Source organism: Pseudomonas entomophila (assembly GCF_029478665.1).
GTDB classification, from domain to species: domain Bacteria; phylum Pseudomonadota; class Gammaproteobacteria; order Pseudomonadales; family Pseudomonadaceae; genus Aquipseudomonas; species Aquipseudomonas entomophila_F.
In genome coordinates this window covers 1-56,439 of record NZ_JARPQB010000030.1, presented here as the reverse complement: position 1 = coordinate 56,439, position 56,439 = coordinate 1, and the positions used below count along the sequence as shown (strand labels likewise).

Here is a 56,439-nt window from a genome sequence, read left to right as displayed (position 1 = left end):
GCCTGGCGGTGATGCACGGCACCCTGTCGTTCGGCATCCTGGTCGACATCCCCGACAACGAAGTGGCCACCGCGCTGCTGCAGAGCGTGCAGTCCAAGGCTCATGAGCTGAACCTGCAGGCCCGCTACACACCGATCTCCGAGGCCGACTACCAGCACTGGGCCGACAGCCAGGGCGAGGCGCGCCATATCGTCACCCTGCTCAGCCGCCGGGTCACTCCGCAGCAGTTGCAGCGGGTCAGCGCGATCATCAGCCAGTATGGCCTGACCATCGAGCGCATCGAGCGCCTGTCCGCCCGCGTGGCGCTGGATGCCCCGACCGAGAAGGGCAAGTCCGCGCTGGAGATTTCCGTGCGGGGCGAGGCCAGTGATGCCCAGGCCCTGCGCGCCGATTTCTTCGCCCTGTCCGAGGAACTGAACATCGACATCGCCTTCCAGCGCGATGACCTGTTCCGCCGCAATCGTCGCCTGGCGGTGTTCGACATGGACTCCACGCTGATCGAGGCCGAAGTGATCGACGAGCTGGCCAAGGCCGCGGGCGTCGGTGAGCAGGTGGCGGCGATCACCGAGCGCGCCATGCGTGGCGAGCTGGATTTCCGTGCCAGCTTCAAGGAGCGCATGGCGCTGCTCAAGGGCCTGGACGTGGGCGTGCTCGACCAGATCGGTGCTTCCCTGCGCCTGACCGAAGGTGCCGAGCACCTGTTCGCCGAGCTCAAGCGCCTGGGCTACAAGACCGCGATCCTCTCGGGCGGTTTCACCTACTTCGCCAAGCAGGTGCAGGCGCGCCTGGGCATCGACTATGTGTTCGCCAACGAGCTTGAAGTGGTCGACGGCAAGGTGACCGGCGTGGCGGTCGAGCCGATCGTCGACGCCCAGCGCAAGGCCGACCTGCTGCAGCAGCTGGCCAGTGAGGAGGGCTTGCAGCTCGAGCAGACCATCGCCGTCGGGGATGGCGCCAATGACCTGCCGATGCTCTCCCAGGCCGGCTTGGGCGTGGCCTTCCGCGCCAAGCCGCTGGTACGCCAGTCGGCCAAGCAGGCGATTTCCACCCTGGGCCTGGACGGCGTGCTGTATCTGCTCGGCGTGCGTGATCGCGAAGCGCGCGGTTGATCTTGAGCCCCTGGGCCGCGTTGCGGCCCTTTCGCGGCACAAGGCCGCTCCTACAGATGGTCGTGTCCCCCTGTAGGAGCGGCCTTGCGCCGCGAAAGGAGGGCGAAGCCCTCCCTGCAATCCCAAGGCAAAAAAAGCCCTGCATGATTTGAATCATGCAGGGCTTTTTATTACCGGATGGTCAGGCCTGGCTCGGCTGCGCCAGCAGCTCACCCATGCGTACCGCGGAACCCGCACCCAGGCTTTCGGCCCACTTCACCTGCTCGGGCCCGAACAGCACGATAGCGGTGGAGCCCAGCTTGAAGCGACCCAGCTCGGCGCCTTTCTCCAGGTGGATCGGCGCGCGGCTGGCTTCGTCGTAGCGGAAGGTCTTCAGTTCGCGCTTCGGTGGGGTGACCAGGCCAGCCCAGACGGTTTCGATCGAGGCGACGATCATCGCGCCCACCAGCACCACGGCCATCGGGCCGCGTTCGGTGTCGAACAGGCAGACCACGCGTTCGTTGCGAGCGAACAGCTCCGGAACGTTTTCCGCGGTGGTCTGGTTGACCGAGAACAGCCGGCCAGGCACGTAGACCATCTCGCGCAGGGTGCCGGCCAGCGGCATGTGCACGCGGTGGTAGTCCTTGGGCGACAGGTAGATGGTGGCGAACTCGCCGCCCATGAACGGAGCGGCCAGGGCTGGATCGCCACCCAGCAGCTCCAGGGCGCTGTAGCCATGGCCCTTGGCTTGGAAAATACGGCCGTGTTCGATGGGCCCGAGCTGGCTGACGGCGCCATCGGCCGGGCAGAGGATCGCGCCGGGGGTCTCGTCCAGCGGGCGGGCGCCCGGCTTGAGGGCGCGGGTGAAGAATGCGTTGAAATGCTCGTAGGCGCTGAGGTCTTCGACCAGCGCCTCGGACATGTTCACCTGGTAGCGCTTGGCGAACCAGGCGGTGAAGGCATTCTTGAACCAGCGCGCGCGGCACTCGGCGACGCAGCCGGCCAGGCGCGACAGCAGGTGGTGCGGCAGCAGGTACTGGCTGATGATGAACAAGCGGGATTTCATTGAGCGTCCTTAAACTTCGACGGGCGTGTCGGGGTGGTTGCCCCATTCGCCCCAGGAACCGGCATAACCCTTGACCCGTGGATAGCCGAGGGCCTTGGCCACGAGGTAGGTGAAGCCGGAGCGGTGGTGAGTCTGGCAGTGGGTGATCACTTCCTTGTCCGGGGTGATACCCAGGTTTTGCAGAATTTCGGCGATGTCCTTGCGGATACGCAGGTGGTCGTTGAGGTCCATGCCGGCGGTCCACTCGAAGTTGATCGCGCCAGGGATGTGCCCGCCTTTGGCCGCCAGGACTTTCTCGCCACGGTACTCCCCAGGTGCACGAGCATCCCAGATAGCCAGATCGGTGGCGCCCAGGCGGCTCTGCAGGTATTCACGGGTGGCGGTGGGTTCGTCATGCAGTCGCAGGCTCACCGGGCCGTCGGCATTTTCAGGCACCTCGGTGGACAGTGTGTCTGCCGGCCAGGCGTGGATGCCGCCATTGAGATAGTGGTAGCCCTTGTGGCCGATCACGTCGAGCAGCCAGATGAAACGCCCGGCCCAGCCACCACCCTCGTCGTCGTAGACCACATAGACCGCGTCGTCGCGGTGGCCGAGCTCACCGAACAGCTTTTCCAGGTCGGCACGAGCCGGCAGCAAACCCGGCGCTGGCGGTTGGCCCAGCTGGGTGCGTTTCGGGTCGACGAAGCGGGCCCCGGGGATATGCCCACTGCCATAGCGGTTGGCGCTGGTCAGGTCGACCAGGATCAACTGTGGCGAATCCAGGCGCGGCAGCAGGTCCGCAGGCTCGATCACCAGGGGCAAGCCGGAAAAATCAGTCATCCACGATCTCCAGGGTGGAAAGAGGGCGATTGTAGCGCAAGGTCGTTATGAATGGCGGGCACCAAAGGTGGCCAGGGCACGTTCCACACACTGCGCGGTCTTGCCGAAGGCCTGTACGCCAACATCGGCCAGCGGTTTGCCGCCCTGGTCGGCGACCATCAGCATCAAAGGCTGGCCGTTGACCGCCAGCGAGCGCAGCAGCAGGTGCTCGCCCTTGAAGAAGGCGCGCAGTGGCGCGGGCATCAGTGCCGCGAACTGCGCGTGGTTCTCGGGGGTCAGGCGCAGTTGCGTGGCTTGGCTCAGCAGGCGCTGAAGCAGTTTGCTCCCGGCCAGTGGAAGCACTTGAGCGGCAGCCTCCTTCGGCAGGCCGGCCAATTGCTGTACACGCAGGCATTCATTGGGCTTGTCCAGCATCAACAGCATCACCCGCTGCATGCCGCAGGCCAGCAGGGCTTCGCAGGCCTGGGTGGCGAGGTGCACGGCGTTGCTGAACGGGCTCGGTTGGGCCAGCAGTTCGGCGCACAGCTTGCGCCAGCGTTCGAGATCCTGATGCGCGGGCGGCGGCGGGGTGAGCATGTCCGGGTGCGGGCGACGCTGGTGCCAGGGCCATATCAGCGCCTCGGCCGGATGGAACAGGGCGTGCTGCGCGTGATGGCGGGCACTGGCCGCGGCCTGCTGGTGGACCTGCTGCTGGACGTCGTCCAGCGTGGTTTGCAGGTAGAGCGCAGTGAGCAACTGCCAGCGCAGCAGGTGCGGGTTGTCCCAACCCACCTGGGCGGCCAGGGCCAGGCCGTTGGCCAGCAGCACGGTGTTGGGTGGCTGGTTGAACCAGCGGCGCAAGGCCGGTTCCTCGTCCAGGCGTTGCTGCTGGACCAGCGGATCCTGCTCGCGGGCGATGCTCAGCACCTGCGCCAGTTGTTCGCGCTCGTCCATCAACAGGCGGTACCCCTGGGTCACCCACTCCGGCAACCGCCAGTGCTGGGCCATGGCCTGGCACAACTGCATGATGCGCACGCCGAACAGTTCCTGCTCGACCTCGCCGGCGTTCTCCCCCTTGTGGATAACACGCAGCTCCCAGGTATCGAGCAGCTTGGGGTAGGCCAGGGCCAATGGCCACAGCGGCGAGAGGAACAGCAGGCTGCCCCAGTGGATCTCCTGCCACAGGCGTGCCAGGCGGCTGGCGAACAGGCCGTTGGCCTGTTGCGTGGCGTGCTGGCTGATCAGCAGGAACTGGCTCAGTACCGGTGGGATGTCGTCGTCGGGTACGGCGGGCAGGCGCGCCAGCAACTGGCTGGTGCGCGCCAGGCCCAGGCGGTTGAGGGCGATTTCCAGGCTTTCGGCGGGTTCCGCCTGGCTGGCATTGGCCGGGTGGTTGGCTTCGCGCATCACGCAGAGCACCAGCGCGGGGCTGTCCTGCATCAGTTCGGCGATGTCGCGCAGGGAGCGGCGGTTGTCGTTGATGGCCTGCAGCACACGGTCGTGGCTGTCCTTCGGAATCGGCACGCGAATCCCGTCGAGCAGCTTTACCCAGGCCTCTAGACTCGACGGGACCTGACTTGGCACCTTGGTTTCAATTGGCATATTGACATCAGTCCGAACTGGCTTTTCGCATTGAGTGGCTATAGTCTGGCGCAGTTCTGCCGATAAGTAGAAGAAGAGTTTTCAAGCTCCCGCTCCCTACCCTGACCACGACAGCAAGTGCTTTCAACTTATGGCTAAAATTATCGGCATCATCGTCGTATTCGCGAGTGTGCTCGGCGGCTACGTGCTTTCCCACGGCAAGATCGCGGCACTGATCCAACCGTTCGAGGTGCTGATCATCGGCGGCGCGGCCTTCGGTGCGTTCCTCCAGGCCAACCCTGGTCACATGACCATGCATGTGATCAAGAAGTCGCTGAAGATGTTCGGCACCCGCTTCACCCACACCTTCTACCTCGAAGTGCTGGGCCTGGTGTACGAGATCCTCAACAAGAGCCGTCGTGAAGGCATGATGGCCATCGAGGGCGACATCGAGGACCCGGCGGCCAGCCCGATCTTCGCCAAATACCCTGCAGTAATGGGCGATGAGCGCATGACTGCGTTCATCTGCGACTACCTGCGCATCATGTCCACCGGCAACATGGCGCCCCATGAGCTCGAAGGCCTGTTCGACATGGAGCTGCTGAGCATGAAGGAAGAGCTGGAGCACCCGTCCCACGCGGTGAACGGCATCGCCGACGGCATGCCTGGCTTCGGTATCGTCGCGGCGGTACTGGGCATTGTGGTGACCATGGCCTCGCTGGGTGACGGTGACCAGAAGTCCATCGGCCTGCACGTGGGTGCGGCGCTGGTCGGTACCTTCTTCGGTATTCTTGCCGCCTATGGCTTCTTCGGCCCTCTGGCCAACGCCTTGCGTCATGACGCCAAGGAAGAGCTGAACGTCTACGAGGCGATCAAGGCCGCGCTGGTGGCCTCGGCTTCCGGCATGCCGCCGTCGCTGGCGGTCGAGTTCGGTCGCAAGGTGCTGTACCCGGGCCACCGCCCGAGCTTCGCCGAGCTGGAACAAGCAGTACGCGGTCGCTAAGCCATGGAAAACAATCAGCCCATCATCGTCAAGCGCGTCAAGCGCTTTGGCGACGGCCACCACGGCGGTGCCTGGAAGATTGCCTTCGCCGACTTCGCCACGGCGATGATGGCGTTCTTCCTCGTGCTGTGGCTGCTGTCCACTGCCACGCCCGAGCAGAAGATCGCCATCGCCGGCTACTTCAAGGACCCGATCGGTTTTTCCGAGAGCGGCACGCCGTACATCATCGACCTGGGTGGTTCGCCGCAATTGGCGCCGGAAAAGACCATCAACCCGGAAACCAAGTCTGAACCTACGCCTGACACCAGCATCCAGCTGGACAAGGACCAGGTCGAGACCATGGCCGAGCAGGTCGAGCGCGAGCGCCTGGAACTGCTGCTGCAGGAGTTGCAGAACAAGGTCGAGGAAAACCCGCAGTTGCAGAAGTTCAAGGACCAGATCCTGTTCGAGATCACCCAGGACGGCCTGCGCATCCAGATCATGGACGCTGAGAACCGGCCGATGTTCGACCTGGGCAGCGCGCGCCTGCAGCCGTATTTCGAGGACATCCTGCTGGCCATGGCCGACACCATCAAGGCGGTGCCGAACAAGATCAGCATCAGCGGCCACACCGACGCCAAGCCGTATGCCGGCACCGGCGACTTCGGCAACTGGGAACTGTCGGCCAACCGCGCCAACGCCGCGCGTCGCGCGCTGGTGGCCGGTGGCTACCCGGACGGCCAGGTGGCCCGGGTGGTTGGTTATGCGTCGTCGTCGCTGTTCGATCGGGAGAATCCGTTCAACCCGGTCAACCGGCGGATCGACATCATCGTGCTGACCAAGAAGGCCCAGCGCAACATCGAGGGCGAGCAAGGCACCCCGGACGCGCCGCCTGCCAGTGGCGCACCGGGTGCCGCAGCGCCCGTGGCGCCTGGCACCGCGGGCGAAGCGGCGCAGGAACCGATGCAGCCGCGCGAGCTGCGCCAGAAGCTGAACATCTTCGAAGATGGTGTGTTGAAGATGGACGAAGCCAAGGGCCAGTAACCGATAAGGGTCGCAATGCGGCCCCTGTGTAGGAGCGGCTTCAGCCGCGATCACCCGCGAAGCGGGTGCAGGCACCGCGTCGGCTGCATCGCGGCTAAAGCCGCTCCTACAGAGGGCCCTGTTCCCAACGCGACAGCGCAGCCCAATGAGGCGCTCCCACAGGATTACCCCCTACCGCTCAGAACCCTCGCCGGATCTTGGCCTTGAGATCGGCATGGAAGAAGTCGGCGTTGTCCCGATCGCTGAAGCCTCTTCGTCCCGTGGACGACGACATCCCCCGCCCGAACGTCTGTTCATCGTGATACGCCAATACAAACAGGTCGATATGGCTGCGTTCGCGCATCACCGGCCATTTGCCCAATCGCTCCGGCGGGCCTCCCTCGCCCGTGTGGTAGAAGCTTACCCGTCGGTTGGAAATGGCCGCAGCTCCAAGCAGCCAGGCAGTCCACCAATCGCCACTATTGCTGTCCGACACCACGCCGATCCAGTGGGTGGCATCGTTCATCTGCTGGCAAAAGCTGCCATGCAAGTCGTCGAAGGTCTGCCCGTCGCAATCGAACAGTACCAGTTGGGTGGGAATGCCTTCGAGCAGCATGCGCTCGTTGAGGATGAAGGCGGCCAGGCGGTCGCCATGGGGGTAGCTGATGAAGACCGGCATCAGTGCTGTTCTCCTTGTGGGAGGTAGGCACAGTGCAGGCAGGGTGCTGATCTTGTCATTGTGTGACCTTCCTTGAACCGGGCAGGGGAAGTCGCTGGTTGGCGACGGATCCTGGGCGGAACAATCGGTGAAAGGTCAGGTAATCAACAAGAGCTGACGAAAAAACGAGAGCCGTCCTACGGCTCTCGGTAAAACATCCTACGGAAAAGCCCTAATAGCTATCTTCCGGCAAGCTGGCGATGATCGAGCGGTAGCTGCTCATGCGCTGCTGCGAAACCTGGCCGTCTTCCAATGCCTTGAGCAACGCGCAACCCGGTTCACGGTCATGCTTGCAATCGCGGAATCGGCAGTTGCCGATCAGGTCACGGAACTCGATGAAGCCATCTTCCACGTCGTCACGGCTGACATGGCCCAGGCCGAACTCGCGGATACCCGGCGAGTCGATCAGGTCGCCACCGTTGGGGAAGTGGTACAGCCGCGCGGTTGTGGTGGTGTGCGTGCCTTGGCCCGACCATTCCGACAGGTCGCCGACACGGGTGCCGGCGTCGGGCAGCAGGCTGTTGACCAGCGACGACTTGCCCACGCCAGACTGGCCGACGAACACGCTGATATGGCCGTCCAGCGTTTGTTGCAGGCGCTGCATGCCGTCGCCCTGATGCGCGGAGACTTCCAGCAACGGATAGCCGAGATTGCGGTACACCTCCAGCATGGCGTTGAGGGTCGGCGCATTTTCTTCGTTGATCAGGTCGGCCTTGTTGAGCAGCAGTAGCGGGCGAATGCCGGCGTGCTCGGCTGCCACCAGGTAGCGGTCGATCAAGTTGGGGTGCGGCTCGGGGGCCGGGGCGAAGACGATGACGATCAGGTCGACGTTGGCCGCCACGGGCTTGAGCTGGCCGTGGTTGTTTGGCCGGCACAGTTCGGTGGTGCGGGGCATCTGCGCGACGATCACGCCGATGCCCTGATTGCCGGCGCGCCATACCACGCGGTCGCCGGTGACCAGCGCCGGCAGGTTGGCGCGCAGGTGGCAACGGAAGACCTGCCCGGCAGCCTCGCCGTCCTGGGCCTCGACCTCGACTTGCACGCCGAAGTGGGCGATCACCAGGCCCAGTTGTTCCGGCCCCAGGTCGCCACCCTCCAGCTCCTGCAGCACATGCTGCTCGCGTTTGGCGGCGCGGGCGGCACGCTCGCCCTGGATCTTTTCGATGCGCCAGTTCTGGCGGCGGTTGAGCTGGCGTTTGGCCATGAAGGTTCCGTGTCGGCGGGGCTGAAAGAAAACGGCAGGCAGTTTAGCACGGCCCGCCCACGACCAACCTCGCTAGGCTAATATGACGGCCTATCAGAGGAGCCCTTTCATGCAGAACCCACAGAACCTGATCTGGATCGATCTGGAAATGACCGGCCTGGATCCGGACAGCGACGTCATCATCGAGATGGCCACCATCGTTACCGACAGCGAGCTGAACACCCTGGCCGAGGGGCCGGTGATCGCCATCCACCACAGCGATGAAGTGTTGGCGCGCATGGATGAATGGAACACCCGCACCCATGGCAATTCGGGGCTCACTCAACGTGTGCGCGAGAGCACGGTGAGCATGGCCAAGGCCGAAGCGCAGACCATCGCCTTCCTCGAACAGTGGGTACCGAAGGGCAAGTCGCCGATCTGCGGCAACAGCATCTGCCAGGATCGCCGCTTCCTTTACCGTCACATGCGTGGGCTGGAAAACTACTTCCACTACCGCAACCTCGACGTCTCCACCCTCAAGGAGCTTGCCGCACGCTGGGCGCCGGATGTGCGTGACAGTTTCAAGAAGGGCAGCACCCACCTGGCGCTGGACGATATCCGCGAGTCGATTGCCGAGTTGCGCCACTACCGTGAGCACTTCATCAAGTTCTGAGTGTGCCGTGCGCCGACGATAGTCGGCGCGCCCTCTTTTGGTGCCCCGCCTGACTGGTTAGACTGCGCGCCTTTCCCGCACGGACCTGCACCATGTTGCTGATGCTCTACCTCATCGCCATTACCGCCGAAGCCATGACTGGCGCCCTGTCAGCCGGCCGTCGAGGCATGGACTGGTTCGGCGTGGTGCTGATTGCCTGTGTCACCGCGCTGGGTGGTGGCTCGGTACGCGATGTGTTGCTCGGGCACTATCCGCTGACCTGGGTGAAGCACCCGGAGTACCTGGTGCTGACCAGTTTCGCGGCGCTGCTGACCATCTTCATCGCCCCGTTGATGCGCCACTTGCGCTCGCTGTTCCTGGTGCTCGATGCGCTGGGGTTGGTGGCCTTCACGTTGATCGGCTGCATGACCGCGCTGGAGATGGGGCAGGGGTTCCTGGTCGCTTCGATCAGTGGGGTGATCACTGGGGTGTTCGGCGGGATCCTGCGGGATATCTTCTGCAACGACATTCCGCTGGTGTTCCGGCGTGAGCTGTATGCCAGCGTGTCGTTCGCCGCGGCGTGGTTCTACCTGGGGTGCGTGTATTTCAAAGTCCCGGCGGAGCAGGCGATGTTGCTGACCTTGTTCGGTGGGTTCCTGGTGCGGCTACTGGCGATCAGGTTCCACTGGGAAATGCCCAAGTTCCACTACAACGACCAACACTAATCGACGCCGCGTACCTGTAGGAGCCAGCCTTGCTGGCGAATCGGGCCGGACGCTGTTCGCCAGCAAGGCTGGCTCCTACGCGATGTTGCGAGCTTCGTGTTGGGCGAGCGCCCATTCGACATGCTCGCGCACCAGGTCCGATGGATCATCCCGCCGCGCATTCAGCGCCTCCAGCACCGGAATGGTCGACGGCGCATTGCCCAGCCCCACCGCCAGGTTGCGCAGGAACCGCTCATACCCCGCCCGCCGCAACGGTGAACCTTCGGTGCGCGCGAGGAAGCGCGGCTCGTCCCACAGGAACAGTTCGGCCAGCTCGATGTTGTCCAGGCCGCGCCGCGGCATGAAGTCGTCCTCGGTCGTGGTCTTGGCGAAGCGGTTCCACGGGCAGACGATCTGGCAGTCGTCGCAGCCGAACACCCGGTTGCCGATCAGCGGCCGCAGTTCGACCGGGATGGCATGGCGCAACTCGATGGTCAGGTAGGAGATGCAGCGCCGCGCGTCGAGCTGGTAGGGCCCGACGAAGGCCTGGGTCGGGCAGATGTCCAGGCACGCCTGGCAGCGCCCGCAATGATCGCTGCCCTGTACGCCATCGATCGGCAACGGCAGGTCGACGAACAGTTCGGCGAGGAAGAAGTAGCTGCCGGCCTTGCGATTGAGCAACAAGGTGTTCTTGCCGATCCAGCCCAGGCCGGCCTCTTGCGCCAGGGCCTTCTCCAGCACCGGGGCGCTGTCGACGAAGGCGCGGTAGCCGAACGGGCCGATGGCCTCCTGGATACGGTCGGCAAAGTGCTGCACGCGCTTGCGCACCAGCTTGTGGTAGTCGCGGCCCAGGGCATAGCGCGAGATATAGGCTTTTTCCGGCTCAGCCAGGCGCTTGGCCATCTGCGTGTCGCCGGGCAGGTAGTCCATGCGCAGCGAAATCACCCGCAAGGTGCCGGGGATCAGCTCGGCCGGGCGCGAGCGCTTGTGGCCATGGTCGCCCATGTACTCCATTTCACCGTTGTAGCCTGCGGCAAGCCAACGCTGCAGGTGCTGTTCGTGTTCGCCAAGGTCGACCCCGGCGATGCCGACATGGGCAAAACCGAGTTCGAGGCCCCAATCCTTGATCGATTGGGCCAGTGTGGCGATGTCTGGAGTATTGGCGGGCATGGATGGATAAGGCATTACGGGCACAGGTGCGTATAATTCTGCCAGACATCGGAGCCTTTGACCCCATGCCTCAGACCAAACACCCCACAATGCCGCTCAGCAGCCTGACCTTGGCCAGGTTGCCGCCACGCGCCGCCGACGCCCACAAGAGCGATTTCGGCCATGTGCTGGTGGTGGGCGGTGACCTGGGCACCGGTGGCGCGGTCATGCTCAGCAGTGAGGCGGCGCTGCGTTGTGGCGCCGGCCTGGTCAGCGTGGCCACCCGTCCCGAGCATGTCGGTGCCGGATTGGCTCGGCTGCCGGAGGCCATGTGGCTGGGCGTGACCTCGGCCAATGAATTGATGGGCCCGCTCGCAAGGGCATCGGTTCTGGTGGTCGGCCCAGGCCTGGGACAAGCGTCCTGGGGGCGCAGCCTGTTGTCGGCGGTGAGTCATGTGCACGTGCCGCAGGTCTGGGACGCCGATGCCCTCAACCTGCTGGCGGGTGCGCCACTGGCTTTGCCCAGCGGCAGCATCCTGACGCCGCATCCGGGTGAGGCGGCACGCCTGCTGGGCATCTCCACCGAGGCCGTGCAGGCTGATCGGCCCGGGGCGGCGCGCAAGCTGGCGCGTCGTCATGCCAGCGTCTGCGTGCTCAAGGGCGCCGGCACGTTGGTGGCCGACCCTGCCGGACAACTGGCGCTGTGCGGGCGTGGGCATCCTGCCATGGCTGGAGCAGGCCTGGGTGATGTGCTGACCGGCGTCTTGGCGGCGCTGCTGGCCCAAGGGCTGGATGCGTGGCAGGCCGCGTGCCTGGGGGTATGGCTGCACGCCTGTGCTGGCGAGCGCCTGGGAATAAAAGGTAGAGGGCTGGCGGCCAGCGATCTGGTCCCGGTCATTAGAGCGTTATTGGAGGAGCATTCAGCGTGTCAGGTTTAACCCTGTTTCTGGCCGACGAGCCGGCCACCGTCGCCTTTGGCGCGAAGCTGGCCGAAGTGACCGGCGGTCGTGGCGTGATTTTTCTCGAGGGCGACCTGGGTGCGGGCAAGACCACGCTTTCCCGGGGGCTGATTCGTGGCCTTGGCCACACCGGCCCGGTAAAAAGTCCGACCTTTACCGTCGTAGAACCCTATGAAATCGGCGACATTCGCGCCTTCCACTTCGACCTGTACCGCCTGGTCGACCCGGAAGAGCTCGAGTTCATGGGCATCCGCGACTATTTCGAGGGCGATCCGCTGTGCCTGTTCGAGTGGCCCGATAAAGGCGCGGGCGTTTTGCCAAAGCCCGACCTGACCATTACCATAAGCCCGCAAGCGGGCGGACGTTCGCTGAACCTGTCGCCGCAGGGGGCTCGCGGCGAATCCTGGTGTGCCGTTCTGGCCGAAGCATTCAAACAGTAAGTGGGGAAAGGTATGCGCATACGCGCACTGGTCGCCGTCGTTGGGCTGCTGCTGACCGCGGTGACCGTCGACGCTATGGCCGTCACTCAAGTCAAGAGCATGCGCCTGTGGCGCGCTCCGGACAACACGCGGCTGGTCTTCGACCTGTCCGGGCCTGTGCAGCACAGCGTATTCACCCTGACCGCACCAGATCGCCTGGTGATCGACATCAATGGCGCCACATTGGGTGCGCCGCTGAACGTTTCCACTTCGAACACGCCGATCAGCAGCGTGCGTTCGGCCCAGCGCACGCCCACTGACCTGCGCGTGGTGGTCGACCTGAAAAAGGCCGTCTCGCCGAAAAGTTTCGTCCTGGCGCCGAATGCCCAGTACGGCAACCGCCTGGTGGTCGACCTGTACGACCAGGAAGCCGACGCCATCGCCGCCAGCAACCCGACGCCACCGCCCACGCCGCAGCCGCCGGCTACCACGCCCGCGGTGCCGGTGACGCCGGCGCAGCCCGCCATCAAGCTGCCGCCGGCACCCGCTGGCAAGCGTGACATCGTCGTTGCCATCGACGCCGGCCACGGTGGTGAAGACCCGGGTGCCTCGGGCTCGCGCGGCCAGCACGAGAAAGACATCGTGCTGGAAATCGCCCGGGAGCTGCAGCGCCAGATCAACACCGAGAAGGGTTATCGCGCCGAGCTGACCCGCACCGGCGACTACTTCATCCCGCTGCGCAAGCGTACCGAGATCGCCCGAAAGAAGGGTGCCGACCTGTTTGTCTCTATTCACGCCGACGCCGCGCCGTCCACGGCCGCATTTGGTGCGTCGGTGTTCGCCCTGTCCGACCGTGGCGCGACTTCTGAGACCGCACGCTGGCTGGCCGACACGGAGAACCGTTCCGACCTGATCGGTGGTGCCGGCAACGTCAGCCTCGACGACAAGGACCGCATGCTCGCGGGTGTGCTGCTCGACCTGTCGATGACCGCCACGCTCAGCTCCAGCCTCAACGTCGGGCAGAAGGTGCTGGGCAACATGGGCCGGGTGACGCCGCTGCACAAGCAGCGCGTTGAACAGGCCGGGTTCATGGTGCTGAAGTCGCCGGACATTCCATCGATCCTGGTTGAAACCGGATTCATTTCCAACGCCAACGAGGCTTCGAAGCTGGCAACCAAAAGCCACCAGCAGGCGCTGGCGCGCTCGATTCACACCGGCGTGCGCCAGTTCTTCCAGCAAAACCCGCCACCTGGGACCTACATCGCCTGGCTGCGCGACAGCGGCAAGATCGCCCAAGGGCCACGCGACCACACCGTGCGCCCAGGCGAGACGCTGGCGATGATCGCCGTGCGCTACCAGGTCAGCGTCACGGCCCTGCGCAGCAGCAACAACCTGAAGACGGACGAGCTTAAAGTGGGCCAGCACCTCGACATTCCGGCCACCACCCTGGCGTCCCAGCAATGAGCGGCGGTTCACGTATCCAGCTGCTCAGCCCGCGGCTGGCCAACCAGATTGCCGCCGGCGAGGTGGTCGAGCGCCCGGCCTCGGTGGCCAAGGAACTGCTGGAAAACAGCCTGGACTCCGGCGCCCGGCGCATCGAAGTCGAAGTCGAGCAGGGCGGCGTGAAGCTGCTGCGCGTGCGCGACAATGGCGGCGGCATCGCGCCGGATGACCTGCCGCTGGCGCTGGCGCGCCACGCCACCAGCAAGATCCGCGAGCTGGAAGACCTCGAAGGCGTGCTCAGCCTGGGTTTTCGCGGCGAGGCCCTGGCTTCGATCAGTTCGGTGGCGCGGCTCACCCTGACTTCGCGCACCGCCGACGCCGGTGAAGCCTGGCAAGTGGAAACCGAGGGCCGTGACATGACCCCGCGCGTGCAGCCAGCCGCGCACCCGGTCGGCACGTCCGTCGAAGTACGCGACCTGTTCTTCAACACGCCGGCCCGGCGCAAGTTCCTCAAGGCCGAGAAGACCGAATTCGACCACCTGCAGGAAGTGATTCGGCGCCTGGCGCTGGCGCGCTTCGATGTGGGCTTTCACCTGCGCCACAACGGCAAGACCATCTTCAGCCTGCACGAAGCCTCCGACGAGATGGCCCGGGCGCGGCGCGTCGGCACGATCTGTGGCCCGGGGTTCCTCGAGCAGGCGCTGCCGATCGATGTCGAGCGCAATGGCTTGCGATTGTGGGGCTGGGTTGGCCTGCCGACCTTTTCGCGCAGCCAGGCCGACCTGCAGTACTTCTTCGTCAACGGCCGTGCGGTGCGTGACAAACTGGTGGCCCACGCGGTGCGCCAGGCCTACCGCGACGTACTGTTCAATGGTCGGCACCCGACTTTCGTGCTGTTCCTCGAGTGCGACCCGACCGGTGTCGACGTCAACGTGCATCCGACCAAGCACGAAGTGCGTTTCCGCGAAGGGCGGATGGTCCACGACTTCCTTTATGGCACCCTGCACCGTGCGTTGGCCGACGTGCGGCCGGAAGATCAGCTGGCTGCGCCTGCCGCTGCCAGCGAGATCGTCCGCCCCAGCGGGCAGCAGGTTGGCGAGTTCGGCCCACAGGGTGAAATGCGCCTGGCCTCGCCTGTGCTGGAGCAGCCGCAGGCCGACCTGCGTCAGTCGTTCACGCCGGGCAGTGGCGCCGGATCGGGTTACCAGTATCAATACACGCCGCGTCCATCGCAGCCGCTGCCGGTCGCCGAGACCCAGGCGGTGTACCGCGAGTTCTACGCGCCGCTGGATGGCACCACGCCTGCTTCCCTGCCAGAGAGCCAAGGCGACATTCCGCCGCTGGGCTACGCCCTGGCCCAGCTCAAGGGCATCTACATCCTCGCCGAGAACGCCGTCGGCCTGGTGCTGGTGGACATGCATGCCGCCCACGAGCGGATCATGTATGAGCGCCTCAAGGTCGCCATGGCCTGCGAGGGCCTGAGTGGTCAACCGCTGCTGGTGCCCGAGTCGCTGGCGCTGAGCCAGCGCGAGGCGGACTGCGCCGAGGAGCACGCCCAGTGGTTCCAGCGCCTGGGCTTCGAGCTGCAGCGCCTGGGCCCGGAAACCGTGGCGATCCGCCAGATTCCGGCACTGCTCAAGCAGGCCGAGGCCAACCGCCTGGTGCAGGACGTGCTGGCCGACCTCATGGAGTATGGCACCAGCGACCGCATCCAGGCGCACCTGAATGAACTGCTCGGGACCATGGCCTGCCACGGCGCCGTGCGCGCCAACCGGCGCCTGGCCATCCCGGAAATGAACGCGCTGCTGCGCGACATGGAAAACACCGAGCGCAGCGGCCAATGCAACCACGGCCGGCCGACCTGGACCCAGATGGGCCTGGACGACCTGGACAAGCTGTTCCTGCGGGGGCGATGAAATGAGTGGCAAACCCCCGGCGATATTTCTCATGGGGCCGACCGCGGCCGGCAAGACCGACCTGGCCATCGAATTGACCAAGGTGTTGCCGTGCGAACTGATCAGCGTCGATTCGGCGCTGGTCTATCGCGGAATGGACATTGGCACCGCCAAACCCTCGAAAGAGATCCTGGCCGCCTACCCGCATCGGCTGATCGACATCCTCGATCCGGTCGAGAGCTATTCGGCCAAGCAGTTCTGCACCGACGCCCTCGAAGCCATGGCCGAGATCACCGCGCGTGGCAAGATCCCGCTGCTGGTGGGCGGCACCATGCTTTATTACAAGGCGCTGGTCGACGGATTGGCCGATATGCCACCGGCCGACGCCGCCGTGCGTGCCGAGCTCGAAGCGCAGGCGAGTGCGCTGGGACTGGGTGAACTGCATCGTCAATTGGCCGAGGTCGACCCTGAGTCGGCCGCGCGCATCCATCCGAATGACCCGCAGCGCCTGATTCGCGCGCTTGAGGTATACCGGGTGAGTGGCGAGAGCATGACCGCCCACCGCCAGCGTCAATTCGCGGAAAGTCGCGGCGCAGACGCAGGCGCGAGCGGGCATTTGCCCTATACTGTCGCGAGTTTGGCGATTGCTCCTACAGATCGTCACATTTTGCATCAGCGAATTGCGCTACGATTTTCGCAGATGCTGGAACAGGGCTTCGTCGACGAGGTCCGATCGCTGCGAGCCAGAAGTGACTTGCACGCCGGGCTGCCGTCTATACGAGCAGTGGGTTACCGACAGGTCTGGGACTATCTCGACGGTCAGTTGACTGAGAATGAGATGCAAGAACGCGGTATCATTGCCACCCGCCAGCTGGCCAAGCGGCAGTTCACCTGGTTGCGCGGCTGGGATGGCGTGCACTGGCTGGATAGCCTGGCCTGCGACAATCTGTCCCGCACCTTGAAATACCTTGGGGCCGTCTCCATATTGAGCTGAGTCCCTGCTTATAGCCGTCTATTCTTACGAAAGGCGGCATGAATCATCGAATTTCTTGTTTTTCTACTATTGATCCTTACAGGAGTGCGGCATATGTCAAAAGGGCATTCGCTACAAGACCCTTACTTGAACACCTTGAGAAAAGAAAAAGTCCCGGTTTCGATCTATCTGGTCAACGGGATCAAGCTGCAGGGTCAGATTGAATCCTTCGACCAGTTCGTCGTGCTGCTGAAGAACACCGTCAGCCAGATGGTCTACAAGCACGCCATTTCGACCGTCGTACCTGCCCGTCCGGTTCGTCTGCCAAGCCCGTCCGATGCCGAGCACGGCGACAGCGAGCCAGGCAACGCTTGAAAAAAGTAGGAGCCTGCATTGTTCTTTGAGCGCCACGGTGGTGGTGAGCGAGCGCTGCTCGTTCACTTGGAAGGTCAGAACCCTGAGGCGCGCGAAGACCCGCAGGAGTTTCAGGAGCTGGCGCTGTCGGCCGGCGCCGATATCGTTTCGCTGGTAACAGTGGCGCGGCATCAGCCCACCGCCAAGTTTCTGATCGGCAGCGGCAAGGTCGAGGAGTTGCGCGACCTGGTCAAATCCGCCGAAGCCGACCTGGTGATTTTCAATCACACCCTCACGCCCAGCCAGGAACGCAACCTCGAACGCGTCTTCGAGTGTCGCGTACTGGACCGTACCGGGCTGATCCTCGACATCTTCGCCCAGCGGGCGCGCACTCATGAAGGCAAGCTGCAGGTCGAACTGGCCCAGCTCGAGCACATGAGCACGCGGCTGGTGCGCGGCTGGACCCACCTTGAGCGCCAGAAGGGTGGTATCGGCCTGCGCGGCCCGGGTGAAACCCAGCTCGAGACCGACCGCCGCCTGCTGCGGGTGCGCCTGCGCCAGATCAAGGCACGCCTTGAGAAGGTACGCAGCCAGCGCGAACAGGCCCGTCGCGGGCGCAAGCGCGCGGACATCCCGTCGGTGTCGCTGGTGGGCTACACCAACGCCGGCAAATCGACCCTGTTCAATGCCCTGACCCAGTCCGAGGTCTATGCCGCGGACCAGCTGTTCGCCACCCTCGACCCCACCCTGCGCCGGCTTGAGCTGGCCGACCTGGGGCCGATCGTGCTGGCCGACACCGTGGGCTTCATCCGCCACCTGCCGCACAAGCTGGTCGAGGCATTTCGGGCTACGCTCGAAGAGTCGAGCAACTCCGACCTGCTGCTGCATGTGATTGATGCTCACGAGCCTGATCGTATGGAACAGATCGAACAGGTACTGGCGGTGCTGGGGGAGATCGGGGCCGAGAGCTTGCCGATCCTCGAGGTCTATAACAAACTCGACCTGCTTGAAGATGTCGAGCCGCAGATCCAGCGCGATGCCGATGGCAAGCCGCAGCGGGTCTGGGTATCGGCACGTGATGGACGTGGCCTGGAGCTGGTTGGCCAGGCGATTGCCGAGTTGCTGGGGGACGACCTGTATGTCGGAACCCTGTGCCTGGAGCAACGGTTTGCCCGCCTGCGCGCGCAATTCTTTGCCTTGGGCGCTGTGCAGAGTGAAGAGCATGATGAAGAAGGGCGCAGCCTGCTGAGTGTGCGACTGCCCAGGGTCGAGTTGAATCGCCTGGTCAGCCGCGAAGGCATGGAGCCGCAAGTGTTTGTCGAGCAACACACTTTGCAATAAATGCCCGTCGAGGTCGGCGGGCAGCGGTGACAGGCATTCTGTAGCATTGGACGGCGCGCCGTGGGCGCGTCTTTGCTTTATCAGATGGAGAGCGCTATGGCTTGGAACGAGCCGGGTGGCAACTCGAACAATCAGGATCCCTGGGGCGGTCGCCGTAATGGCGGCGGCGGTGGTGGCGACAAGAAAGGTCCACCGGATCTCGACGAGGCCTTCCGCAAGCTGCAGGACAGCCTGAACGGCATGTTCGGCAGTGGCAAGAAACGCAGCGGCGGTGACCGCAATATCGGCAAGGGTGGCGGCTTCGGCCTGCTGGGCGTAGGCCTGGCGGTGCTGGCGGCGATCTGGCTGTACAGCGCCGTGTACGTGGTGGACGAGCAGGAGCAGGCCGTGGTGCTGCGCTTCGGCAAGTACTACGAGACCGTCGGCCCCGGCCTGAATATCTATTTCCCGCCGATCGACCGCAAGTACATGGAAAACGTGACCCGCGAGCGGGCCTACACCAAGCAGGGCCAGATGCTCACCGAGGACGAGAACATCGTCGAGGTGCCGCTGACCGTGCAATACCGCATCAGCAACCTGCAGGACTTCGTGCTCAACGTCGACCAGCCGGAAGTCAGCCTGCAGCATGCCACCGACAGCGCCCTGCGCCACGTGGTGGGCTCCACTTCGATGGACCAGGTACTGACCGAAGGTCGCGAGCAGATGGCCGTGGACATCCGCGAGCGCCTGCAGCGCTTCCTCGACACGTACCGCACCGGTATCACCGTCACCCAGGTCAACGTACAGAGCGCGGCGGCCCCGCGTGAAGTGCAGGAGGCCTTCGACGACGTGATTCGCGCCCGTGAAGACGAGCAGCGTGCCCGCAACCAGGCCGAATCCTACGCCAATGGCGTGGTGCCCGAGGCCCGTGGTCAGGCGCAACGCATCATCGAGGACGCCAACGGCTACCGCGACGAAGTCATCGCCCGCGCCAAGGGTGAGGCCGACCGCTTCACCAAGCTGGTCGCCGAATACCGCAAGGCACCCGAGGTCACTCGCCAGCGCCTCTACCTGGAAACCATGCAGGAGGTCTACAGCAACTCCAGCAAGGTCCTGGTGACCGCCAAGGACGGGCAGAACAATCTGCTCTACTTGCCACTGGACAAGATGGTCGAAGGCAGCCGCAGCAGTGCCGCGCCAGTCAGCAGCGTATCGCCGTCGGTCAACGACGCCGCCGCGCGTAGCGCGCAAGACCTGCAACAACAACCGCCGCTGCGTTCCAGGGAGAGCCGCTGATGAGCAATAAATCGCTGTTCGCCCTGATTGGCGCCGTGGTGCTGGGGGTTGTCGCCTGGAACTGCTTCTACATCGTCTCGCAAACCGAACGCGCGGTACTGCTGCAGTTCGGTCGCGTGGTCAAGGCCGATGTTCAGCCTGGCCTGCACGTGAAGATTCCGTACGTGAACCAGGTGCGCAAGTTCGACGCCCGCCTGATGACCCTCGATGCCCCGACCCAGCGTTTCCTGACGCTGGAGAAGAAGGCGGTGATGGTCGACGCCTACGCCAAGTGGCGGGTCAAGGACGCCGAGCGCTTCTATACCGCCACCTCGGGCATGAAGCAGATCGCCGACGAGCGTCTGTCGCGCCGTCTGGAAAGCGGCCTGCGTGACCAGTTCGGTAAACGCACCCTGCACGAAGTGGTTTCCGGTGAACGTGATGCGCTGATGAGCGACATCACGGCTTCGCTGAACCGCATGGCCAGCAAGGAGCTGGGTATCGAAGTGGTCGACGTTCGCGTCAAGGCCATCGACCTGCCCAAGGAAGTCAACCGCAGCGTGTTCGACCGCATGAGCACCGAGCGTGAGCGTGAGGCCCGCGAGCACCGCGCCAAGGGTAACGAGCTGGCCGAAGGTATTCGTGCCGACGCCGACCGTCAGCGCCGTGTGTTGCTGGCCGAGGCGTATCGTGAAGCGGAAGAGACCCGCGGTGATGGCGATGCCCAGTCGGCTGCCATCTACGCCAAAGCTTATACGCAGGACGCCGATTTCTACGCGTTCTACCGTAGTCTGCAGGCGTACCGCGAAAGCTTCTCCAGCAAGAGCGACGTGCTGGTCCTGGATGCGAAGAACGAGTTCTTCCGCTACCTGGACAAGAGCAAGCCCTGACGCGATGAGTGCCCCCGCCCGGCTGCTAAAATGCCAGGCGGGGTGCATCCCAAGCGAAAAGGGGTGTATGATGAGTCAGCCGGGAAATTCCCGGCTTTTTTGCGTCTGTAAGGTTCATTGGCCCAAGAGCGGCCCCGGCGCAAGGTATTCGAGGATGTTGGTAACGGTGGCTGCGCTGGGCTCGGTCCTGCCCGCTGCTGTCCGCCAGGATCCGTTTCACTCAAGGCTCGCCGCCAGGCAGGCCGCCCGGACCAAAGGGGAAATGGCGTAATGGCAACGGTAGACCGCTGGCTTTTGCCAGATGGCATCGAGGAAGTACTGCCACCTGAGGCTGCGCGCATCGAGATCGCGCGTCGGCAGGTGTTGGACCTGTTCCAGAGCTGGGGATACGAGCTGGTTGTCACACCCCATATCGAGTACCTGGAGTCGCTGCTCACCGGCGCCGGCCAGGACCTGGACCAGCGCACCTTCAAGGTCGTCGACCCACAATCCGGGCGCCTGATGGGCTTCCGTGCCGACTTCACCCCGCAGGTGGCGCGCATCGACGCCCACACCCTGCGCCGTGAAGGCCCGAGCCGCCTGTGCTACGCCGGCAGCGTGCTGCATGCGCAACCGCGTGCCCTGTCCACCTCGCGCAGCCCGATCCAGCTGGGTGCCGAGCTGTACGGCGATGCCAGCCCCACCAGCGATGTCGAAGTCATCAGCCTGATGCTCGCCACGCTGCAACTGACCGATGTGCCGGATGTGCACATGGACCTTGGCCATGTCGGTATCTACCGCGGCCTGGCCCGTGCCGCAGGCCTGTCCGGCGCGGTCGAGCAACAGTTGTTCGACGCCCTGCAGCGCAAGGCAGTCGACGAAGTGCAAGCGCTGACCGCCGACCTGCCGAAAGACCTGGGCAACATGCTGCGCGCGCTGTGCGAGCTGTGCGGTGGCCGTGAAGTGCTGGCCGAGGCCCGTGTGCGCCTGGGCCGTGCCCCGGCCAGCGTGCTGGCGGCGCTGGACGACCTGCTGGCGATCGCCGATCGCCTGGCGTCGCGCTACCCGGACCTGCCGCTGTACTTCGACCTCGGCGAGCTGCGCGGCTATCACTATCACACCGGCGTGGTGTTCGCCGTGTTCGTGCCGGGCGAAGGTCAATCGATCGCCCAGGGCGGCCGCTACGACGACATCGGCGCTGATTTTGGCCGGGCACGCCCGGCCACCGGTTTCTCCACGGATTTGAAGACCCTGGTCACACTGGGGCGAGCGGAGGTCGTATTGCCTGCTGGCGGCATCTGGATGCCCGACAGCAGCGATGCGGCCCTCTGGCAGCAGGTCTGCCAGTTGCGCAACGAGGGCCAGCGCGTGGTCCAGGCCCTGCCTGGCCAACCGCTGAGTGCTGCTCTCGAGGCGGATTGTGATCGGCAATTGATTCAGCAAGACGGGCGCTGGCAGGTTCTGCCGCTGACCCATTGAGATTCTTCGCCGGCAGTGGGCCGGCAACCAAGTTTGCGTGAATGAGGACAAGTGTTATGGGTAAGAATGTCGTCGTCCTGGGCACCCAGTGGGGTGATGAGGGCAAAGGCAAGATCGTCGATCTGCTGACCGAACATGCTGCCGCCGTAGTGCGCTACCAGGGTGGCCACAACGCGGGCCACACCCTGGTGATCAACGGTGAGAAGACCGTTCTGCACCTGATTCCCTCGGGCATCCTGCGTGAAGGTGTGCAGTGCCTGATCGGCAACGGCGTGGTCGTTGCGCCGGACGCCTTGATGCGTGAAATCACCAAGCTGGAAGAGAAGGGCGTGCCGGTGCGCGAGCGCCTGCGCATCAGCCCGGCTGCCCCGCTGATCCTGTCGTACCACGTGGCCCTCGACCAGGCCCGTGAGAAAGCCCGTGGCGAAGCCAAGATCGGCACTACCGGCCGCGGCATCGGCCCAGCCTACGAAGACAAGGTTGCGCGTCGCGGCCTGCGCGTCGGCGACCTGTTCCACCGCGAGCGTTTCGCCGCCAAGCTCGGTGAGCTGCTGGACTACCACAACTTCCAGCTGGTGAACTACTACAAAGAGCCGGCCATCGACTTCCAGCAGACCCTGGACGAGTGCATGGCCTACGCCGAGCAGCTCAAGCCAATGATGCTCGACGTCACCGCCGAACTGCACAACCTGCGCCGCGCCGGCAAGGACATCATGTTCGAAGGCGCCCAGGGCTCGCTGCTGGACATCGACCACGGCACCTACCCGTACGTCACCAGCTCCAACACCACCGCTGGCGGCATCTCCACCGGTTCCGGCGTTGGCCCGATGTACCTGGACTACATCCTGGGCATCACCAAGGCCTATACCACCCGCGTCGGTTCCGGTCCGTTCCCGACCGAACTGTTCGACGAGACTGGCGCCACCCTGGCCAAGCGTGGCCACGAGTTCGGCTCGACCACCGGCCGTGCCCGTCGTTGCGGCTGGTTCGATGCTGTCATCCTGCGCCGCGCCATCGACGTCAACAGCATTTCGGGTATCTGCCTGACCAAGCTGGACGTGCTGGACGGCCTGGAAACCATCAACATCTGCGTGGGCTACAAGAACGAGAACGGCGCTGTCATCGACGCGCCTTCCGATGCCGACAGCTACATCGGCCTGGAGCCGGTGTACGAGCAGATGCCAGGCTGGAGCGAGTCGACCCTGGGCGTGAAAACCCTGGAAGAGCTGCCAGCAGCCGCGCGCGCTTACATCAAGCGCATCGAGGAGCTGGTTGGCGCGCCGATCGACATCATCTCGACCGGCCCGGACCGCAACGAGACCATCGTGCTGCGTCATCCGTTCGCCTGATCGGCCGCTTCGGTAGCTGATTGAACGCCGCGCTCCCGCAAGGGGGCGCGGCGTTTTCATATGTGCCCTGCCCTTGTAGGAGCCGGCTTTGCCGGCGAACACCGGCGTCGCCGGTGCCATCCACCGCGTCGCCTGGTTCGCCAGCAAGGCTGGCTCCTACAAGGTCGAAATGCATAAATGCCTCACCTTGTTACCTGGATTGGCGTTTATACCTGCTGCCTCAGGCACAACCCTTGCTGTAAGAAGTTTCTGAAGATGCCATCAAAGCAATGGCGCCAGAAACACGAGGGTTACAACGTGTCTGCCATCCTTTCACTGTTACGAAGCCGCCTCTTGCGGCCTGTGTTTGTTGCGCTTGGTATCGCTCTTCTGGTGCAGGTGCTGGTTGCCGTTGCACTGACGCGGAGCACGGTCACGGCCCTGGAGGCCGATCTGGGCGAGCGGCTGGGTAATGACAGTCGCAAACTGGCCACCGAGCTTGAGCAGGCCGGGCAAGATGTGCGCGCCGGGCTCGACAGCCTGTCGGCCAGCACCCGTCAACGCCTGAGCGCCGGTCTTTCCGAGCGGCTGCAGAGCGAGCAGCAGCAACTGCGCGCGACGTTGGAGAAGAACCTGAAGGATTCGGCCAACGACATGGCCGAACTGCTCGCCTCCGTGGCGCCGCGTGCTATCTGGGACAACGATGTGCCGACGCTCTCGGACTTCGCCCGGCGTGCCCAGCGCAACCCCAATGTACTGTTCGTGATCTACGACGACGCGCAGGGCCAGCACCTGACCCGTTACCTGAACCGGCAGAACCCGATCAACCAGGCGCTGATGGACAAGGGCCAGGGCGAGCGGGCGCTGGACAAGGTGCTGGACGCGGCGCGCAAGGACGCTTCGGTGTACTTCGTCGAAGCCTCGATCAGCCCCAACGGTGCCGAGATCGGCAAGGTACTGATGGGCGTTTCCACGGCCGGTGTCGACCAGGAACTGAAGGCCCTCGACCAGCGTTTCGCGGCACTGATCGCCAGTGGCGAACAGCTGGTCGGCGACAGCCTGGTGGCTGCTGCCGCCGACAGCGGCAAGGCGCTGCGGGCACGCCTGGAGACCGCGCAGAACAGCGCCACGGCAATGCAGGCCAATACCGCGCAGACCGTGCGTGATGCAGCCGGCGAACTGCGCTGGCGCATCGGCCTGGGCCTGGTACTGGTCGGGCTGGGTGTACTGCTGGTGGTGGCTGTGGTGCTGGGGCATCGGGTGGTGAGCAAGTTGCGCCTGTTGATCGCCGCCCTGAATGACCTGGCCGCCGGGGAGGGCGACCTGACCAAGCGGGTGAAGCTGGACAGCCGTGACGAGATAGGTGACATGGCGTCGGCGGTGAACCGCTTCGTCGACAAGCTGCAGCCTATTGTGCGTGAGGCCGGTGAAGTGGCGCAGCGCACCGGCGTGGAGATCGGCAGCATGGCTCAGCGCAATGCAGGCGCCGACGCTGCTGCAGCCTTGCAGCGTGATGAGGTGGCCGCCAGCCTGCGCGATCTGTCGAGCATGGCGGACGAAGCGCAGGCCGAGAGCCATGCGATGCAGGCTGCGCTGCAGCAGGTGGTGGACATCCGTCAGGCCACCGACGAGAACAGTCGCGCCTCCACGCAGCTGGCGCGCTTGATCGAGAACCTGGCGGGTGAGGTGGAAACCGGCTCGCAGGTGATCGAGCGGCTGGCCAAGCAGAGCGAGCAGATCGAAGTCGTGCTGACGGTGATCCACGGTATTGCCGAGCAGACCAACCTGCTGGCGCTCAACGCCGCGATCGAAGCGGCGCGCGCGGGTGAAACCGGGCGCGGATTCGCCGTGGTGGCCGACGAGGTGCGAGCGCTGGCGAGCAAGACCCAGAGTTCGACCGGGGATATCCAGTCGCATATCGTCGCGTTGCAGCAGGGCGCCAAGGAGGCGGTGGCGACCATCAGCCAGGCCGGGCGCCAGGCCAGTGAAGGCTTGCTGGTGCTGCGCGACAACGAGCGACGCCAGCAGTCGGTGCAGGCGGCAGTGGAGCAAGTGCATGCGGCGATCGGCCTGGCCACCCGCGCGGCCGAGCAACAGGCCCATGGCGCGCAGGCGGTGCGTGGGCGGGTGGAGACCATCCATGCCCAGGCCGAGCGTTCGGCCGAGGTGGTGATGCAGACCACGGCCAGCAGCAAGGTGCTGGATGACCTGGCGGCGCAGTTGCGGGCCAGCCTGGGGCAGTTCAGGGCTTGATTCGGGCGAGGGCTGCGCCCTCGCATCGCGACACAAGGCCGCTCCCACAGCTACTGCACTGACTTCAAGATCAGCGCCGAACCTGTGGGAGCGGCCTTGTGTCGCGAGAGGGCCGCAAAGCGGCCCCAGCGGGTGTCAAGCCTTGTTCAGGTACATCCGCGTTGTCAGCAGGTATACAGGCAGCCCTGACACCACGATCAGCAGCGCCGCATAAGGCGCCGCCGCCGCGAATTCGACGTTGGCGGTATGCGCCCACACCTCGGTGGCCAGGGTGGTCATGCCGGTCGGGCTGAGCAGCAGGGTCGCGGTCAGCTCCTTCATCGCATCCAGGAACACCAGGGCAAACGCTGCGGCCATCGCCGGGAAAATGATGGGCAGGGTGACCCGGCAGAACGCCGCGAAGCTGCTGGCGCCCAAGGTGCGTGCAGCCTCCTCCAGGGTCGGCGAGGCCTTGTTCAGCGCGGTACGCACCGGTGACTGCGCCAACGGCAGGAACAGCAGGGCATAGGCCAGGATCAGCAGCGCGGTGGTCTGGTACAGCGCCGGCACGTAGTGCAGGGCGAAGAACACCAGCGTCAGCGCGATCACCAGGCCGGGCAGGGCATGCAGCAGGTAGGGCAGGCGTTCGGCCCAGATCGCCAGGCGGCCCTTGTAACGCACCACCAGGAAGCTGATCGGCAGGGCCAGCAGCACGCAGAAGCCTGCACCACCCAGGGACACTGACAGCGAGGTCAGCAACGCCTTGCTGATCGCTGCCACTGGGAACGCCGCCGACGAACCCACGCTCAGCCAGTAGCCCAGCATGGCCAGTGGAATACCGCTGCCCAGCACGGCCAGCGCCAGGCAGAAGAGCTGCCCGAATGGCATCCAGGCGCGCAGGCGCACCGGCTGCGCACGGCGCGCCACGCCCTGGCCAATACGCACGTGCCGCGCCTTGCCGCGTACTCGCAATTCCAGCCACAGCATCAGCAGGCACAGCGCCAGCAGCACTGCCGAGAGCATGGCTGCGTTGGCGTTGCTGAACTCTAGCTCGAACTGCTGGTAGATCGCCGTGGTGAACGTCTGCAGCCCAAGAATCGACAGGGCGCCGAACTCCACCAGCATGTGCAGGGCGATCAACAGCGCGCCGCTGAGCATCGATGGCCACAGCAGCGGCAGGGTGATCTTGTGGAACACGCCCCAGCGGCTGCAGCCCAAGGTGCGCGCCGACTCTTCGAGCGAGGTGTCGAGGTTGCGCAGGGTGGCGGCCACCGGCAGGAACACCAGCGGGTACTTCGACAGCGCCATGACCAGGATCGCCCCGCCCAGCCCTTCGAAGTCCGAACTCAGCGACACCCAGGTGAAGCTGCTGATGAACGATGGCACGGCAAACGGCAGGCACAGCACCACGCCCCACAAGCGCCGCCCAGGCAAGTCGCTGCGTTCCAGCAACCAGGCCAGGGCGACACCGGCCAGCAGGCACAGCACGGTGACGCCGACCATCAGCAGCAGGGTGTTGCGCAGCAGCCCCCAGACGAAGGGGCGCCAGAGTAGGCGCAGGGCTTCGTGCCAGCCCGCTTCCCAGGCCTTGAGCCCGACGTACAGTAGCGGCAACAGGCTCATCGCCACCAGGAACAGCACGGGCAGTACCACCCAGATGGACGGGCGCCTGCGTTTCGGGACAAAGCGCGACAAGGTGGGCGAGGGCAGGGCGGCAGTCATCAGAGCAGGCCAACCTCACGTTCGAGCTCGATGGCTTCCTCGGCGTTGCCCAGGTCGGCCGGCGAGATCTTTGGCGGGCGCAACGCCTCGAATGGCTTCAGGCCGCGATCCGAGACCATGCCCTTGTGCAGCGGGTACTCGGCGGTGGTCTGGGTGATCACGCGCTGGCCTTCTTCGCTGGCCATCCAGTTGAGCAGGGCCTGGGCCTCTTTCGGGTGCTTGCTGGCCTTGACCACGGCGGCGCCGGAGATGGTCACCAGGTTGCCGGCATCGCCGTCGGCCAGGTAGTACAGCTTGGAGTCGAGTTTTCCGCGCTCGCGCTCCAGGGCATACCAGTAGTAGTTGTTGACCAGCACGGCGGCGACTTCACCCTTTTCCACGGCCTTCAGCGCGACCATGTTGTTGGTGTAGGCCTTGCCGAATGCCTTGAGGCCCGTCAGCCACTCTTCGGTGGCTTCGCGGCCATGCATCTTCAGGATGGCCACGGCCTGTTCCTGGAAGGCGCCGCTGGTGGGGACGTAGCCGACGCGCCCTTCCCATTCAGGATTGGCGAAGTCCATCACGGTCGTCGGCAGGTCTTTCTCGTCGATCTTCTTTGGGTTGAACACCACGATGCGGGTGCGCGCGGTGATGCCCATCCAGGTGCCGTTGGCGCCCACGTACTCCTTGGGCATCATGTTCGCGGTGGCGTCGTCGATCTTCGCCAGCAGGCCCAGCTCGCCCAGGTTGTTCAGGGGCGGGGACTCCTCGGTGTAGATGATATCGGCCGGCGAGCGCTCGCCTTCCTCGATGATCTGGCTGGCCAGCTGGTTGCTGCTGCCCTTGCGGATATTGATGTGGATACCGGTCTTGGCCTCGTAGGCCTTGGCGATGGCGTCGCCGATTTCCTTGTGCTGGCCGTTGTACATCGTCAACGTGACCGGTTCGTCTGCCAAGGCGGCCGGCGCGCCGATCACCAGGCTCAGGAGTGCAGCGGCCAGGGTGCGCATCAGCGGTTGCGGGCGGATCGTCATGCGGGTACTTCCTCGCTTACGGCTACATATTTGGAAACAATGGTAAACGAAATCGTTTCTCAAATGGGCACGTGACGGGAAATTCATGGGCGGGTGCGCGCGCAGCACAATCCGTAGGAGCCAGCCTTGCTGGCGAACCAGGCGCCGCGGAGGATGGCACCGGCGGTACCGGTGTTCGCCGGCAAGGCCGGCTCCTACAAGGGGGGGCGCGTCGGGTGGCTGCAAAAATCGCAGACAAGAAAAAACCCACTAGCAAGCTAGTGGGTTTTTGTATGGTGCCCAGGAGAAGACTCGAACTTCCACGACCGTTAAGTCACTGATACCTGAAACCAGCGCGTCTACCAATTCCGCCACCTGGGCAAAGCTTTGAATCATCTGCTGAAGGCGATCAACGTTCGCTTTCACACAGTAGTAACAGATCCTTGGTCATCTATTACTTGAAAATCTTGGTGCCCAGGAGAAGACTCGAACTTCCACGACCGTTAAGTCACTGATACCTGAAACCAGCGCGTCTACCAATTCCGCCACCTGGGCACACATTCGAGATTACAAGATGCTTTACAGCGCCGTTCATCTCTACTACAACTTCGGGGTTGTCCGTCGTTGTGGTGCGCACTATACGGACGCTCCTGATGGCTGTAAAGCCCCCGAACGAAAAAAATTTCAAAAAATTCAACTTGTTGATTCCGTGGGCCTATTGCCGCGCGATGGACGTGCTGCCGGGGCTGTCCAAGGCTGACATTTCCGGTTTCAATACGCCTATGCCAGAATTCATATCTATATACCCCAAGGTGAACCCCTTCTGATGGCCGATTGGCAATCCCTCGATCCCGAGGCCGCTCGCGAAGCGGAAAAATACGACAACCCCATCCCCAGCCGTGAGCTGATCCTGCAGCGCCTCGCCGACCGTGGCGAACCCGCCGCACGTGAACAGCTGGCTGAAGAGTTCGGTCTTTACGAAGAAGACCAGATCGAAGCCCTGCGCCGCCGCCTGCGTGCCATGGAGCGCGATGGCCAGCTTATCTATACCCGGCGCGGCACTTATGCCCCGGTAGACAAGCTCGACCTGATCTGCGGCCGTGTGTCCGGCCACCGTGACGGCTTCGGCTTCCTGATTCCCGACGACGGCAGCGAAGACCTGTTCCTCAGCCCGGCGCAGATGCGCCTGGTGTTCGACGGCGACCGCGGCCTGGCCCGGGTGTCTGGCGTCGATCGCCGTGGCCGCCGCGAAGGCGTGCTGGTCGAAGTCATCTCCCGTGCCCACGAAAGCGTGGTCGGCCGCTACTTCGAAGAGGGCGGCATCGGCTATGTGACCCCGGACAACCCGAAGATCCAGCAGGAAGTGCTGGTGACCGCCGGTCGCAATGGCGGCGCCAAGATCGGCCAGTTCGTGTCGATCAAGATCACCCACTGGCCGACCCCACGCTTCCAGCCCCAGGGCGACGTGGTCGAGGTCATCGGCAACTACATGGCGCCGGGCATGGAAATCGACATCGCCCTGCGCAGCTATGACATCCCGCATGTCTGGCCGCAGGACGTAATCAAGGAGGCGCGCAAGTTCCGCTCCGAAGTCGAAGAGAAGGATAAAGAGAAGCGCATCGACCTGCGTCACCTGCCGTTCGTCACCATCGACGGCGAGGACGCCCGCGACTTCGACGACGCGGTCTACTGCGAACCCCTGGGCAAGCTGCGCCTGTTCTCCGGTGGCTGGCGCCTGTACGTGGCGATCGCCGACGTGTCCAGCTACGTGCGCCTGGGCTCGGCCCTGGATGTCGAGGCCCAGCAGCGCGGCAACTCGGTCTACTTCCCCGAGCGCGTGGTACCGATGCTGCCGGAGGAACTGTCCAACGGCCTGTGCTCGCTGAACCCGCACGTCGATCGCCTGGCCATGGTCTGCGAAATGACCATGAACAAGGCCGGCCAGATGGTCGACTACCAGTTCTACGAAGGGGTCATCCACTCCCATGCCCGCCTGACCTACAACAAGGTCAGCAGCATGCTCGAGCACGCCCGCACCCGTGAGGGCAAGGCGCTGCGCGAGGAGTACAAGGAAGTCCTGCCGGACCTGAAGAACCTGTACAACCTGTACAAGGTGCTGGTCGATGCCCGTCACACCCGTGGCGCCATCGACTTCGAGACTCAGGAAACCCGCATCATCTTCGGCGAAGACCGCAAGATCGATGAAATTCGCCCAACCGTGCGCAATGACGCCCACAAGCTGATCGAGGAATGCATGCTGGCGGCCAACGTCGCCACCGCCGAGTTCCTGCAGAAGCACAACGTGCCTTCGCTGTACCGCGTGCACGACGGCCCGCCGCCGGAACGCCTGGAAAAGCTGCGCGCCTTCCTCGGCGAACTGGGGCTGACCCTGCACAAGGGCAAGGATCCATCGCCCAAGGACTACCAGCAACTGCTGGCGAGCATCGCCGGGCGCCCGGACTTCCACCTGATCCAGACCGTCATGCTGCGCTCGTTGAGCCAGGCGGTGTACAGCGTCGAGAACAATGGCCACTTCGGCCTGAACTACGAAGCCTACACCCACTTCACTTCGCCGATCCGTCGCTATCCGGACCTGCTGGTGCACCGCGCCATCCGCAGCGTGATCCGCTCGAAGGTCGACACCCCGCACGTCAAGCGTGCCGGTGCCATGAGCATCCCCAAGGCGCGCATCTATCCGTACGACGAGAACACCCTCGAGCAGATGGGCGAGCAGTGCTCGATGACCGAGCGCCGCGCCGACGAGGCCACCCGCGACGTGGTCAACTGGCTCAAGTGCGAGTACATGCGTGATCGCGTGGGCGAGACCTTCCCGGGCGTGATCACCGCGGTGACCGGTTTCGGCCTGTTCATCGAACTGACCGACATCTACGTCGAAGGCCTGGTGCACGTCAGCGCCCTGCCGGGCGACTACTACCACTTCGACCCTGTGCACCACCGCCTGTCCGGCGAGCGCAGTGGGCGCAGCTTCCGCCTGGGTGACACGGTCGAGGTCAAGGTCATGCGCGTCGACCTCGAGCAGCGCAAGATCGATTTCGAAATGTCCGAAGCCGCCGTCAATGCGCCGGTCGGCCGCAAGCCGCGCGCGGCGTCGGCCGAGCCAGCAGCGCAGGCCGCGCCCGCAGCCGAAGCGAAGATCTCGCCCAAGCCGCGCAGCCGCAAGGGCGAAACCGCCGAGGCGTACTTCCCGAAAGACGCCGTTCAGCGCAACGCCGAGGTGCGCAAGAGCCGCGAGATGAAAAAGGCCCTGATGAGCGATGCCAAGCACAGTACCCACGCTGGCGGCAAGGCGGAGAAGGGTGCCAAGGCTTCGGGCAAGACCAAGCATCGCAAGGGGCCGTCGAAGTCCGGCGCGCCACGTAAGGGCAAGAGCAAGCCATGAGTCAGCTGGAAAAGATCTACGGTGTGCATGCCGTGCAGGCACTGCTGCAACACCACCCCAAGCGCGTGAAGCAGATCTGGCTGTCCGAAGGGCGCAGCGAGCCTCGTATTCAGGCATTGCTGGCCCTGGCCGCGGAAAACCGCGTCCAGGTCGGCCAGGCCGAGCGTCGTGAACTCGATGCCTGGGTCGAGGGTGTTCATCAAGGCGTGGTCGCCGAGGTGAGCCCGAGCCAGGTGTGGGGCGAATTGATGCTCGAGGAATTGCTCGAACGCACCGAAACGCCGCCGCTGATCCTGGTGCTCGATGGCGTGACCGACCCGCACAACCTCGGCGCCTGCCTGCGCACTGCCGATGCTGCCGGTGCCACCGCCGTGGTGATCCCCAAGGACAAGTCCGCGAGCCTGACCGCCGTGGTGCGCAAGGTGGCCTGCGGCGCCGCGGAAGTGATTCCGCTGGTGGCCGTGACCAACCTGTCCCGCACCCTGGAAAAACTCCAGCAGCGCGGCCTTTGGGTGGTCGGTACTGCCGGCGAGGCCGAGCAGGAGATCTACCAGCAGGACCTGACCGGCCCGCTGGTAATGATCATGGGTGCCGAAGGCAAGGGCATGCGTCGCCTGACCCGCGAGCACTGCGACTTCCTGGTCAAGTTGCCGATGGCCGGCAGCGTCAGCAGCCTCAACGTCTCGGTGGCGACCGGGGTGTGCCTGTTCGAGGCCGTGCGTCAGCGCCAGAAAATCTGAAGGCTGGCGTCATCTCTGTAGGAGCCGGCTTTGCCGGCGAACACCGGCGTAGCCGGTGCCATGCACTGTGGCGCCTGTTTCGCCAGCAAGGCTGGCTCCTACAAGAACGCCCGATGCCGGGTTGTTCAAATATTCGCCAATCTCCTTGCTTGTCCCTCCGGCCTTCTCTACAATTGCGCCCCTTGCCGAGCTGGCAGGCGCGCATGTGCCTTCTCGCTTGGGCAAGTCATACAGTGTCATTCACTCCTTGTCTGACCAGGTTACTGGCAGACTACTAACCCGTAAGGAGCATTCATGCGTCATTACGAAATCATCTTCCTGGTTCACCCGGACCAGAGCGAGCAAGTCGGCGGCATGGTTGAGCGTTACACCAAGCTGATCGAAGAAGACGGTGGCAAGATCCACCGCCTGGAAGACTGGGGCCGTCGTCAACTGGCCTACGCAATCAACAATGTTCACAAGGCTCACTACGTGATGCTGAACGTTGAGTGCACCGGCAAGGCCCTGGCCGAGCTGGAAGACAACTTCCGCTACAACGATGCCGTGATCCGTAACCTGGTCATCCGTCGCGACGAAGCCGTTACCGGCCCGTCCGAGATGCTCAAGGCCGAAGAGAACCGCAGCGAGCGCCGTGAGCGTCGCGAACGTCCTGAGCATGCTGATGGCGCCGAAGGCGACGACAGCAATGACAGCGACAACAGCGATAACGCTGACGAGTAATCCACGGACCTTTTGAGGAGCCAATCACATGGCACGTTTCTTCCGTCGTCGTAAATTCTGCCGCTTCACTGCTGAAGACGTGAAAGAGATCGACTTCAAAGATCTCAACACCCTGAAAGCTTACGTATCCGAAACCGGCAAGATCGTTCCAAGCCGCATCACCGGTACCAAAGCTCGTTATCAGCGTCAGCTGGCCACCGCTATCAAGCGCGCCCGCTTCCTGGCCCTGCTGCCCTACACCGACAGCCACGGCCGCTGAGACCGGGTCGTCGACTTAAGTAGCAAGGGATAAGCATGCGAGCGTTAGCCAGTTTCATCATGCGCGGTCGTATGCAGGCCACCCTCGTGGTGGTCATCAGCGCGGTACTGCCGCTGCTGTTCTGGTTGAGTGCCGCCGCCGGGAGCCTGGTGTTCCTGCGGCGTGGGTTCAAGGATGCGTCATCGGTCATCGCCTGGGGCCTTTTGCCGGCGCTGGCCATGTGGTTCTTCGGCGAACCAAGCACCTTGCTGGTGCTGTTGGGGACGCTGGGGCTGGCCGCTTTGTTGCGTGCCGGGCATTCCTGGAACCGGGTGCTGCTGTCCAGCATCGTATTAGGCCTGGTCTACGGCCTGATCCTGGACGTGGCGCTGCGCGAGACTTTCGAAGTGCTGGCCAAGGCGCTTGAAAAAGCCCTGCCGCAGTTCGAAGGCAAGCCAGTGTTGCCTGGTGAGCTGATCGGCCCTTTGCTGGTCGCTTCCAGTGCGGTGATGCTGCAGTTGTTCAGCGTGGTGGCTTTGATGCTGGCGCGCTACTGGCAAGCCGAGTTGTACAACCCCGGTGGTTTCGGTCGCGAGTTCCGCGACGTGAGGCTGCCGCCAGTATCGATGCTGGCGCTGGTGTCGCTGATGGTGCTGGGCCCGTTCCTCGGGTCACAGTTCATCGTGCTGGCATCGGCATCAAGCCTGGTACTGCTGCTCGCTGCCCTCGCCCTGGTTCATGGGCTGGTGGCACAAGGGCGACTGGCCGGGTTCTGGCTGGTGGGGCTGTACGTGACGCTGCCGCTGCTCATGCAGCTGATTTATCCGTTGCTCGTGGTTTTGGCCATTGTCGACAGCCTGTTTGATTTTCGCGGTCGCAAGTCCCCTTCACAGGGTGACGACTCCGCGAACGGTGAAGGTTAAAAGTTAAGAGGTTTTACCAAATGGAACTGATCCTGCTGGAAAAAGTCGCCAACCTGGGTAACCTGGGCGACAAAGTAAATGTTAAGGCCGGTTACGGCCGTAACTTCCTGCTGCCGTTCGGCAAGGCCACCGTTGCCAACGCCGCCAACCTGGCTGCGTTCGAAGAGCGCCGTGCCGAGCTGGAAAAAGCCGCAGCAGACAAGAAAGCTTCGGCTGAAAGCCGCGCTGCCCAACTGGCCGAGCTGGAAGTGACCATCACTGCCACCGCTGGCGACGAAGGCAAGCTGTTCGGTTCGATCGGCACCCACGACATCGCTGACGCCCTGACCGCCTCCGGCGTTGAAGTGGCCAAGGCTGAAGTTCGTCTGCCGAACGGCACCATCCGTCAGGTTGGCGAATACGACGTAGCCGTGCACCTGCACAGCGACGTTGAAGCCACCGTACGCGTGGTTGTCGTAGCTGCCTAAGCTGCGCTGATCGGCTGGCCCCTCGCGGGCCGGGCGGTTAACATCGGGCACGGTCCTGTTCTGAACAGGCCGTGCCCTTTGTCTTTTTCATCTTCCAGAATTCTTTCGTGGCCATGAACGAGATCACCCATCCCGAACAGCTCGACCTGCAAACCGCTGCCCTGAAGGTGCCGCCGCATTCCATCGAGGCCGAACAGGCCGTGCTCGGTGGCCTGATGCTGGACAACAACGCCTGGGAGCGGGTGCTGGACCAGGTGTCGGATGGCGATTTCTACCGGCATGACCACCGCCTGATCTTCCGCGCCATCCACAAGCTGGTGGATGCCAACCAGCCGTTCGACGTGGTGACCCTGCACGAGCAGTTGGACAAGGAAGGCGTGTCCACGCAAGTGGGCGGCCTGGCCTACCTCGCCGAGCTGGCCAAGAACACCCCGTCGGTGGCCAACATCAAGGCCTACGCCGCGATCATCCGCGAGCGGGCCACGCTGCGTCAGCTGATCAGCATCAGCACCGACATCGCCGACAACGCCTTCAACCCCCAGGGGCGCAACGCCGAGGAAATCCTCGACGACGCCGAGCGGCAGATCTTCCAGATCGCCGAGGCGCGGCCGAAGACCGGCGGGCCGGTGGGGGTCAACGAGCTGTTGACCATGGCCATCGACCGGATCGATACGCTGTTCAACTCCGACAGCGATATCACCGGGATTTCCACCGGCTATACCGACCTGGACGAGAAGACCAGTGGCCTGCAGGCCGCCGACCTGATCATCGTCGCTGGCCGCCCCTCGATGGGCAAGACCACCTTCGCCATGAACCTGGTGGAAAACGCCGTGTTGCGCAGTGACAAGGTGGTGTTGGTGTTCTCCCTCGAGATGCCAGGTGAGTCGCTGATCATGCGTATGCTCTCGTCCCTCGGCCGCATCGACCAGACCAAGGTGCGTTCCGGCCAACTGGACGACGACGACTGGCCGCGGCTCACCTCGGCGGTCAACCTGCTCAACGACCGCAAGCTGTTCATCGACGATACCGCTGGCATCAGCCCTTCGGAAATGCGTGCGCGGACCCGCCGCCTGGCGCGTGAGCATGGCGAGATCGGCATGATCATGGTCGACTACTTGCAGCTGATGCAGATTCCGGGGTCCGCCGGCGACAACCGGACCAACGAGATTTCCGAGATCTCCCGCTCGCTCAAGGCGCTGGCGAAGGAGTTCAACTGCCCGGTGATCGCCCTCTCGCAGCTCAACCGCTCCCTGGAGCAGCGCCCGAACAAGCGCCCGGTCAACTCCGACCTGCGTGAATCGGGTGCGATCGAGCAGGACGCCGACGTGATCATGTTCGTGTATCGCGACGAGGTGTATCACCCCGAGACCGAGCACAAGGGCGTTGCGGAAATCATCATTGGTAAGCAGCGTAACGGCCCCATCGGCTTCGTGCGCCTGGCGTTCATCGGCAAGTACACCCGCTTCGAGAACCTCGCGCCGGGCATGTACAACTTCGACGACGACGAATAAGGGCTGTCCGGGAACTCTGTAGGAGCGGCCTTGTGCCGCGAAAGGGCTGCGCAGCGGCCCCAGCAATTCAGTGGTGGCGCAAAAATGCTGGGGCCGCTATGCGGCCCTTTCGCGGCACAAGGCCGCTCCTACAGAGACTGCGCCCGTCGCGTTATTCGTCCGCTCCATGAATCCGACCACCACCGTCGGATTTGGTCAAAATTTGTGCTATATTCCGCGCCCGCGATTTTCCTGCACATTAGAACCGGTCACTGACATGCAAGCAGCCAAACCACTCTACGACTATCCCAAGTACTGGGCCGAATGCTTCGGACCGGCACCGTTCCTGCCCATGAGCAGGGAGGAGATGGATCAGCTCGGCTGGGACTCCTGCGACATCATCATCGTGACCGGCGACGCCTACGTCGACCATGCCTCGTTCGGCATGGCGATCATCGGCCGTTTGCTGGAAGCCCAGGGCTTCCGCGTGGGCATCATCGCCCAGCCGAACTGGCAGTCGAAAGACGACTTCATGAAGCTCGGCGAGCCGAACCTGTTCTTCGGTGTCGCGGCCGGCAACATGGACTCGATGATCAACCGCTACACCGCGGACAAGAAGATCCGTTCCGACGACGCCTACACCCCCGGCGGCTTGGCCGGCAAGCGCCCTGACCGTGCCAGCCTGGTGTACAGCCAGCGTTGCAAGGAAGCCTACAAGCACGTGCCGATCGTGCTCGGCGGCATCGAGGCCTCGCTGCGCCGTATCGCCCACTATGACTACTGGCAGGACAAGGTCCGCCACTCGATCCTGGTCGACGCCAGCGCCGACATCCTGCTGTACGGCAACGCCGAGCGGGCGATCGTCGAGGTTGCCCAGCGCCTGTCCCAGGGCGAAAGCATCGAGCACATCACCGACGTGCGTGGTACCGCGTTCATTCGCCGCGACACGCCGCAGGGCTGGTTCGAGATCGACTCCACCCGCATCGACCGTCCGGGCCGGGTCGACAAGATCATCAACCCGTACGTGAACACGCAAGACACCCAAGCCTGTGCCATCGAGCAGGCCAAGGGCGACCAGGAAGACCCGAACGAAGCCAAGGTCGTGCAGATTCTCGACAGCCCGAGCGTCACCCGCGAGAAGTCGGTGATTCGCCTGCCATCGTTCGAGAAAGTCCGCAACGACCCGGTGCTCTACGCCCACGCCAACCGCGTGCTGCACCTTGAGACCAACCCGGGCAACGCCCGCGCCCTGGTGCAGAAGCATGGTGAAGTGGATGTGTGGTTCAACCCGCCACCCATCCCCATGACCACCGAAGAGATGGACTACGTGTTCGGCATGCCCTACGCGCGCGTCCCGCACCCGGTCTATGGCAAGGAGCGCATCCCGGCCTACGAGATGATCCGCTTCTCGGTGAACATCATGCGTGGCTGCTTCGGTGGCTGCACCTTCTGCTCGATCACCGAGCACGAAGGCCGGATCATCCAGAACCGCTCCCACGACTCGATCATCCGCGAGATCGAGGAGATGCGCGACAAGGTGCCGGGCTTCACCGGCGTGGTCTCCGACCTGGGCGGCCCGACCGCCAACATGTACCGCATCGCCTGCAAGAGCCATGACATCGAGAAGCACTGCCGCAAGCCGTCGTGCGTGTTCCCTGGCATCTGCGAGAACCTCAACACAGACCACAGCTCGCTGATCGAGCTGTACCGCAAGGCCCGTGCATTGCCAGGGGTGAAGAAGATCCTGATCGCCTCGGGCCTGCGCTACGACCTGGCGGTGGAATCGCCGGAGTACGTGCGTGAGCTGGTCACCCACCACGTCGGTGGCTACCTGAAGATCGCGCCGGAGCATACCGAGCGTGGCCCGCTGGACAAGATGATGAAGCCGGGTATCGGCACCTACGACCGCTTCAAGCGCATGTTCGAGAAGTTCTCGAAGGAAGCGGGCAAGGAGCAGTACCTGATCCCGTACTTCATCGCCGCCCACCCGGGCACCACCGACGAAGACATGATGAACCTCGCCCTGTGGCTCAAGGGCAACGGTTTCCGTGCCGACCAGGTGCAGGCGTTCTACCCCTCGCCGATGGCCTCGGCCACCGCGATGTACCACTCGGGCAAGAACCCGCTGCGCAAGGTCACCTACAAGAGCGAAGGGGTGGAGATCGTCAAGAGCGAGGAGCAGCGCCGGTTGCACAAGGCGTTCCTGCGCTACCACGACCCGAAGGGCTGGCCGATGCTGCGTGAGGCGCTGCAGCGCATGGGCCGCGCCGACCTGATCGGGCCGGGCAAGCACCAGTTGATCCCGCTGCACCAGCCGCAGACCGACAGCTACCAGAGCGCGCGCCGCAAGAACTCGACCCCGGCCGGCAGCCACAAGGTGGGCAAGGACCAGAAGATCCTCACTCAGCACACTGGCCTGCCACCACGCGCCAGCGATGGCAGCAAACCGTGGGACAAGCGCGAGAAGGCCAAGGCCGAGGCGTTCGCCCGCAACCAGCAGGCGGCCAAGGAGCGCAAGGAAGCAGCCAAGGGTGGCAAGGGCAAGAAGCCGCGCCAGCCTGTCATCCCGCGTTGATTGATCGTTCTTGGGGCTGCTATGCAGCCCTTTCGCGGCACAAGGCCGCTCCTACAGGCGAATGCGATCTTCTGTAGGAGCGGCCTTGTGCCGCGAAAGGACCGCAAAGCGGTCCCGGGATTTCAGCTTTCAATCAGGCTGCTTGTCGACCCACTTCGGCAACACCGGCGACTCGAACCGATCCATCCCGTCCAGCAGCGCCTCCGGCTGCTGCCCGAGCAACAGCATCGCCCGATGCTGCGGCCGCACGAAACCTTCCTCGACGATATGGTCGAGGAACCCGCCCAGCTTTTCATAGAAGCCGTTTACATCGAGCAGCCCCAGCGGCTTGGCGTGATAGCCCAGTTGGCCCCAGGTCCACACTTCGAACAGCTCTTCAAGCGTGCCCAGGCCGCCCGGCAGGGCGATAAAGGCATCGCTGAGTTCGGCCATGCGCGCCTTGCGCGCATGCATGCCATCCACCACTTCCAGGCGGGTCAGGCCCTTGTGGCCGATCTCGGCGTTCATCAGGCTTTCGGGAATGATGCCGATGACCTCGCCACCGGCCGCCAGGGCGGCGTCGGCGACAGTGCCCATCAGCCCCACCGCGCCACCGCCGTATACCAGCGTCAGGCCACGGTGGGCGATGGCCTGGCCCAGGGCAACGGCAGCTTCGCGGTAGGCGGGGTTGGCGCCGATACTGGCGCCACAGAAGACACAAACGGAACGTACAGGCATTGCTTATCTCCCTTTACATGCGCGCACAGGGTAAGGCGCATGCCTGTCGCTTCCAAGGGGTGATTACTCGGGGCGGGCGAACTCGCAGACGGCCGCGCCACTGGCACCGCTGGCATAGGCAGCCAGCAGGCTGCGCATCAGGCTGTTCAAGGTCATGGCAATTACTCCTAAATGAGAGGTTGTCCCATCGTCCAGTAAGAGGGCATGATGTGCACTTTGATTGGTTGTATACAATCCATTGAACAAATCTACTGCCTGGCCACTTGACACCCCTTGACCCATATCAGGGACGGGCGTTCCGGTTTCAGGCAGACTCGCAATTGATAAACCCCTGCCAAGGAGATTCATGATGTTTGCGAAAGCTGTAGCGGTATCCCTGCTGACCCTCGCCAGCGCCTCTGTCTTCGCAGCCGAGTGTTCGGTGACTGTCGACTCGACCGACCAGATGTCGTTCAGCACCAAGGAAATCACGGTCGACAAGAGCTGCAAGGAATTCACCGTCAAACTGACCCACTCCGGCAACCTGCCGAAGAACGTCATGGGCCACAACCTGGTAATCAGCAAGACCGCCGACATGCAGGCCATCGCCACCGACGGCATGTCCCAGGGCCTGGAAAAGGATTACATCAAGGCCGACAATGCCGCGATCATCGCCCACACCAAGATGATCGGCGCGCCTGAGAAAGAAACCGAAGTGAAGTTCGATGCGACCAAGCTGGAAGCCGGTGGCGACTACAGCTTCTTCTGCACCTTCCCAGGCCACATCTCGATGATGAAGGGCAAGGTCGTCGTCAAGTAATGACGATTTGAAACCGGGGGAGGGCGTTGCCCTCCTTTCGCGGCACAAGGCCGCTCCTACAGGGGATTGCATATCTTCTGTAGGAGCGGCCTTGTGCCGCGAAAGGGCTGCGTAGCAGCCCCATTGGCCTCAAGGCGCGAAAGGCAACTCGCGCTTGTGCTGGGTCTTGCGGTAGGTGGCGACGATGATGTCGAACGCCTCCTGGCTCACCGCCTGGCCATGCAGGAAGGCGTCGATCTGCTGGTAGGTCACGCCGTGGGAGGCTTCGTCCGGCTTGCCCGGCTCGAGGTCTTCGAGGTCTGCGGTCGGCACCTTCTCAACCAGCGCCTCCGGCGCGCCGAAGCTGCGCGCGATCGCCCGCACCTGGTTCTTCACCAGCCCGCTCAGCGGCGCCAGGTCGCAAGCCCCGTCACCGAATTTGGTGAAGAAGCCCATCACCGCCTCTGCGGCGTGGTCGGTGCCGATCACCAGACCCGCGCGGGCGCCGGCGACGGTGTACTGGGCGACCATGCGGGTGCGCGCCTTGATGTTGCCGACGACGAAGTCGACCAGGGTCGGCGAGCCGTTTTTCAGTTCCTGCACTTCTGCCGCCAAGGCCTTCACGGCTGGCGCGATATCGATGGTGTGAACTTCATCCGCCTTGATCACCTCAAGACACGCCTGGGCGTCGTGCTCGTCGTGCTGTACATGGTACGGCAGGCGCACGGCGATGAAGGTGTAGGCCTTGTCGCCGGTTTCGCCGCGCAGCTCGTTGATGGCGCGCTGGGCGAGCAGGGCGGCAGTCAGCGAATCGACACCGCCGCTGATGCCCAGCACCAGGGTCTTGAGCCGGGCGTTGTGCAGGCAGCCCTTGATGAAGGCCACGCGCCGGGCGACTTCCTGCTCGAGCGCGGCGGCGCTTTCGAACGGCGGCTGCACCTTGAGCGCCTGGGCAATCTCTTGCTGAACGGCTTGCATGGGTTACTCCTTGCTGGGGGCTTTGAATACGTGACGCAGGTAGGTGACGAAGTTCTCGTCGCGGCACTGGGTCTTGGCGGCTTCGTCGGAGATCTTCGCCACCGGTGAGCCGTTGCAGTCGGTCATTTTAAGCACGATGTTCATGGGCGCCACACCAGGGATGTCGCAGGTCAGGTTGGTACCGATACCGAAACTGACGTTGATGCGCCCGCGCAGGGCACGGAAGATTTCCAGCGAGCGGGTGAGGTTGAGGCCATCGGAGAACACCAGGGTCTTGGTCATCGGGTCGATGCCCAGCTTCTGGTAGTGGGCGATGGCCTTCTCGGCCCAGGCTACTGGCTCGCCCGAGTCGTGGCGCAAACCATCGAAGAGCTTGGCGAAGTACAGGTCGAAGTCCTTCAGGAACGCATCCATGGTGATGCAGTCGGTCAGGGCGATACCCAGCAGGCCACGGTATTCACGCACCCAGCAGTCGAGCGCGGCGATCTGGCTGTCGATCAGCCGCGGGCCGAGCTGCTGATGGGCCATGATCCATTCGTGGGCCATGGTGCCCAAAGGCTTGATATCCAGTTTCCATGCCAGGTCGACGTTGCTGGTACCCACGAAACGGGCCGGGAAGTCATCGCGCAGCACGCGCACCACTTCCTCCTGGACACGGCTGGAGAAGCGCCGCCGGGTGCCGAAGTCGGCCACCTGCAGGTGTGCCAGCTCGTCGTCGCTGGCATGGGCGCTCAGCCAGTCGAACTTGCGATGCAGCTGGTCGCGCGCTTCAGAAAGGCGCATGCGCGGGTGCAGGTGGCGGTTGCGCACTTCGCTGATGATCGCCAGCAACGGCACTTCGAACAGGATCACGTGCAGCCAGGGGCCACGGATGCGCAGGAACAACTGGTCATGCTCGATGCCGACGCGCACGTAACGCAGGTTGAAGCGGAACAGGCGCAGGAAGCGCAGGAAATCGGGCTTGAGGAAGCTGATGCGTTCGAGGAAGGCCAGTTGCTCGTCTTCCAGGGTCAGTTCGCTGAGCAGCTCGAGCTGGTTGCGGATCTCGCCCAGGTAGGGGCGCAGGTCTTCGCCGTTGCGGCAGCGGAATTCCCATTCGACGTCGGCGTCCGGGTAGTTGTGCAGCACCGCCTGCATCATCGTCAGCTTGTAGAAGTCGGTGTCGAGCAGGTTGTGCACGATGCGCTCGGCGAATGCGCTCTCGCTCATCAGGGGGGGGCTCCAGGGCGTCGAATGGTGGCTATTGTGCCAGCCTTTGCGGAGTTGATGTGCCTGGTTCGCCGGCAAGCCGGCTCCTACAGGTTTTGCTGCCGGCGAACCCGCCAAAACAGGTGTTTTTCCGTGCACCGGCTAGCCTTTAAACGGTGCCCCCTGTAGCAGTCCCGCACCAGTGGTGTGCACTTCGGTGACGTCTGCTGTTACAGGTCGGTTGCACGTTAACACTCGCAAGGGTTGCAATGATGGCGCTCGCAGGTTGCTCCTTGTCTAGGCGTGTCGGTGGCGCTTGCTCCGACGTAGACGGTTGCACGCTCAATAAAGAAAAGGCCGTCGGTCGCCTGTCACTACGCCCTGTCGTGTGTTTTCCCGGAAGACAAATCCACTGGCACGGCCCTTGCTCGGAGCACAGGGCTGAGAAGTTGTAGTGCCAACCAAAAAAAATACTCTAGGAGCACCACCTCATGTCGCAGACGTTTTACAAGAAAGGTTTCCTGGCACTGGCCGTGGCCACGGCACTGGGTGTTTCTTCGTATGTTCAGGCTGACGTCAAGTTTGGCGTCGCAGGCCCCATGACCGGGGCCAACGCAGCGTTTGGCGAGCAGTACATGAAAGGTGCCCAGGCGGCGGCCGACAAGATCAACGCCGCCGGTGGGGTGAACGGCGAGAAGATCGTTCTGGTCAAGGGTGATGACGCCTGCGAACCGAAGCAGGCCGTGGCCGTGGCCAACCGCCTGGTCGACCAGGACAAGGTCATCGGCGTGGTCGGTCACTTCTGCTCCTCCAACACTATTCCCGCCTCCGAGGTGTACGACGAAGCCGGCGTGATCGCCATCACCCCGGGTTCCACCAACCCGCAGGTCACCGAGCGCGGTCTGGGCGCGATGTTCCGCATGTGCGGCCGCGACGACCAGCAGGGCATCGTCGCCGGCGACTACATCGTCGACGTGCTCAAGGGCAAGAAAGTGGCGGTGCTGCACGACAAGGACACCTACGGCCAGGGCTTGGCCGATGCGACCAAGGCACAGCTGACCAAGCGTGGCGTCACCCCGGTGCTGTACGAGGGCCTGACCCGTGGCGAGAAGGACTTCAGCGCCGTGGTCACCAAGATCCGTGCCGCCGGCGCCGATGTCGTCTACTTCGGCGGCCTGCACCCGGAAGCCGGCCCGCTGGTGCGCCAGCTGCGCGAGCAGGGCCTGAAGGACGTCAAGTTCATGTCCGATGACGGCATCGTCACCGACGAGTTGGTGGCCACGGCAGGCGGTGCCCAGTACGTCGACGGCGTGTACATGACCTTCGGCGCCGACCCGCGCCTGCTGCCCGACAGCAAGGCGGTGGTGGAAGAGTTCCGCAAGGCCGGCACCGAACCTGAAGGCTACACCCTGTACGCCTATGCCTCGGTCCAGGCCCTGGCCGCCGCGTTCAACGGCGCCAAGTCGAACAAGGGCGAGGATGCCGCCAAGTGGCTCAAGGCCAACCCGGTCAAGACCGTCATGGGCGAGAAGAAGTGGGACAGCAAGGGTGACCTGACGGTATCGGACTATGTGGTCTACCAGTGGGACAAGGACGGCAAGTACCACCAGCTGGAAAAACAAAAATAACAATGGCATCCGGCCCGGGCGCCAGAACGCTCGGGCCGCTGCCCCGCGGTACCCGTCTTTATCCGTAGATCTGCACAGTTCTGCGCTGCGAGGGCCGCTTCATCCGTGGCCTGCCGTGGTCGGCGCTCGTGCAATCTCAATCAGGTGAGATTGCGTTATGGATGGTATTTTCCTGCAGCAACTGGTCAACGGCCTGACCCTCGGGTCGGTCTATGGCCTGATCGCCATCGGCTACACAATGGTCTATGGCATCATCGGCATGATCAACTTCGCGCACGGCGAGGTGTACATGATCTCCGCGTACCTCGCGGCGATCAGCCTGGCATTGCTGGCCTACTTCGGCGTCGAGTCCTTCCCCCTGCTGATGCTGGGCACGCTGTTGTTCACCGTCGTCGTCACCGGCGTCTATGGCTTCACCATCGAGCGCATCGCCTACAAGCCCCTGCGCAACTCCACCCGCCTGGCACCGCTGATCAGCGCCATCGGCATCTCGCTGATCCTGCAGAACTACGCGCAGATCAGCCAGGGCGCGCGCCAGCAAGGCGTGCCGACCCTGCTCGAAGGGGCCTGGCGCGTCGAGGTGGGCAGTGGTTTCGTGCAACTCACCTACACCAAGATCTTCATCCTGGTGGCCGCGTTCGTCGGCATGGGCCTGCTCACCTATGTGATCAAGTACACCAAGCTCGGCCGCATGTGCCGGGCCACGCAACAGGACCGCAAGATGGCCTCGATCCTGGGGATCAACACCGACCGGGTGATCTCCTACGTGTTCGTCATCGGCGCGGTGATGGCGGCGCTGGCCGGCGTGCTGATCACCATGAACTACGGCACCTTCGACTTCTACGCCGGCTTCATCATCGGTATCAAGGCGTTCACCGCCGCGGTGCTCGGGGGTATTGGCTCGCTACCTGGCGCGATGCTCGGCGGGATCATCCTGGGCATCTCCGAATCGCTGTTCTCCGGTTTGATCAACTCTGACTACAAGGATGTGTTCAGCTTCTCGCTGCTGGTGATGATCCTCATCTTCCGTCCGCAAGGCCTGCTGGGTCGCCCGCTCGTGGCTAAGGTGTGAACATGTCTTCTGCCAAAACTGCCTCTGCTTCCGAAACCAAGGGTTTCGACCTCAAACGCAGCCTGCTGGAGACTATCGTCGCCGGCCTGCTGGCCCTTATCGTGTTTGGCCCGGTCGTCGGCGTGGTGCTCGACGGCTACAGCTTCAACGCCGAGCCCACCCGCGTCGCCTGGCTGGTCGGCGGGGTGATGGTCGGGCGCTTCCTGCTCAGCCTGTTCCTGCAGACTGGCACCGGCCTGCGCATGTTGCAGGGCTTCGACAGCGGTGGCTCGGGCGTGCATGTGCTGGCGCCGAACTACAAGTCGCGGCTGCGCTACATCATCCCGGCGCTGATCGTGATCGCCATCGTGTTCCCGGTGTTTGCCAACAAGTACCTGCTGACCGTGGTCATCCTCGGGCTGATCTACGTGTTGCTGGGCCTTGGCTTGAACATCGTGGTCGGTTTGGCTGGCCTGCTCGACCTGGGCTACGTGGCCTTCTACGCCATCGGCGCCTACGGCCTGGCCCTGGGCTACCAGTATCTTGGCCTGGGCTTCTGGAGCGTGCTGCCGCTGGCGGCGATCGCCGCGGCGCTGGCAGGGTGCATCCTCGGCTTCCCGGTGTTGCGAATGCACGGTGACTACCTGGCCATCGTCACCCTCGGTTTCGGCGAGATCATTCGCCTGGTGCTGAACAACTGGCTGTCGTTCACCGGTGGCCCGAACGGCATGCCGGTGCCATCGCCGACGTTCATGGGCCTGGAGTTCGGGCGCCGGGCGAAGGACGGCGGTGTGCCGATCCACGAGTTCTTCGGCTTCGAGTACAACGCCAACCTCAAGTTCGTGTTCATCTATGCCGTGCTGTTCCTGGTGGTGCTGGCGGTGCTGTACATCAAGCACCGGCTGACCCGCATGCCAGTGGGCCGCGCCTGGGAAGCACTGCGTGAAGACGAGATCGCCTGCCGCTCCATGGGCCTGAACCATGTGCTGGTTAAGCTTTCGGCGTTCACCCTCGGTGCATCCACTGCTGGCCTGGCGGGCGTGTTCTTCGCCTCCTACCAAGGCTTCGTCAACCCTTCGTCGTTCACCTTCTTCGAGTCGGCGCTGATCCTGGCCATCGTCGTGCTCGGCGGCATGGGCTCGACCGTGGGTGTGGTGATCGCAGCCTTCGTGCTGACCGTGGCGCCGGAGCTGCTGCGCAGCTTCTCCGAATACCGGGTGCTGCTGTTCGGCGTGCTGATGGTGCTGATGATGATCTGGCGACCGCGAGGGCTGATCCGCATCAGCCGTACCGGTGTCGTCCCACGTAAAGGAGTGGCGCCATGAGCGACGATATCATTCTGTCGGTCGACAACCTGATGATGCAGTTCGGTGGGATCAAGGCGCTCAGCGATGTCAGCCTGAAAGTGAAGCGCAACCAGATCTTCGCCCTGATCGGGCCAAACGGTGCGGGCAAGACCACCGTGTTCAACTGCCTGACCGGCTTCTACAAGGCCAGCGGCGGGCGCATCGAGCTGAATGTGCGCGGCAGCAGCACCAACGTCATCCAACTGCTGGGCGAGCGCTTCCAGCCAACGGACTTCGTCTCGCCGGCGCGCTTTGCCAACCGCATGTACTACAAGATGTTCGGCGGCACTCACCTGGTCAACCGCGCCGGGCTGGCGCGGACGTTCCAGAACATTCGCCTGTTCAGGGAAATGTCCGTGGTGGAGAACCTGCTGGTGGCCCAGCACATGTGGGTCAACCGCAACCTGCTGGCCGGGGTGCTCAACACCAAGGCCTATCGCCAGGCCGAGAGCGATGCGCTGGACCATGCCTTCTACTGGCTGGAGGTGGTCGACCTGGTCGACTGTGCCAACCGCCTGGCCGGCGAGCTTTCGTATGGCCAGCAACGCCGCCTGGAGATCGCCCGGGCCATGTGCACGCGGCCGAAGATCATCTGCCTGGACGAGCCGGCCGCCGGTCTCAACCCGCAGGAAACCGAGGCCCTGAGCCGCATGATCCGTGTGCTGCGCGACGAACATGACATCACCGTGGTGCTGATCGAGCACGACATGGGCATGGTCATGAGCATTTCCGACCATATCGTCGTGCTCGACCACGGCAACGTGATCGCCGAAGGCGCGCCGCAGGACATCCGCCACAACCCGACGGTTATCGCCGCCTACCTGGGTGCCGACGAAGAGGAGCTGGTATGAGTGCGCCCATTCTCGAACTGAAGGAACTGGACGTGTTCTACGGGCCGATCCAGGCCTTGAAGAAAGTCTCGATGCACATCAACGAAGGCGAGACGGTGAGCCTGATCGGCGCCAACGGCGCGGGCAAGTCCACGCTGCTGATGTCGATCTTCGGCCAGCCGCGGGCGGCGTCGGGGCATATCGTCTATCGCGGTACCGACATCACCCGCAAGTCGTCGCACTACATCGCTTCCAATGGCATCGCCCAGTCGCCGGAAGGGCGCCGGGTATTCCCCGACATGACCGTCGAGGAGAACCTGATGATGGGCACCATCCCCATCGGCGACCAGCATGCGGCCGAGGACATGCAGCGCATGTACGAGCTGTTCCCGCGGCTGAAGGAGCGGCGCAACCAGCGTGCCATGACCATGTCCGGGGGCGAGCAGCAGATGCTCGCCATTGCCCGGGCGCTGATGAGCCGGCCCAAGTTGCTATTGCTCGACGAGCCATCGCTGGGGTTGGCGCCGATCGTGGTCAAGCAGATCTTCGCCACGCTGCGCGAGCTGGCGCAGACGGGGATGACCATCTTCCTGGTGGAGCAGAACGCCAACCATGCGCTGAAGCTGTCGGACCGGGCGTACGTGATGGTCAACGGGCAGATTCGCATGACCGGGACGGGGCAGGAGTTGTTGGTGAACGAGGAGGTGCGTAACGCCTATCTGGGCGGGCACTGATCGAGCGGCTGTTCGCCGGCAAGCCGGCTCCTACGAAATCAGGTAGGAGCCGGCCTGCTGGCGAACACAGGCGACGCATGTGGACAACTTGTCGCATATCTTTCTTGAAACACTCCACGACCCCACCGCAAACCCTTGTTTCCACAAGCTGAAAACGTTCCACCGATTGTGTGGAACCGCCTGTGGAAAACATGGTGGCACCTTGCTCAAGCCCTTTGTTTTCGTAGCCTGCAAAGGGTTGTCTGTTTTTTGATCAAACTACGGTTGTGCATGATTTCACTGCACTTTTCTGCTCACTCAATGCACAAGGCAAGCGGCATGCATTTCTGTGGATAACTCTGTGAAAAAACGTTGGACAGACTGCTGCAAGCGGCATGATTGAAAGCGTTGCGCCATCATTGGGAGATGTCCACAGGACCTTTTCCATCCATTTGGTTCCCTTCGTCCGACGAGTTGCCCCCAATCCGTGGGGAAAGCCTTGTGGATAAGATGCGCATAGTCTGGCGCGAGCCATCTATTACGGGGCTTTCCCGGTGTTGTTTATTTTTTGAGCAGCTGCTGAAACGGTTGTCGACAACGCTTGCGCCGGGCATGCTGCAAAACCTGCCGACCACACCCCAAGGAGAAGAGCATGACGTCCACCGTATTCATCACTGGCGCGACTTCCGGTTTCGGTGAGGCGACCGCCCGCCGTTTCGCCGATGCCGGCTGGAAGCTGGTGCTGACCGGCCGTCGCCAGGAGCGCCTGGACGCGCTGTGCGCCGAGCTGTCGGCCAAGACCGAAGTTCATGGTTTGGTGGTCGATGTGCGTGATCGCCAGGCGATGGAGGCGGCCATCGCCAGCCTGCCGCCGAGCTTCGACAAGCTTCAGGGCCTGGTCAACAACGCCGGCCTGGCGCTGGGGGTGGATGCCGCGCAGAACTGCAGCCTGGACGACTGGGAAACCATGGTCGACACCAACATCAAGGGCCTGATGTACACCACCCGCCTGCTGCTGCCACGGTTGATCGCCCACGGGCGCGGCGCGTCGATTCTCAACGTCGGTTCCGTGGCGGGTAACTACCCGTACCCGGGTGCCAACGTGTATGGCGGCACCAAGGCCTTCGTCGGGCAGTTCTCGCTGAGCCTGCGCTGCGACCTGCGCGGTACCGGCGTGCGAGTGAGCAATATCGAGCCGGGGCTGTGCGAGAGCGAATTCTCGCTGGTGCGCTTCGGTGGTGACCAGGCGAAGTATGACGCCACCTATGCAGGCGCCGAGCCGATCCAGCCGCAGGACATCGCCGAGACGATTTTCTGGATCCTCAACCAGCCGGCACACATCAACATCAACAGCCTCGAGCTGATGCCGGTGAGCCAGGACTGGGCGGGGTTCTCGATCGACCGATCGGCCAAGGGCTGAAGCTTGTGATGGGGCCCGCTTTGCGGGCCATTCGCCGGCAACGCCGGCTCCTACAGGTATGGCGCCGATCTTGAACGTGACGCGGTCCCTGTAGGAGCGGGTTTACCCGCGAAAGCGTCAGTTCAGGCGCTGCAAGCCTTCCAGGCAGGTCGCCAGGTGATAGGGCGTGGTCGAAGGCATGTCGTGACGGCTCACCGCCCCCGCACCATCGCGGCACTCATGCCAGCCACCGTCATGCAGGAATCGCGACGCCAGCGCCTGCAACTGCGCCAGCAACCTCGCCTCGCTGCCTGGCCGCAAGGCCAGCGCCCGCAGGTACTCGGCCTGGGCCCAGATCCGTTGGGTCGCATCGATGACCTTGCCGTCGACATCGAGCATCGCCAGCACCGCCGTATCTTTCACACCGCACTGCTCGGCATAGGCGAAGGCGCGGGTGATGGAGGCGTGCAGCGCTGTCCCGCGCAGCAGCGGCGAGGTCTCCAGCAAGTAGAACCATTCAAACTGATGGCCTGGCTCGAACCAGTTATCCACAGCCCCGCGTGGTTTCTCCAACATCAAGCCGTGGGTCGGTTCGATGAACTGCGCCTGCAACCCCTCGCACAGGTCCAGCAATGCCTCGCGAACGTGCTCGTCTTCACGCACGGCTAGCACCTGGAGGAAGGCTTCGGCCAGGTGCATTTGCGGGTTCTGCAGCGGGCCGCTGCCCAGGTCCGACCAGTCCTCGCCCAGGCTGGCTTCGTACAGGCCATCATCGCGGGCGAACTGCTCGGCAACGATTTCCAGCGCCGCGTTCAGGGCCGACTCCACCAGGCCTTCGCGCACCTTGCCCCAGTAATGGGCGCAGGCGAAGACGATGAAGGCGTGGGTGTAGAGGTCCTTGCGCCGATCCAGCGGCTTGCCTTCGGCGTCGATGCTGTAGAACCAGCCGCCGTGCTCGGCGTCGTGGAAGTGCCGTTGCAGCGAGCGGAACAGCGCCGCTGCGCGCTCGGCCGCGCCGGGCTGCTCGATGCGGCTGCTGAAGAGGTAGAGCTGGCGGGCACAGGCCATGGCCCGGTAGCGCTGCACGGGCAGTGGCTGGTGCTGGGCGTCGAGGGCTTCGTAGGGCAGCGCCATGTCGGCGTTCCAGCCAGGGCCCTGCCACAGCGGAACGATGCGTTCGGCGAAGTGCTGGTGGACACGGGTCAGTGCGGGGCGGGGGTCGGACATGGTGGCGCTCGTGACGGTCGGGCAGGGCGCCATGGTAGCAGAAGTGCGGATGTGGGTTGGTTGTCGTGGCCTGTTCGCCGGCAAGCCGGCTCCTACAGGGGAGGGTGTAGCAGGCGGCTTGCCGGCGAACAGGGATCAGCCAGGATTACCCAATCCCTGCCAATGCCGTGCGCCGACAAAAATGAAGCGCAACTGCTGGGTGATCTTTTCCTGCGGCGACAAGGCCTGTGGATAACCCGGGTCGGGGCTGTCGATCAGCTCGGGCAGGGTGGCGAACACGGTCTTGACCACCAGGTCGGCCATCACCGCCAGCGCCGCGCCGTCCAGGTGCTGCCAGCGCGGCATGCGCGCAAGGTCGGTGGCCAAGTCGCTGCTGATGTCCTGGCGCAGGCGGGCGATGGCCTGGCGCACTGGCTGCGAGCCACCGTACTGCTCGCGGGCCAGGAACAGGAACTGCGCGCGATGGGCGATCACCACGTCGAGGAAGATTCGCACCGAAGCGTCGGTGATGCCACCGAGCTCGAACTCGTTGTGCCGCACCAGGCGAATGGTCTGGCGGAAAGTGGTGTCCACCTCGGCGACCAGGGCCAGGCCCAGGGCGTCCATGTCGGGGAAGTGGCGATAGAAGCCGGTGGGCACGATGCCAGCGGCCTTGGCCACCTCGCGCAGGCTGATGCTGCCGAAGCCACGGCCGCTCTCCATGAGCAGGCAGGCGGCATCCAGCAGGGCCTGGCGGGTTTGTAGCTTCTGTTCGGCGCGCGGCAGCATGGGGCAGGATTCTTTGACGGTACGGCTGGGCATTCTGGATAAAAAAACAAAGCCCGGTCAATGGACCGGGCTTGGAGGGGAGCAGGCGCAGTAGGGCGGGTTGTTGTTCTCGGCCATGGCGATCAGCTCACACGGCTGAGTTCGACCAGACGATCCGAGCCACCTTCGGCTACACGGTTGTTACGTTCGATCAGACGATCCGAGCCACCTTCGGCTACACGGTTGTTACGTTCGATCAGACGGTCCGAGCCACCTTCGGCTACACGGTTGTTGCGTTCGATCAGACGGTCCGAACCACCTTCGGCTACACGGTTGTTGCGTTCGATCAGACGGTCCGAGCCACCTTCGGCCACACGGTTGTTGCGTTCGATCAGACGGTCCGAGCCACCTTCGGCAACACGGTTGTTACGTTCGATCAGACGGTCAGAACCCCCTTCGGCCAAGCGTCCGGCACGTTCTTGCAGGCGTTCGGCGCCGCCTTCGGCCAGGGTGTTCAGCGGTTGGGCGACGGTCGCGGCACTGGAACGCGATTCGGCGCTCAGGTGCTGGTCTTCGGCCGGCAGGGCGAAGGCGTTGGCGGCAAGGACGGACAGGGTCAGGCTCAGCAGCAGATGGCGTTTCATGATCTCGGTGCTCCTCTGGGGGGCTGGGAAAGTGGGTACGGAGGCAATGCTACGCCCGGTAACGCCAGAGAGAAGTTCATCGGGATAATGGTGACAATCGACGGGATTGATACTGAGTCGCAACGCCTCTACGGCGGCGCTTGTGGAGGTGCGCTCAACCTGTGTGCGTGCCTTCGGCCCGGTAACACCGTGGCCGTTCGTCGACCCAAAGCTGAGAAAGGCGTCAGGAAAACTTCGTTATCATGGCCGTCCGGATTAAACCCGACGGGTTTTCATCAGTCCGACATACTGAGTGCCATCGCGACACCCGCTTCGAGCCATGCAGTCAGGAGAGCCCCGCATGACGCGCCCCGCCAGAATCCTCCTTTGGACCTTCGCCACCCTGGCCACCTTGCTGGCGATCCTGGTGGTGGTGATCGCCACCTTCGACTGGAACCGGGTCAAGCCGTTGCTCAACGAAAAGGTTTCCGAAGCCCTGCATCGCCCCTTCGCCATCAATGGCAACCTCGCCGTGAACTGGCGCACCGAGCCTGAAGAGGGTGGCTGGCGGGCCTTCGTGCCCTGGCCGCACTTTACCGCCGAAGACCTCACGCTCGGCAACCCCGACTGGCTCAAGGAGCCACGGATGGTCGGGCTGGAGCGCGTGGAGTTCCGCCTGTCGCCACTGCCGCTGATCGTCCAGCGCATCAGCATCCCGCGTATCGACCTGGTCAAGCCCAGCGCCAGCCTTGCGCGCCTGGCCGATGGCCGCGCCAACTGGGTCTTCGACTTCGGGCCCAAGGACGAGAACACCCCTCCCTCGAAATGGGAGCTGGATATCGGCGCCATCGGCTTTGACCAGGGCAATGTCAGCTTCGATGACCAGACCCTGAAGACCAGCATGAAGGTGCAGGTCGACCCGCTCGGCAAGCCGATCCCGTTCAGCGATATCGTCGGCAAGGAGCGCGCCGAGAAGGCCGGCAAGGCCCAGGATTATGCGTTTGGCTTCAAGGCCCAGGGCCGCTACAAAGGCCAGGCGGTGGCCGCCACCGGCAAGATCGGCGGGTTGCTGGCGCTGCAGGACGCCAGCCAGCCCTTCCCTTTGCAGGCCGACGCACGCATCGGCGATACCCGCGTGGTCCTGGCAGGTACCCTGACCGATCCACGCAACCTGGGCGCCCTGGACCTGCGCCTGGCGCTCTCCGGCAGCAGCCTGGGCAACCTCTACCCGCTGACCGGCGTGACCCTGCCGGACACGCCGGCGTACTCCACCGATGGCCACCTGACTGCCAACCTGCACGACCCAGCAGGCGCGCAGTTCCGCTACGAGGGCTTCAACGGCAAGATCGGCGACAGCGACATCCATGGTGACCTGGCTTTCGTCGCCAGCCAGCCGCGGCCGAAGCTGTCGGGCAAGCTGGTCTCGAACCAGCTGCTGTTCAAAGACCTGGCGCCGTTGATCGGCGCCGACTCCAACAGCGCGCAGAAGGCGCGCGGTGGCGCCAGCAAGCAGCCGACAGGCAAGGTGTTGCCGGTGGAGGAATTCCGCACCGAGCGCTGGCGGGCGATGGATGCCGACGTCAGTTTTGCCGGCAAGCGCATCGTCCACAGCGAGAAGTTGCCATTCAACGACCTCTCCGCCCACGTGATCCTCGATGATGGCCTGCTGCGCCTGGAGCCGCTGCGCTTTGGCGTGGCCGGTGGCAGCCTTGATTCCAACATCCGCCTGGACGGCCGTGGCGCACCGTTGCAGGGCCGTGCCCGGTTGACCGCGCGCGGCTTCAAGCTCAAGCAGCTGTTCCCCGGCTTCGCACCCATGCAGACCAGCTTCGGCGAGCTCAACGGCGACGCCGACATCAGCGGCCGCGGCAACTCGGTGGCGGCCTTGCTGGGCACCGCCAACGGTGACCTGCGCCTGTTGATGAACGATGGCGCCATCAGCCGTGGCCTGATGGAGATCGCCGGGCTCAACGTGGGTAACTACGTGGTCGGCAAGCTGTTCGGCGATGAGGACGTGAAGATCAATTGCGCCGCGGCCGACGTCGGGATCAAGAATGGCCTGGCTACCACGCGCTTGTTCGTCTTCGACACCGAGAACGCGATCATCTACATCAACGGCACGGCCAACTTCGCCAGTGAGCAGCTGGACTTGAAGATCACCCCTGAATCCAAGGGCCTGCGGTTGTTCTCGCTACGCTCGCCACTGTATGTGCGTGGGCCGTTTGCCAAGCCCAGCGCCGGCGTGCAGGCGGTGCCGCTGGCATTGATTGCGCCGAGCAGTGGCGATGCGCCGAACCAGTGCACGCCGTTGTTGCAGCAGATGAAGACCGGCAAGGCGCCGGCGGCGGTGAAGCAATGATTGTAGGAGCGGCTTCAGCCGCGAAGCAGGCGACACGGTGATTGGCACCGGCTACGCCGGTGTTCGCGGCTAAAGCCGCTCCTACAGGGATCGTAAGGGGCGTGCCGGCATTCACAACCCTTTCAGCAAATCGGACATATCGTCCGGATGCTCCTCTTCCTGGGCCAGGATGTCTTCGAAGATGCGCCGGGTGGTCGGGTCCTTGTCGCCGATGTACTGGATGATCTCCCGGTAGCTGTCGATGGCGATACGTTCGGCCACCAGGTCCTCCAGCACCATCTCCTTCAGCGAATCACCCGCCACGTACTGGGCGTGGGAATGCTTGCTCAGGTTGTCCGGGTTGAAGTCCGGCTCGCCGCCCAGTTGCACGATGCGTTCGGCCAGCCGGTCGGCGTGTTCGCTTTCCTGGTTGGCATGCTCGAGGAATTCCTCGGCGGCGACGCTGGCCTTGATGCCGCTGGCCATGAAGTAGTGGCGCTTGTAGCGCAGGGTGCAGACCAGCTCGGTGGCCAGTGACTCGTTGAGCAGGCGCAGGATCTTCTCGCGGTCGGCGTGGTAACCCTCGGTCACCGCCCCTTGCTCGACATGCTTGCGGGCGCGGTCGCGCAGGGTCTTCACATCGGTCAGTTCAACGCTCATGTTGATCTCCGTAGGCATCGGGTGGGGTCAGGCGCCGTGCACGGCGTCGCTGTCTTGCTGGCGTTGCTTGCAGGTCTTGAAGCCCTTGGCGTCGACATGGCCGGTGGCGTCGAAGCGCACGTAGTAGGGCTGCTGGTGGCCATCGCGGTTGAGGATGTAGTCGTTGCAGGTGCCGCCGTGGGGCAGGTCGATGACGTTCGACGGGCTGCCGCCGATGGCGATGACCTTCTGCATGGTCATGCCGTGCTCGACCTGCTTGACCAGCGGCTCGTCGCGGTAGGTGACGTAGTCCACCGGGTTCTCCGGGCGGCTGCCGCAGGCGGCGAGGGTCGCGCTTGCCAGAAGGATGGCCAGGGTTCGCTTGTGCATGGTGCCGCTCCTTGCTCAGGGTCTGTTCTGCTTGGAACCGCACGGCGCGCCAGGAGTTCGATTGCGCTTGTCTTCGATCACGCTGTAGGGTGGTGGGCCGGTCTGTTCACGGATGAGGGCAAGGGTGATGAGTCAGGAACTGGCCACGCGTTATCCACTGGTGCTGGTGCCGGGTATGCTCGGTTTCGTGCGGGCGCTGCTGTATCCCTACTGGTTCGGCATCGTTCCGGCATTGCGCCGGGGCGGTGCGCAGGTGTTCCCGGTGCAGGTGTCGCCGCTGCATTCCAGCGAAGTGCGGGGCGAGCAGTTGCTGGGCATCATCGAGGAAATCTGCCAGCGCACGGGGGCCGAGAAGGTCAACCTGATCGGGCATAGCCAGGGGGCGCTGAGCGCGCGCTATGCGGCCGCGAAGCGGCCCGACCGGGTGGCTTCGGTAACCTCGGTGGCCGGCCCCAATCATGGCTCGGAGCTGGCCGACCACCTCGAACGCACGGCGCCGGGCGACTCACCCCAGGGGCGCATCCTCAAGGCGCTGCTGCATGGCATGGCCGTGCTGCTGGGCTGGCTGGAGACCGGTTGGCGCCGCGAGCCGCTGCCGATCGACGTGCATGCGTCGCACCAGTCGCTGACCCGCGCCGGGGTGGCGCTGTTCAACCAGGCTTATCCACAGGGGCTGCCGGAGGTCTGGGGTGGCGAGGGGCCGCCCGAAGTGAATGGGGTGCGCTACTACTCCTGGTCCGGCACCTTGCGGCCAGGGCGCAGCGACCAGGGCCTGAACCGCTTCGACGGCAGCAACTACTTCTGCCGCCTGTTCGCCCGCAGCTTTGTCAGGGAGAAGGGGCAGTGCGATGGCATGGTCGGGCGCTTCAGTTCGCACCTGGGCCAGGTGATCGGTGACGACTATCCGCTCGATCACCTGGACATCGTCAACCAGTCACTGGGCGCGGTGGGCAAGGGCGCCGAGCCGGTGCGGCTATTTACCGAGCATGCCGCTCGGCTGAAGGCTGCGGGGCTATGAAGAATCTGGGGCTGCTTTGCAGCCCTTTCGCGGCACAAGGCCGCTTGTGTCTTGATGGGGGATTAGAATCTG

Annotated in this window: 49 protein-coding genes, 2 tRNA genes and 3 pseudogenes (1 of these 54 only partly in view); 35 read left to right on the top strand and 19 right to left on the bottom strand. The window is 63.9% G+C overall.

Going from position 1 to position 56,439, the window contains the following annotated elements; translation table 11 throughout:
* Positions 1-1,109: the 3' portion of a phosphoserine phosphatase SerB gene (gene serB / locus P5705_RS16590; RefSeq protein WP_277461937.1), read on the top strand. The gene continues 106 nt to the left of window position 1, outside the view; only the last 1,109 of its 1,215 coding nucleotides appear in the window; its start codon lies off the left edge, out of view; the stop codon is at positions 1,107-1,109.
* A gap of 181 nt (positions 1,110-1,290) precedes the next feature.
* On the opposite strand, the gene asd is transcribed toward serB, so the two are convergent.
* Genes asd through P5705_RS16575 form a run of 3 tightly spaced genes read right to left on the bottom strand, consistent with a single transcriptional unit; the run spans position 1,291 to position 4,554 of the window.
* Positions 1,291-2,154, bottom strand: a complete 864-nt coding sequence (asd, locus tag P5705_RS16585; protein WP_062572668.1) for an archaetidylserine decarboxylase — start codon at positions 2,152-2,154, stop codon at positions 1,291-1,293.
* A 9-nt stretch (positions 2,155-2,163) separates the two neighbouring features.
* Positions 2,164-2,973, bottom strand: a complete 810-nt coding sequence (rhdA, locus tag P5705_RS16580) for a thiosulfate sulfurtransferase (protein WP_277461936.1) — start codon at positions 2,971-2,973, stop codon at positions 2,164-2,166.
* A 45-nt stretch (positions 2,974-3,018) separates the two neighbouring features.
* Positions 3,019-4,554 (bottom strand): HDOD domain-containing protein, encoded by a 1,536-nt coding sequence (locus P5705_RS16575; RefSeq protein WP_277461935.1) that lies wholly within the window; start codon positions 4,552-4,554, stop codon positions 3,019-3,021.
* 130 nt (positions 4,555-4,684) lie between these two features.
* Between P5705_RS16575 and motA the strand changes: the two genes are divergently transcribed.
* The gene (motA, locus tag P5705_RS16570) at positions 4,685-5,536 is read left to right on the top strand and encodes a flagellar motor stator protein MotA (RefSeq protein WP_277461934.1); all 852 of its coding nucleotides are present in this window, start codon (positions 4,685-4,687) and stop codon (positions 5,534-5,536) included.
* 3 nt (positions 5,537-5,539) lie between these two features.
* The gene (motB, locus tag P5705_RS16565) at positions 5,540-6,559 is read left to right on the top strand and encodes a flagellar motor protein MotB (protein WP_277461933.1); all 1,020 of its coding nucleotides are present in this window, start codon (positions 5,540-5,542) and stop codon (positions 6,557-6,559) included.
* A gap of 178 nt (positions 6,560-6,737) precedes the next feature.
* Here the strand turns inward: motB and P5705_RS16560 are convergent, their stop codons facing one another.
* On the bottom strand, positions 6,738-7,217 hold the full coding sequence (locus P5705_RS16560) for a molecular chaperone Tir (protein ID WP_277461932.1): 480 nt from the start codon (positions 7,215-7,217) through the stop codon (positions 6,738-6,740).
* Between the two features lie 211 nt (positions 7,218-7,428).
* The gene (rsgA, locus tag P5705_RS16555; RefSeq protein WP_277461931.1) at positions 7,429-8,460 is read right to left on the bottom strand and encodes a small ribosomal subunit biogenesis GTPase RsgA; all 1,032 of its coding nucleotides are present in this window, start codon (positions 8,458-8,460) and stop codon (positions 7,429-7,431) included.
* 109 nt (positions 8,461-8,569) lie between these two features.
* Between rsgA and orn the strand changes: the two genes are divergently transcribed.
* A complete protein-coding gene (gene orn / locus P5705_RS16550) occupies positions 8,570-9,112 on the top strand; it encodes an oligoribonuclease (protein WP_277461930.1) in 543 nt (180 codons plus the stop codon).
* Between the two features lie 92 nt (positions 9,113-9,204).
* Positions 9,205-9,816, top strand: a complete 612-nt coding sequence (locus P5705_RS16545) for a trimeric intracellular cation channel family protein (protein ID WP_011535955.1) — start codon at positions 9,205-9,207, stop codon at positions 9,814-9,816.
* Between the two features lie 75 nt (positions 9,817-9,891).
* On the opposite strand, the gene queG is transcribed toward P5705_RS16545, so the two are convergent.
* On the bottom strand, positions 9,892-10,965 hold the full coding sequence (gene queG, locus P5705_RS16540; protein WP_277461940.1) for a tRNA epoxyqueuosine(34) reductase QueG: 1,074 nt from the start codon (positions 10,963-10,965) through the stop codon (positions 9,892-9,894).
* A gap of 65 nt (positions 10,966-11,030) precedes the next feature.
* On the opposite strand from queG, the gene P5705_RS16535 reads away from it, so the two are divergent.
* From P5705_RS16535 to hflK, 8 genes and pseudogenes are all read left to right on the top strand, one after another.
* Positions 11,031-11,882 carry an NAD(P)H-hydrate dehydratase gene (locus P5705_RS16535; RefSeq protein ID WP_277461929.1) on the top strand — a complete coding sequence of 284 codons (852 nt, stop codon included), beginning with the start codon at positions 11,031-11,033 and terminating at the stop codon, positions 11,880-11,882.
* The gene (gene tsaE / locus P5705_RS16530) at positions 11,870-12,343 is read left to right on the top strand and encodes a tRNA (adenosine(37)-N6)-threonylcarbamoyltransferase complex ATPase subunit type 1 TsaE (RefSeq protein ID WP_277461928.1); all 474 of its coding nucleotides are present in this window, start codon (positions 11,870-11,872) and stop codon (positions 12,341-12,343) included. Before P5705_RS16535 ends, tsaE begins: the two co-directional genes overlap by 13 nt.
* A gap of 12 nt (positions 12,344-12,355) precedes the next feature.
* Positions 12,356-13,786 (top strand): N-acetylmuramoyl-L-alanine amidase, encoded by a 1,431-nt coding sequence (locus tag P5705_RS16525; RefSeq protein ID WP_277461927.1) that lies wholly within the window; start codon positions 12,356-12,358, stop codon positions 13,784-13,786.
* Positions 13,783-15,681: a DNA mismatch repair endonuclease MutL gene (mutL, locus tag P5705_RS16520; RefSeq protein ID WP_277461926.1), complete on the top strand. Its 1,899-nt coding sequence runs from the start codon at positions 13,783-13,785 to the stop codon at positions 15,679-15,681. Before P5705_RS16525 ends, mutL begins: the two co-directional genes overlap by 4 nt.
* A gap of 1 nt (position 15,682) precedes the next feature.
* Positions 15,683-16,654: a tRNA (adenosine(37)-N6)-dimethylallyltransferase MiaA gene (gene miaA, locus P5705_RS16515; RefSeq protein WP_277461925.1), complete on the top strand. Its 972-nt coding sequence runs from the start codon at positions 15,683-15,685 to the stop codon at positions 16,652-16,654.
* Between the two features lie 93 nt (positions 16,655-16,747).
* A complete protein-coding gene (gene hfq / locus P5705_RS16510; protein ID WP_011535948.1) occupies positions 16,748-17,008 on the top strand; it encodes an RNA chaperone Hfq in 261 nt (86 codons plus the stop codon).
* An 18-nt stretch (positions 17,009-17,026) separates the two neighbouring features.
* Positions 17,027-18,328, top strand: coding sequence for a ribosome rescue GTPase HflX (gene hflX, locus P5705_RS16505; protein ID WP_011535947.1), 1,302 nt, complete (start codon positions 17,027-17,029; stop codon positions 18,326-18,328).
* A 96-nt stretch (positions 18,329-18,424) separates the two neighbouring features.
* A pseudogene (gene hflK / locus P5705_RS16500) lies at positions 18,425-19,486 on the top strand (FtsH protease activity modulator HflK); the annotation flags it as partial.
* A gap of 43 nt (positions 19,487-19,529) precedes the next feature.
* On the opposite strand, the gene mprA reads toward hflK, so the two are convergent.
* Complete coding sequence (gene mprA, locus P5705_RS26435) at positions 19,530-19,610, bottom strand: MprA protease, GlyGly-CTERM protein-sorting domain-containing form (RefSeq protein ID WP_353620507.1); 81 nt, start codon at positions 19,608-19,610, stop codon at positions 19,530-19,532.
* Between mprA and hflC the strand changes: the two genes are divergently transcribed.
* The 5 genes and pseudogenes from hflC to P5705_RS26425 all read left to right on the top strand — a co-directional run.
* Positions 19,603-20,472: a protease modulator HflC gene (gene hflC / locus P5705_RS16495; RefSeq protein WP_277461924.1), complete on the top strand. Its 870-nt coding sequence runs from the start codon at positions 19,603-19,605 to the stop codon at positions 20,470-20,472. The genes mprA and hflC overlap by 8 nt on opposite strands.
* Positions 20,473-20,742: 270 nt before the next feature.
* A complete protein-coding gene (locus P5705_RS16490; protein ID WP_213658529.1) occupies positions 20,743-21,930 on the top strand; it encodes an ATP phosphoribosyltransferase regulatory subunit in 1,188 nt (395 codons plus the stop codon).
* Between the two features lie 56 nt (positions 21,931-21,986).
* Positions 21,987-23,279 (top strand): adenylosuccinate synthase, encoded by a 1,293-nt coding sequence (locus P5705_RS16485; protein ID WP_277461923.1) that lies wholly within the window; start codon positions 21,987-21,989, stop codon positions 23,277-23,279.
* A gap of 177 nt (positions 23,280-23,456) precedes the next feature.
* A pseudogene (locus tag P5705_RS26430) lies at positions 23,457-24,605 on the top strand (methyl-accepting chemotaxis protein); the annotation flags it as partial.
* A 390-nt stretch (positions 24,606-24,995) separates the two neighbouring features.
* Positions 24,996-25,511: pseudogene (locus tag P5705_RS26425) on the top strand (methyl-accepting chemotaxis protein); the annotation flags it as partial.
* Positions 25,512-25,646: 135 nt separating this feature from the next.
* On the opposite strand, the gene P5705_RS16475 reads toward P5705_RS26425, so the two are convergent.
* The 4 genes from P5705_RS16475 to P5705_RS16460 form a co-directional block, all read right to left on the bottom strand.
* Complete coding sequence (locus tag P5705_RS16475) at positions 25,647-27,212, bottom strand: ABC transporter permease (RefSeq protein ID WP_277461922.1); 1,566 nt, start codon at positions 27,210-27,212, stop codon at positions 25,647-25,649.
* Entirely contained in the window at positions 27,212-28,225 is a 1,014-nt protein-coding gene (locus P5705_RS16470; RefSeq protein ID WP_277461921.1) for an extracellular solute-binding protein, read from the bottom strand. The genes P5705_RS16475 and P5705_RS16470 overlap by 1 nt, the downstream gene beginning before the upstream one ends.
* Before the next feature lie 273 nt (positions 28,226-28,498).
* Positions 28,499-28,585: transfer RNA gene (locus tag P5705_RS16465), tRNA-Leu, on the bottom strand.
* 87 nt (positions 28,586-28,672) lie between these two features.
* Positions 28,673-28,759, bottom strand: a tRNA-Leu gene (locus tag P5705_RS16460).
* A 271-nt stretch (positions 28,760-29,030) separates the two neighbouring features.
* Here P5705_RS16460 and rnr point away from each other — a divergent pair.
* From rnr to P5705_RS16420, 8 genes are all read left to right on the top strand, one after another.
* Positions 29,031-31,604 (top strand): ribonuclease R, encoded by a 2,574-nt coding sequence (gene rnr / locus P5705_RS16455; protein ID WP_277461920.1) that lies wholly within the window; start codon positions 29,031-29,033, stop codon positions 31,602-31,604.
* Positions 31,601-32,344, top strand: a complete 744-nt coding sequence (gene rlmB / locus P5705_RS16450) for a 23S rRNA (guanosine(2251)-2'-O)-methyltransferase RlmB (protein WP_213658523.1) — start codon at positions 31,601-31,603, stop codon at positions 32,342-32,344. Before rnr ends, rlmB begins: the two co-directional genes overlap by 4 nt.
* Positions 32,345-32,638: 294 nt before the next feature.
* On the top strand, positions 32,639-33,064 hold the full coding sequence (rpsF, locus tag P5705_RS16445; protein ID WP_011535936.1) for a 30S ribosomal protein S6: 426 nt from the start codon (positions 32,639-32,641) through the stop codon (positions 33,062-33,064).
* A 28-nt stretch (positions 33,065-33,092) separates the two neighbouring features.
* On the top strand, positions 33,093-33,323 hold the full coding sequence (gene rpsR, locus P5705_RS16440; protein ID WP_003249563.1) for a 30S ribosomal protein S18: 231 nt from the start codon (positions 33,093-33,095) through the stop codon (positions 33,321-33,323).
* A gap of 35 nt (positions 33,324-33,358) precedes the next feature.
* A complete protein-coding gene (locus tag P5705_RS16435) occupies positions 33,359-34,225 on the top strand; it encodes a hypothetical protein (RefSeq protein WP_011535935.1) in 867 nt (288 codons plus the stop codon).
* A gap of 20 nt (positions 34,226-34,245) precedes the next feature.
* Positions 34,246-34,692 carry a 50S ribosomal protein L9 gene (rplI, locus tag P5705_RS16430; RefSeq protein ID WP_011535934.1) on the top strand — a complete coding sequence of 149 codons (447 nt, stop codon included), beginning with the start codon at positions 34,246-34,248 and terminating at the stop codon, positions 34,690-34,692.
* A gap of 113 nt (positions 34,693-34,805) precedes the next feature.
* Positions 34,806-36,203, top strand: a complete 1,398-nt coding sequence (gene dnaB, locus P5705_RS16425; RefSeq protein ID WP_277461918.1) for a replicative DNA helicase — start codon at positions 34,806-34,808, stop codon at positions 36,201-36,203.
* Positions 36,204-36,459: 256 nt separating this feature from the next.
* Positions 36,460-38,757, top strand: coding sequence for a YgiQ family radical SAM protein (locus P5705_RS16420; RefSeq protein ID WP_277461917.1), 2,298 nt, complete (start codon positions 36,460-36,462; stop codon positions 38,755-38,757).
* A gap of 129 nt (positions 38,758-38,886) precedes the next feature.
* Here the strand turns inward: P5705_RS16420 and P5705_RS16415 are convergent, their stop codons facing one another.
* Entirely contained in the window at positions 38,887-39,474 is a 588-nt protein-coding gene (locus P5705_RS16415; protein WP_277461916.1) for a TIGR00730 family Rossman fold protein, read from the bottom strand.
* A 349-nt stretch (positions 39,475-39,823) separates the two neighbouring features.
* On the opposite strand from P5705_RS16415, the gene azu reads away from it, so the two are divergent.
* On the top strand, positions 39,824-40,273 hold the full coding sequence (azu, locus tag P5705_RS16410; protein ID WP_277461915.1) for an azurin: 450 nt from the start codon (positions 39,824-39,826) through the stop codon (positions 40,271-40,273).
* Positions 40,274-40,402: 129 nt separating this feature from the next.
* On the opposite strand, the gene nadE is transcribed toward azu, so the two are convergent.
* Together nadE and pncB are read right to left on the bottom strand one after the other, a co-directional pair.
* The gene (gene nadE / locus P5705_RS16405; RefSeq protein WP_277461914.1) at positions 40,403-41,230 is read right to left on the bottom strand and encodes an ammonia-dependent NAD(+) synthetase; all 828 of its coding nucleotides are present in this window, start codon (positions 41,228-41,230) and stop codon (positions 40,403-40,405) included.
* 3 nt (positions 41,231-41,233) lie between these two features.
* On the bottom strand, positions 41,234-42,439 hold the full coding sequence (gene pncB, locus P5705_RS16400) for a nicotinate phosphoribosyltransferase (RefSeq protein WP_277461913.1): 1,206 nt from the start codon (positions 42,437-42,439) through the stop codon (positions 41,234-41,236).
* A gap of 470 nt (positions 42,440-42,909) precedes the next feature.
* On the opposite strand from pncB, the gene P5705_RS16395 reads away from it, so the two are divergent.
* From P5705_RS16395 to P5705_RS16370, 6 genes are all read left to right on the top strand, one after another.
* Positions 42,910-44,046, top strand: a complete 1,137-nt coding sequence (locus tag P5705_RS16395; protein ID WP_277461912.1) for a branched-chain amino acid ABC transporter substrate-binding protein — start codon at positions 42,910-42,912, stop codon at positions 44,044-44,046.
* A gap of 157 nt (positions 44,047-44,203) precedes the next feature.
* Complete coding sequence (locus tag P5705_RS16390; RefSeq protein ID WP_044488501.1) at positions 44,204-45,118, top strand: ABC transporter permease subunit; 915 nt, start codon at positions 44,204-44,206, stop codon at positions 45,116-45,118.
* A 2-nt stretch (positions 45,119-45,120) separates the two neighbouring features.
* Positions 45,121-46,422 (top strand): high-affinity branched-chain amino acid ABC transporter permease LivM, encoded by a 1,302-nt coding sequence (livM, locus tag P5705_RS16385; RefSeq protein WP_277461911.1) that lies wholly within the window; start codon positions 45,121-45,123, stop codon positions 46,420-46,422.
* On the top strand, positions 46,419-47,294 hold the full coding sequence (locus tag P5705_RS16380; RefSeq protein WP_248917637.1) for an ABC transporter ATP-binding protein: 876 nt from the start codon (positions 46,419-46,421) through the stop codon (positions 47,292-47,294). Before livM ends, P5705_RS16380 begins: the two co-directional genes overlap by 4 nt.
* Positions 47,291-48,007, top strand: a complete 717-nt coding sequence (locus P5705_RS16375) for an ABC transporter ATP-binding protein (protein WP_277461910.1) — start codon at positions 47,291-47,293, stop codon at positions 48,005-48,007. Before P5705_RS16380 ends, P5705_RS16375 begins: the two co-directional genes overlap by 4 nt.
* 631 nt (positions 48,008-48,638) lie before the next feature.
* A complete protein-coding gene (locus tag P5705_RS16370; protein ID WP_277461909.1) occupies positions 48,639-49,406 on the top strand; it encodes an SDR family oxidoreductase in 768 nt (255 codons plus the stop codon).
* Between the two features lie 117 nt (positions 49,407-49,523).
* Here the strand turns inward: P5705_RS16370 and P5705_RS16365 are convergent, their stop codons facing one another.
* The 3 genes from P5705_RS16365 to P5705_RS16355 all read right to left on the bottom strand — a co-directional run bounded on the left by P5705_RS16365 (position 49,524) and on the right by P5705_RS16355 (position 52,003).
* Positions 49,524-50,612: an AGE family epimerase/isomerase gene (locus tag P5705_RS16365; RefSeq protein WP_277461908.1), complete on the bottom strand. Its 1,089-nt coding sequence runs from the start codon at positions 50,610-50,612 to the stop codon at positions 49,524-49,526.
* 135 nt (positions 50,613-50,747) lie between these two features.
* A complete protein-coding gene (locus tag P5705_RS16360) occupies positions 50,748-51,380 on the bottom strand; it encodes a TetR family transcriptional regulator (RefSeq protein ID WP_277461907.1) in 633 nt (210 codons plus the stop codon).
* A gap of 122 nt (positions 51,381-51,502) precedes the next feature.
* Positions 51,503-52,003 carry a phage infection protein gene (locus tag P5705_RS16355; RefSeq protein WP_277461906.1) on the bottom strand — a complete coding sequence of 167 codons (501 nt, stop codon included), beginning with the start codon at positions 52,001-52,003 and terminating at the stop codon, positions 51,503-51,505.
* Between the two features lie 340 nt (positions 52,004-52,343).
* On the opposite strand from P5705_RS16355, the gene P5705_RS16350 reads away from it, so the two are divergent.
* The gene (locus P5705_RS16350; protein ID WP_277461904.1) at positions 52,344-54,341 is read left to right on the top strand and encodes an AsmA family protein; all 1,998 of its coding nucleotides are present in this window, start codon (positions 52,344-52,346) and stop codon (positions 54,339-54,341) included.
* 111 nt (positions 54,342-54,452) lie between these two features.
* Here the strand turns inward: P5705_RS16350 and P5705_RS16345 are convergent, their stop codons facing one another.
* Both P5705_RS16345 and osmE read right to left on the bottom strand, forming a co-directional pair.
* The gene (locus tag P5705_RS16345) at positions 54,453-54,980 is read right to left on the bottom strand and encodes a ferritin-like domain-containing protein (protein WP_277461903.1); all 528 of its coding nucleotides are present in this window, start codon (positions 54,978-54,980) and stop codon (positions 54,453-54,455) included.
* 27 nt (positions 54,981-55,007) lie between these two features.
* Positions 55,008-55,349, bottom strand: a complete 342-nt coding sequence (osmE, locus tag P5705_RS16340) for an osmotically-inducible lipoprotein OsmE (RefSeq protein WP_277461902.1) — start codon at positions 55,347-55,349, stop codon at positions 55,008-55,010.
* Positions 55,350-55,476: 127 nt separating this feature from the next.
* Between osmE and P5705_RS16335 the strand changes: the two genes are divergently transcribed.
* Positions 55,477-56,367: a lipase family alpha/beta hydrolase gene (locus tag P5705_RS16335; protein WP_277461901.1), complete on the top strand. Its 891-nt coding sequence runs from the start codon at positions 55,477-55,479 to the stop codon at positions 56,365-56,367.
* Positions 56,368-56,439 lie beyond the last annotated feature (72 nt).

Bases quoted from the DNA above. Each gene is read 5' to 3' on its own strand.
- dnaB (WP_277461918.1), top strand. From the start codon at position 34,806: ATGAACGAGATCACCCATCCCGAACAGCTCGACCTGCAAACCGCTGCC.
- P5705_RS16475 (WP_277461922.1), bottom strand. From the start codon at position 27,212: ATGACTGCCGCCCTGCCCTCGCCCACCTTGTCGCGCTTTGTCCCGAAA.
- P5705_RS16335 (WP_277461901.1), top strand. From the start codon at position 55,477: ATGAGTCAGGAACTGGCCACGCGTTATCCACTGGTGCTGGTGCCGGGT.
- livM (WP_277461911.1), top strand. From the start codon at position 45,121: ATGTCTTCTGCCAAAACTGCCTCTGCTTCCGAAACCAAGGGTTTCGAC.
- P5705_RS16350 (WP_277461904.1), top strand. From the start codon at position 52,344: ATGACGCGCCCCGCCAGAATCCTCCTTTGGACCTTCGCCACCCTGGCC.
- P5705_RS16470 (WP_277461921.1), bottom strand. From the start codon at position 28,225: ATGACGATCCGCCCGCAACCGCTGATGCGCACCCTGGCCGCTGCACTC.
- rsgA (WP_277461931.1), bottom strand. From the start codon at position 8,460: ATGGCCAAACGCCAGCTCAACCGCCGCCAGAACTGGCGCATCGAAAAG.
- P5705_RS16420 (WP_277461917.1), top strand. From the start codon at position 36,460: ATGCAAGCAGCCAAACCACTCTACGACTATCCCAAGTACTGGGCCGAA.
- mutL (WP_277461926.1), top strand. From the start codon at position 13,783: ATGAGCGGCGGTTCACGTATCCAGCTGCTCAGCCCGCGGCTGGCCAAC.
- hfq (WP_011535948.1), top strand. From the start codon at position 16,748: ATGTCAAAAGGGCATTCGCTACAAGACCCTTACTTGAACACCTTGAGA.
- motA (WP_277461934.1), top strand. From the start codon at position 4,685: ATGGCTAAAATTATCGGCATCATCGTCGTATTCGCGAGTGTGCTCGGC.
- hflC (WP_277461924.1), top strand. From the start codon at position 19,603: ATGAGCAATAAATCGCTGTTCGCCCTGATTGGCGCCGTGGTGCTGGGG.
- motB (WP_277461933.1), top strand. From the start codon at position 5,540: ATGGAAAACAATCAGCCCATCATCGTCAAGCGCGTCAAGCGCTTTGGC.
- P5705_RS16395 (WP_277461912.1), top strand. From the start codon at position 42,910: ATGTCGCAGACGTTTTACAAGAAAGGTTTCCTGGCACTGGCCGTGGCC.
- miaA (WP_277461925.1), top strand. From the start codon at position 15,683: ATGAGTGGCAAACCCCCGGCGATATTTCTCATGGGGCCGACCGCGGCC.
- rlmB (WP_213658523.1), top strand. From the start codon at position 31,601: ATGAGTCAGCTGGAAAAGATCTACGGTGTGCATGCCGTGCAGGCACTG.
- rpsR (WP_003249563.1), top strand. From the start codon at position 33,093: ATGGCACGTTTCTTCCGTCGTCGTAAATTCTGCCGCTTCACTGCTGAA.
- P5705_RS16560 (WP_277461932.1), bottom strand. From the start codon at position 7,217: ATGCCGGTCTTCATCAGCTACCCCCATGGCGACCGCCTGGCCGCCTTC.
- rplI (WP_011535934.1), top strand. From the start codon at position 34,246: ATGGAACTGATCCTGCTGGAAAAAGTCGCCAACCTGGGTAACCTGGGC.
- rpsF (WP_011535936.1), top strand. From the start codon at position 32,639: ATGCGTCATTACGAAATCATCTTCCTGGTTCACCCGGACCAGAGCGAG.
- P5705_RS16485 (WP_277461923.1), top strand. From the start codon at position 21,987: ATGGGTAAGAATGTCGTCGTCCTGGGCACCCAGTGGGGTGATGAGGGC.
- P5705_RS16525 (WP_277461927.1), top strand. From the start codon at position 12,356: ATGCGCATACGCGCACTGGTCGCCGTCGTTGGGCTGCTGCTGACCGCG.
- P5705_RS16490 (WP_213658529.1), top strand. From the start codon at position 20,743: ATGGCAACGGTAGACCGCTGGCTTTTGCCAGATGGCATCGAGGAAGTA.
- azu (WP_277461915.1), top strand. From the start codon at position 39,824: ATGTTTGCGAAAGCTGTAGCGGTATCCCTGCTGACCCTCGCCAGCGCC.
- P5705_RS16355 (WP_277461906.1), bottom strand. From the start codon at position 52,003: ATGAAACGCCATCTGCTGCTGAGCCTGACCCTGTCCGTCCTTGCCGCC.
- P5705_RS16345 (WP_277461903.1), bottom strand. From the start codon at position 54,980: ATGAGCGTTGAACTGACCGATGTGAAGACCCTGCGCGACCGCGCCCGC.
- queG (WP_277461940.1), bottom strand. From the start codon at position 10,965: ATGCCCGCCAATACTCCAGACATCGCCACACTGGCCCAATCGATCAAG.
- P5705_RS16435 (WP_011535935.1), top strand. From the start codon at position 33,359: ATGCGAGCGTTAGCCAGTTTCATCATGCGCGGTCGTATGCAGGCCACC.
- rnr (WP_277461920.1), top strand. From the start codon at position 29,031: ATGGCCGATTGGCAATCCCTCGATCCCGAGGCCGCTCGCGAAGCGGAA.
- P5705_RS16370 (WP_277461909.1), top strand. From the start codon at position 48,639: ATGACGTCCACCGTATTCATCACTGGCGCGACTTCCGGTTTCGGTGAG.
- P5705_RS16545 (WP_011535955.1), top strand. From the start codon at position 9,205: ATGTTGCTGATGCTCTACCTCATCGCCATTACCGCCGAAGCCATGACT.
- nadE (WP_277461914.1), bottom strand. From the start codon at position 41,230: ATGCAAGCCGTTCAGCAAGAGATTGCCCAGGCGCTCAAGGTGCAGCCG.
- osmE (WP_277461902.1), bottom strand. From the start codon at position 55,349: ATGCACAAGCGAACCCTGGCCATCCTTCTGGCAAGCGCGACCCTCGCC.
- P5705_RS16375 (WP_277461910.1), top strand. From the start codon at position 47,291: ATGAGTGCGCCCATTCTCGAACTGAAGGAACTGGACGTGTTCTACGGG.
- P5705_RS16365 (WP_277461908.1), bottom strand. From the start codon at position 50,612: ATGTCCGACCCCCGCCCCGCACTGACCCGTGTCCACCAGCACTTCGCC.
- P5705_RS16390 (WP_044488501.1), top strand. From the start codon at position 44,204: ATGGATGGTATTTTCCTGCAGCAACTGGTCAACGGCCTGACCCTCGGG.
- P5705_RS16380 (WP_248917637.1), top strand. From the start codon at position 46,419: ATGAGCGACGATATCATTCTGTCGGTCGACAACCTGATGATGCAGTTC.
- rhdA (WP_277461936.1), bottom strand. From the start codon at position 2,973: ATGACTGATTTTTCCGGCTTGCCCCTGGTGATCGAGCCTGCGGACCTG.
- P5705_RS16535 (WP_277461929.1), top strand. From the start codon at position 11,031: ATGCCTCAGACCAAACACCCCACAATGCCGCTCAGCAGCCTGACCTTG.
- orn (WP_277461930.1), top strand. From the start codon at position 8,570: ATGCAGAACCCACAGAACCTGATCTGGATCGATCTGGAAATGACCGGC.
- asd (WP_062572668.1), bottom strand. From the start codon at position 2,154: ATGAAATCCCGCTTGTTCATCATCAGCCAGTACCTGCTGCCGCACCAC.
- P5705_RS16415 (WP_277461916.1), bottom strand. From the start codon at position 39,474: ATGCCTGTACGTTCCGTTTGTGTCTTCTGTGGCGCCAGTATCGGCGCC.
- P5705_RS16575 (WP_277461935.1), bottom strand. From the start codon at position 4,554: ATGCCAATTGAAACCAAGGTGCCAAGTCAGGTCCCGTCGAGTCTAGAG.
- P5705_RS16360 (WP_277461907.1), bottom strand. From the start codon at position 51,380: ATGCTGCCGCGCGCCGAACAGAAGCTACAAACCCGCCAGGCCCTGCTG.
- pncB (WP_277461913.1), bottom strand. From the start codon at position 42,439: ATGAGCGAGAGCGCATTCGCCGAGCGCATCGTGCACAACCTGCTCGAC.